The organism is Candidatus Pantoea floridensis, from assembly GCF_900215435.1.
Lineage (GTDB): Bacteria > Pseudomonadota > Gammaproteobacteria > Enterobacterales > Enterobacteriaceae > Pantoea > Pantoea floridensis.
This window is the reverse complement of the sequence record NZ_OCMY01000001.1, coordinates 3,333,825-3,391,495: the sequence shown is the minus strand read 5'-3', so window position 1 is coordinate 3,391,495 and position 57,671 is coordinate 3,333,825. Positions and strand designations below refer to the sequence as shown.

General features: G+C 53.6%; 52 protein-coding genes and 1 tRNA gene (2 of these 53 cut by a window edge). 30 read left to right on the top strand and 23 right to left on the bottom strand.

All coding sequences use genetic code 11. The features are described from left to right. Window positions 1-332: the 3' portion of a GNAT family N-acetyltransferase gene (locus CRO19_RS15810; RefSeq protein ID WP_097096668.1), read on the top strand. The gene continues 121 nt to the left of window position 1, outside the view; only the last 332 of its 453 coding nucleotides appear in the window; its start codon lies off the left edge, out of view; it ends in the stop codon at window positions 330-332. Here CRO19_RS15810 and apbC read toward each other — a convergent pair. Then, complete coding sequence (gene apbC / locus CRO19_RS15805) at window positions 329-1,441, bottom strand: iron-sulfur cluster carrier protein ApbC (protein ID WP_097096667.1); 1,113 nt, start codon at window positions 1,439-1,441, stop codon at window positions 329-331. The two genes, CRO19_RS15810 and apbC, sit on opposite strands and share 4 nt — an antisense overlap. A gap of 161 nt (window positions 1,442-1,602) precedes the next feature. Between apbC and metG the strand changes: the two genes are divergently transcribed. The 6 genes from metG to sanA all read left to right on the top strand — a co-directional run bounded on the left by metG (window position 1,603) and on the right by sanA (window position 8,602). Beyond that, the gene (gene metG, locus CRO19_RS15800) at window positions 1,603-3,636 is read left to right on the top strand and encodes a methionine--tRNA ligase (RefSeq protein WP_097096666.1); all 2,034 of its coding nucleotides are present in this window, start codon (window positions 1,603-1,605) and stop codon (window positions 3,634-3,636) included. Window positions 3,637-3,799: 163 nt separating this feature from the next. Next, window positions 3,800-4,183 (top strand): CidA/LrgA family protein, encoded by a 384-nt coding sequence (locus tag CRO19_RS15795; RefSeq protein ID WP_097096665.1) that lies wholly within the window; start codon window positions 3,800-3,802, stop codon window positions 4,181-4,183. After that, a complete protein-coding gene (locus tag CRO19_RS15790; protein ID WP_097096664.1) occupies window positions 4,176-4,868 on the top strand; it encodes a CidB/LrgB family autolysis modulator in 693 nt (230 codons plus the stop codon). Before CRO19_RS15795 ends, CRO19_RS15790 begins: the two co-directional genes overlap by 8 nt. A 124-nt stretch (window positions 4,869-4,992) precedes the next feature. Beyond that, window positions 4,993-5,889, top strand: a complete 897-nt coding sequence (cdd, locus tag CRO19_RS15785; RefSeq protein WP_097096663.1) for a cytidine deaminase — start codon at window positions 4,993-4,995, stop codon at window positions 5,887-5,889. A 160-nt stretch (window positions 5,890-6,049) separates the two neighbouring features. Then, window positions 6,050-7,747 carry an NAD-dependent malic enzyme gene (locus CRO19_RS15780; RefSeq protein WP_097096662.1) on the top strand — a complete coding sequence of 566 codons (1,698 nt, stop codon included), beginning with the start codon at window positions 6,050-6,052 and terminating at the stop codon, window positions 7,745-7,747. A gap of 135 nt (window positions 7,748-7,882) precedes the next feature. Continuing rightward, window positions 7,883-8,602 carry an outer membrane permeability protein SanA gene (gene sanA, locus CRO19_RS15775; protein ID WP_097097677.1) on the top strand — a complete coding sequence of 240 codons (720 nt, stop codon included), beginning with the start codon at window positions 7,883-7,885 and terminating at the stop codon, window positions 8,600-8,602. Between the two features lie 41 nt (window positions 8,603-8,643). On the opposite strand, the gene mglC is transcribed toward sanA, so the two are convergent. The 7 genes from mglC to CRO19_RS15740 form a co-directional block, all read right to left on the bottom strand. After that, window positions 8,644-9,654, bottom strand: coding sequence for a galactose/methyl galactoside ABC transporter permease MglC (gene mglC / locus CRO19_RS15770; protein WP_097096661.1), 1,011 nt, complete (start codon window positions 9,652-9,654; stop codon window positions 8,644-8,646). A gap of 18 nt (window positions 9,655-9,672) precedes the next feature. Next, window positions 9,673-11,193 (bottom strand): galactose/methyl galactoside ABC transporter ATP-binding protein MglA, encoded by a 1,521-nt coding sequence (gene mglA / locus CRO19_RS15765; protein ID WP_097096660.1) that lies wholly within the window; start codon window positions 11,191-11,193, stop codon window positions 9,673-9,675. Between the two features lie 70 nt (window positions 11,194-11,263). Continuing rightward, complete coding sequence (mglB, locus tag CRO19_RS15760; RefSeq protein ID WP_097096659.1) at window positions 11,264-12,259, bottom strand: galactose/glucose ABC transporter substrate-binding protein MglB; 996 nt, start codon at window positions 12,257-12,259, stop codon at window positions 11,264-11,266. Window positions 12,260-12,564: 305 nt separating this feature from the next. Further along, the gene (gene galS, locus CRO19_RS15755) at window positions 12,565-13,605 is read right to left on the bottom strand and encodes an HTH-type transcriptional regulator GalS (protein ID WP_097096658.1); all 1,041 of its coding nucleotides are present in this window, start codon (window positions 13,603-13,605) and stop codon (window positions 12,565-12,567) included. A 142-nt stretch (window positions 13,606-13,747) separates the two neighbouring features. Continuing rightward, window positions 13,748-14,908, bottom strand: coding sequence for a DUF418 domain-containing protein YeiB (gene yeiB, locus CRO19_RS15750; protein ID WP_097096657.1), 1,161 nt, complete (start codon window positions 14,906-14,908; stop codon window positions 13,748-13,750). Between the two features lie 52 nt (window positions 14,909-14,960). After that, window positions 14,961-15,626 (bottom strand): GTP cyclohydrolase I FolE, encoded by a 666-nt coding sequence (folE, locus tag CRO19_RS15745; RefSeq protein WP_097096656.1) that lies wholly within the window; start codon window positions 15,624-15,626, stop codon window positions 14,961-14,963. 124 nt (window positions 15,627-15,750) lie between these two features. Then, on the bottom strand, window positions 15,751-16,881 hold the full coding sequence (locus CRO19_RS15740; protein WP_097096655.1) for a YbfB/YjiJ family MFS transporter: 1,131 nt from the start codon (window positions 16,879-16,881) through the stop codon (window positions 15,751-15,753). Window positions 16,882-16,981: 100 nt separating this feature from the next. On the opposite strand from CRO19_RS15740, the gene ptrR reads away from it, so the two are divergent. The 3 genes from ptrR (at window position 16,982) to fghA (ending at window position 19,941) form a co-directional block, all read left to right on the top strand. Beyond that, on the top strand, window positions 16,982-17,893 hold the full coding sequence (gene ptrR / locus CRO19_RS15735; RefSeq protein WP_097096654.1) for a putrescine utilization regulator PtrR: 912 nt from the start codon (window positions 16,982-16,984) through the stop codon (window positions 17,891-17,893). Window positions 17,894-17,961: 68 nt separating this feature from the next. Continuing rightward, window positions 17,962-19,086, top strand: a complete 1,125-nt coding sequence (locus CRO19_RS15730) for an S-(hydroxymethyl)glutathione dehydrogenase/class III alcohol dehydrogenase (protein ID WP_097096653.1) — start codon at window positions 17,962-17,964, stop codon at window positions 19,084-19,086. Window positions 19,087-19,098: 12 nt separating this feature from the next. After that, window positions 19,099-19,941: an S-formylglutathione hydrolase gene (gene fghA / locus CRO19_RS15725; RefSeq protein WP_097096652.1), complete on the top strand. Its 843-nt coding sequence runs from the start codon at window positions 19,099-19,101 to the stop codon at window positions 19,939-19,941. Between the two features lie 55 nt (window positions 19,942-19,996). Here the strand turns inward: fghA and CRO19_RS15720 are convergent, their stop codons facing one another. From CRO19_RS15720 to yieE, 4 genes are all read right to left on the bottom strand, one after another. After that, window positions 19,997-20,782, bottom strand: a complete 786-nt coding sequence (locus CRO19_RS15720; RefSeq protein ID WP_097096651.1) for an ABC transporter ATP-binding protein — start codon at window positions 20,780-20,782, stop codon at window positions 19,997-19,999. After that, a complete protein-coding gene (locus CRO19_RS15715; protein WP_097096650.1) occupies window positions 20,782-21,861 on the bottom strand; it encodes a FecCD family ABC transporter permease in 1,080 nt (359 codons plus the stop codon). Before CRO19_RS15715 ends, CRO19_RS15720 begins: the two co-directional genes overlap by 1 nt. 144 nt (window positions 21,862-22,005) lie before the next feature. Further along, complete coding sequence (locus tag CRO19_RS15710) at window positions 22,006-23,472, bottom strand: amino acid permease (protein WP_097096649.1); 1,467 nt, start codon at window positions 23,470-23,472, stop codon at window positions 22,006-22,008. A gap of 136 nt (window positions 23,473-23,608) precedes the next feature. Beyond that, window positions 23,609-24,475 carry a DNA-binding transcriptional regulator YeiE gene (yieE, locus tag CRO19_RS15705; protein WP_097096648.1) on the bottom strand — a complete coding sequence of 289 codons (867 nt, stop codon included), beginning with the start codon at window positions 24,473-24,475 and terminating at the stop codon, window positions 23,609-23,611. Between the two features lie 239 nt (window positions 24,476-24,714). On the opposite strand from yieE, the gene CRO19_RS15700 reads away from it, so the two are divergent. Both CRO19_RS15700 and nfo read left to right on the top strand, forming a co-directional pair. Next, entirely contained in the window at window positions 24,715-25,761 is a 1,047-nt protein-coding gene (locus CRO19_RS15700) for a YeiH family putative sulfate export transporter (protein WP_097096647.1), read from the top strand. A 56-nt stretch (window positions 25,762-25,817) separates the two neighbouring features. Continuing rightward, on the top strand, window positions 25,818-26,663 hold the full coding sequence (nfo, locus tag CRO19_RS15695; protein ID WP_097097676.1) for a deoxyribonuclease IV: 846 nt from the start codon (window positions 25,818-25,820) through the stop codon (window positions 26,661-26,663). An 83-nt stretch (window positions 26,664-26,746) separates the two neighbouring features. Here the strand turns inward: nfo and fruA are convergent, their stop codons facing one another. The 3 genes from fruA to fruB are packed head-to-tail and all read right to left on the bottom strand — an operon-like array spanning window position 26,747 to window position 30,526. Beyond that, complete coding sequence (fruA, locus tag CRO19_RS15690; protein WP_097096646.1) at window positions 26,747-28,444, bottom strand: PTS fructose transporter subunit IIBC; 1,698 nt, start codon at window positions 28,442-28,444, stop codon at window positions 26,747-26,749. A 16-nt stretch (window positions 28,445-28,460) separates the two neighbouring features. Next, on the bottom strand, window positions 28,461-29,399 hold the full coding sequence (fruK, locus tag CRO19_RS15685; RefSeq protein WP_097096645.1) for a 1-phosphofructokinase: 939 nt from the start codon (window positions 29,397-29,399) through the stop codon (window positions 28,461-28,463). Next, a complete protein-coding gene (fruB, locus tag CRO19_RS15680) occupies window positions 29,396-30,526 on the bottom strand; it encodes a fused PTS fructose transporter subunit IIA/HPr protein (protein ID WP_097096644.1) in 1,131 nt (376 codons plus the stop codon). The genes fruK and fruB overlap by 4 nt, the downstream gene beginning before the upstream one ends. A 136-nt stretch (window positions 30,527-30,662) precedes the next feature. On the opposite strand from fruB, the gene CRO19_RS26115 reads away from it, so the two are divergent. Beyond that, window positions 30,663-30,830, top strand: coding sequence for a hypothetical protein (locus CRO19_RS26115; protein WP_176519160.1), 168 nt, complete (start codon window positions 30,663-30,665; stop codon window positions 30,828-30,830). 124 nt (window positions 30,831-30,954) lie between these two features. Here CRO19_RS26115 and CRO19_RS15675 read toward each other — a convergent pair whose 3' ends face one another. Then, window positions 30,955-31,209: a YkgJ family cysteine cluster protein gene (locus tag CRO19_RS15675; protein ID WP_097096643.1), complete on the bottom strand. Its 255-nt coding sequence runs from the start codon at window positions 31,207-31,209 to the stop codon at window positions 30,955-30,957. 152 nt (window positions 31,210-31,361) lie between these two features. Between CRO19_RS15675 and yeiP the strand changes: the two genes are divergently transcribed. The 9 genes from yeiP to yejF all read left to right on the top strand — a co-directional run bounded on the left by yeiP (window position 31,362) and on the right by yejF (window position 42,294). Beyond that, window positions 31,362-31,934 carry an elongation factor P-like protein YeiP gene (gene yeiP, locus CRO19_RS15670; protein WP_097096642.1) on the top strand — a complete coding sequence of 191 codons (573 nt, stop codon included), beginning with the start codon at window positions 31,362-31,364 and terminating at the stop codon, window positions 31,932-31,934. 108 nt (window positions 31,935-32,042) lie between these two features. Next, the gene (locus CRO19_RS15665; protein WP_097096641.1) at window positions 32,043-33,017 is read left to right on the top strand and encodes a CobW family GTP-binding protein; all 975 of its coding nucleotides are present in this window, start codon (window positions 32,043-32,045) and stop codon (window positions 33,015-33,017) included. A gap of 44 nt (window positions 33,018-33,061) precedes the next feature. Beyond that, window positions 33,062-33,769: a phosphatase PAP2 family protein gene (locus CRO19_RS15660; RefSeq protein ID WP_097096640.1), complete on the top strand. Its 708-nt coding sequence runs from the start codon at window positions 33,062-33,064 to the stop codon at window positions 33,767-33,769. 514 nt (window positions 33,770-34,283) lie between these two features. Then, window positions 34,284-34,859 carry a bifunctional murein DD-endopeptidase/murein LD-carboxypeptidase gene (gene mepS, locus CRO19_RS15655; protein ID WP_097096639.1) on the top strand — a complete coding sequence of 192 codons (576 nt, stop codon included), beginning with the start codon at window positions 34,284-34,286 and terminating at the stop codon, window positions 34,857-34,859. 284 nt (window positions 34,860-35,143) lie between these two features. Beyond that, the gene (pdeN, locus tag CRO19_RS15650; protein ID WP_097096638.1) at window positions 35,144-36,709 is read left to right on the top strand and encodes a cyclic di-3',5'-guanosine monophosphate phosphodiesterase PdeN; all 1,566 of its coding nucleotides are present in this window, start codon (window positions 35,144-35,146) and stop codon (window positions 36,707-36,709) included. 65 nt (window positions 36,710-36,774) lie between these two features. Continuing rightward, on the top strand, window positions 36,775-38,583 hold the full coding sequence (locus CRO19_RS15645) for an extracellular solute-binding protein (RefSeq protein WP_097096637.1): 1,809 nt from the start codon (window positions 36,775-36,777) through the stop codon (window positions 38,581-38,583). 10 nt (window positions 38,584-38,593) lie between these two features. Further along, window positions 38,594-39,685, top strand: coding sequence for a microcin C ABC transporter permease YejB (locus CRO19_RS15640; protein WP_097096636.1), 1,092 nt, complete (start codon window positions 38,594-38,596; stop codon window positions 39,683-39,685). Next, complete coding sequence (locus tag CRO19_RS15635; RefSeq protein ID WP_097096635.1) at window positions 39,685-40,707, top strand: ABC transporter permease; 1,023 nt, start codon at window positions 39,685-39,687, stop codon at window positions 40,705-40,707. Before CRO19_RS15640 ends, CRO19_RS15635 begins: the two co-directional genes overlap by 1 nt. After that, entirely contained in the window at window positions 40,708-42,294 is a 1,587-nt protein-coding gene (gene yejF, locus CRO19_RS15630) for a microcin C ABC transporter ATP-binding protein YejF (RefSeq protein ID WP_097096634.1), read from the top strand. On the opposite strand, the gene CRO19_RS15625 is transcribed toward yejF, so the two are convergent. The 3 genes from CRO19_RS15625 to rsuA all read right to left on the bottom strand — a co-directional run bounded on the left by CRO19_RS15625 (window position 42,291) and on the right by rsuA (window position 44,936). Continuing rightward, window positions 42,291-42,617 carry a YejG family protein gene (locus tag CRO19_RS15625; RefSeq protein ID WP_097096633.1) on the bottom strand — a complete coding sequence of 109 codons (327 nt, stop codon included), beginning with the start codon at window positions 42,615-42,617 and terminating at the stop codon, window positions 42,291-42,293. The genes yejF and CRO19_RS15625 overlap by 4 nt on opposite strands. Before the next feature lie 390 nt (window positions 42,618-43,007). Beyond that, window positions 43,008-44,201: a Bcr/CflA family multidrug efflux MFS transporter gene (locus CRO19_RS15620; RefSeq protein WP_097096632.1), complete on the bottom strand. Its 1,194-nt coding sequence runs from the start codon at window positions 44,199-44,201 to the stop codon at window positions 43,008-43,010. Window positions 44,202-44,213: 12 nt separating this feature from the next. Further along, window positions 44,214-44,936 (bottom strand): 16S rRNA pseudouridine(516) synthase RsuA, encoded by a 723-nt coding sequence (rsuA, locus tag CRO19_RS15615; RefSeq protein ID WP_097096631.1) that lies wholly within the window; start codon window positions 44,934-44,936, stop codon window positions 44,214-44,216. 164 nt (window positions 44,937-45,100) lie between these two features. Here rsuA and radD point away from each other — a divergent pair, with 164 nt between their 5' ends. The 3 genes from radD (at window position 45,101) to CRO19_RS15600 (ending at window position 51,257) form a co-directional block, all read left to right on the top strand. Next, entirely contained in the window at window positions 45,101-46,855 is a 1,755-nt protein-coding gene (gene radD / locus CRO19_RS15610; protein ID WP_097096630.1) for a DNA repair helicase RadD, read from the top strand. 131 nt (window positions 46,856-46,986) lie between these two features. Then, window positions 46,987-47,271 (top strand): 50S ribosomal protein L25, encoded by a 285-nt coding sequence (rplY, locus tag CRO19_RS15605; protein WP_097096629.1) that lies wholly within the window; start codon window positions 46,987-46,989, stop codon window positions 47,269-47,271. A 200-nt stretch (window positions 47,272-47,471) separates the two neighbouring features. After that, window positions 47,472-51,257, top strand: a complete 3,786-nt coding sequence (locus tag CRO19_RS15600) for a S6 family peptidase (protein WP_320204488.1) — start codon at window positions 47,472-47,474, stop codon at window positions 51,255-51,257. 53 nt (window positions 51,258-51,310) lie between these two features. Here CRO19_RS15600 and yejK read toward each other — a convergent pair whose 3' ends face one another. Further along, window positions 51,311-52,315 carry a nucleoid-associated protein YejK gene (yejK, locus tag CRO19_RS15595; protein ID WP_097096627.1) on the bottom strand — a complete coding sequence of 335 codons (1,005 nt, stop codon included), beginning with the start codon at window positions 52,313-52,315 and terminating at the stop codon, window positions 51,311-51,313. Window positions 52,316-52,473: 158 nt separating this feature from the next. Here yejK and CRO19_RS15590 point away from each other — a divergent pair, with 158 nt between their 5' ends. The 5 genes from CRO19_RS15590 to CRO19_RS15570 all read left to right on the top strand — a co-directional run bounded on the left by CRO19_RS15590 (window position 52,474) and on the right by CRO19_RS15570 (window position 55,554). After that, window positions 52,474-52,701, top strand: a complete 228-nt coding sequence (locus tag CRO19_RS15590; RefSeq protein ID WP_007889427.1) for a YejL family protein — start codon at window positions 52,474-52,476, stop codon at window positions 52,699-52,701. Window positions 52,702-52,723: 22 nt separating this feature from the next. Continuing rightward, entirely contained in the window at window positions 52,724-54,478 is a 1,755-nt protein-coding gene (gene yejM / locus CRO19_RS15585) for an LPS biosynthesis-modulating metalloenzyme YejM (RefSeq protein WP_097096626.1), read from the top strand. Window positions 54,479-54,548: 70 nt separating this feature from the next. Then, a tRNA-Pro gene (locus tag CRO19_RS15580) sits at window positions 54,549-54,625 on the top strand. Window positions 54,626-54,840: 215 nt separating this feature from the next. After that, entirely contained in the window at window positions 54,841-55,107 is a 267-nt protein-coding gene (locus CRO19_RS15575) for an integrase arm-type DNA-binding domain-containing protein (protein WP_097096625.1), read from the top strand. 36 nt (window positions 55,108-55,143) lie between these two features. Beyond that, window positions 55,144-55,554, top strand: coding sequence for a tyrosine-type recombinase/integrase (locus tag CRO19_RS15570; RefSeq protein WP_320204487.1), 411 nt, complete (start codon window positions 55,144-55,146; stop codon window positions 55,552-55,554). Between the two features lie 26 nt (window positions 55,555-55,580). Here the strand turns inward: CRO19_RS15570 and CRO19_RS15565 are convergent. From CRO19_RS15565 to CRO19_RS15555, 3 genes are all read right to left on the bottom strand, one after another. Beyond that, window positions 55,581-56,701 (bottom strand): IS3 family transposase gene (locus tag CRO19_RS15565; RefSeq protein WP_097096624.1). Its coding sequence is split into 2 segments (ribosomal slippage): window positions 55,581-56,443 and window positions 56,443-56,701, totalling 1,122 coding nucleotides; the frame shifts between segments, so codons are not numbered across the junction. A gap of 68 nt (window positions 56,702-56,769) precedes the next feature. After that, a complete protein-coding gene (locus tag CRO19_RS15560; protein WP_141400244.1) occupies window positions 56,770-57,252 on the bottom strand; it encodes a DUF6387 family protein in 483 nt (160 codons plus the stop codon). 87 nt (window positions 57,253-57,339) lie between these two features. Further along, window positions 57,340-57,671, bottom strand: the 3' portion of a protein-coding gene (locus CRO19_RS15555) for a hypothetical protein (RefSeq protein ID WP_097096622.1). Its footprint extends 436 nt past the window's final position; only the last 332 of its 768 coding nucleotides appear in the window; its start codon lies beyond the right edge, outside the window; its stop codon occupies window positions 57,340-57,342.

Below are 57,671 nucleotides of genomic sequence, written 5' to 3'. Positions count from 1 at the left end.
CGGTGATTTTGGGTGAAACCGTGCTGGTAGCCGAACTGGACGGGCATCGCGTGGGGTTTGCGGCGGTGCTGGATAACGACAACTTCCTGCATAGCCTGTATGTCGATCCGGATGCGCAAGGGCAAGGCGTTGGCAGCGCGCTGCTGGAAAAGGTTCAAGAACGTTTCACCTCCACCGGCGCATTGAAATGCTTGCAAAAGAATCAGGCGGCGATGGATTTTTATCTGAAACACGGCTGGCGGCGTGAAGCGGTTGGCGAAAGTGAGCAGGGAAAATATGTGCTGATGCATTTTCCGCTGGCGGCTCGCGCCAGCGAAAGTGGACGCCGTTAAACCGCGCGGAAAGCAATATCGCCCGGGATGATTTCACCCTGCCAATAGAGCTGCGCCGCGACGCGTCCTGCCAGCTGGCGGTACAGCGCGGTAAAATCACTGTCAGGACGGCGCACCACGGTTGGTTCACCATCATCCAGATCTTCACGCAGCGTAATGTGCAGCGGCAGCTGTGCCAGCAGGCGGGTGTGGTAATCCTCCACCAGCTTCTGCGCGCCGCCGGTGCCGAAAATCGGTTCGTGGTGGCCACATTGGCTACAGATGTGCATGCTCATGTTCTCGACCACGCCCAGTACCGGTACGCTCACTTTCTCAAACATCACCATGCCTTTACGTGCATCGATTAACGCGATGTCCTGCGGCGTCGTCACCACTAACGCGCCGGTCACCGGCACGTTCTGCGCCAGCGTAAGCTGAATATCGCCGGTGCCTGGCGGCATATCGAGAATCAAATAGTCGAGATCCGGCCACATGGTTTCGTTCAGCAGCTGCATCAGGGCTTTGCTGGCCATCGGGCCGCGCCACACCATGGCGTTATCGTCGGTTACCAGATAGCCGATGGAGTTGGTTGCCAGGCCGTGCGCCATAATCGGCGCCATGTGCGTGCCATCCGGTGAAGTGGGACGCTGATTTTCGGTGCCGAGCATGTTAGGAATCGACGGGCCGTAAATATCCGCATCAAGAATCCCCACGCGCGCGCCTTCCGCAATCAACGCCAGCGCCATATTCACGGCGGTGCTGGATTTGCCTACGCCACCTTTGCCAGAGCTCACCGCGATGATATTTTTCACACCGGTCGCACCTGGATGGTTTTTCACGCGCTTCAGCGTGGCAATATCGTGGCGCAGCCGCCAGTCGATGGCGCTGGCATCGGTTAAGCGCAGCAATTCTGCACTGGTTTGCGCTTTCAAAACTTCAAAGGCGCTGGCCCACGCAAACGGCATCACCAGCTCGATATGCAGCTTGTCATCCAGCAGCGCCACGTGGCGCAAAGCTTTCAGCGTGGTGAGGTTGTGTTGCAGCGTCGGATGTTCAAAGTCACTCAGCACGCCGCTGACCAGGGCCCGCAGCGCTTCAGGTGAATGATGTTGCTGGGATTGTGAAGTCATCCCTACTCCTTGTTTTTTCATCTCGCCAGATTGCGGCGGTGTCTGTTCAATAATATCAGATAGGCGCTAAAAGTGACGCGGATGTCCTGTCGTGTTTACGCCAGAGAGTGCTTCGGTTAACATCTAAATCCGATTTTTCTTCAACGGAACGCTACGCAAACATGACTCAAGTCGCTAAAAAAATTCTGGTAACGTGCGCACTGCCGTACGCAAACGGTTCAATCCATCTCGGTCACATGCTTGAACACATTCAGGCTGACATTTGGGTCCGTTACCAGCGAATGCGTGGCAACCAGGTTCACTTCATCTGTGCTGACGACGCCCATGGCACGCCAATCATGCTGAAAGCGCAGCAGTTGGGTGTGGCACCAGAGCAGATGATTGCCGAAATGAAGCAAGAGCACGAGACCGATTTCGCCGGCTTCAACATCGGCTACGACAACTATCACTCGACGCACAGCGATGAGAACCGTCAGCTGTCCGAGCTGATTTATGGTCGTCTGAAAGAGAATGGTTTTATTAAGAACCGTACCATTTCGCAGCTGTACGATCCGGAGAAAGGCATGTTCCTGCCGGACCGTTTCGTCAAGGGCACCTGCCCGAAATGTAAATCACCGGATCAATATGGCGACAACTGCGAAGTGTGCAGCGCGACCTACAGCCCAACCGAGCTGATCGACCCGAAATCGGTGGTTTCTGGCGCTACGCCGGTGCTGCGTGATTCCGAACACTTCTTCTTCGATCTGCCGTCCTTCAGCGCCATGCTGCAGGCGTGGACGCGCTCAGGCGCGCTGCAAGAGCAGGTTGCTAACAAGATGCAGGAGTGGTTTGAATCGGGTCTGCAACAGTGGGATATCTCCCGCGATGCGCCCTATTTCGGCTTTGAAATTCCTGGCGCGCCGGGCAAATACTTCTATGTCTGGCTGGATGCGCCAATCGGCTACATGGGTTCATTTAAAAACCTGTGCGATAAGCGCGGCAATATCGATTTCGACGAGTTCTGGAAGAAAGATTCGACCACCGAGCTGTATCACTTTATCGGTAAAGATATCGTCTATTTCCACAGCCTGTTCTGGCCGGCAATGCTGGAAGGCAGCAACTTCCGCAAGCCAACCAACCTGTTCGTGCATGGTTATGTAACGGTAAACGGCGCGAAGATGTCGAAATCGCGCGGCACCTTTATTAAAGCCAGCACCTGGCTGCAGCATCTGGATGCCGACAGCCTGCGTTATTACTACGCGGCCAAGCTCTCCTCACGCATCGACGATATCGACCTGAATCTGGAAGATTTCGTGCAGCGCGTGAATGCGGATGTGGTGAACAAAGTGGTTAACCTGGCATCGCGTAACGCGGGCTTCCTGACCAAACGCTTTGGCGGCAAACTGGCGAGCGAGCTGGCCGATCCGGCGCTGTATCAGACCTTTGTTGATGCCTCTGAAAGGATTGGCGAAGCCTGGGCCAGCCGCGAATTTAACCGTGCGATTCGTGAAATCATGGCGCTGGCCGATCTGGCTAACCGCTATGTCGATGAGCAGGCGCCATGGGTGGTGGCGAAACAAGAAGGTCGTGATGCCGATCTGCAAGCCATCTGCTCAATGGGCATCAACCTGTTCCGCGTGCTGATGACCTGGCTGAAGCCGGTGCTGCCATCATTGAGTGAGCGTACTGAAGCCTTCCTGCAGAGCGAACTGAGCTGGGATGCGATTGCGCAACCGCTGCTCGATCACGACGTAGCACCGTTCAAAGCGCTGTATGGCCGTATCGAGATGAGCAAAGTTGAGGCGCTGGTTGAAGCCTCAAAAGAGGATGCGGCGGCGACAAATAAGCCTGCAGCAACCGGGCCGCTGGCCGATGCGCCAATTGGTGACACCATCACCATTGATGATTTCGCCAAGGTCGATATGCGTGTGGCGCTGATTGAGAAAGCCGAGCTGGTAGACGGTTCTGACAAGCTGCTGCGTCTGGAGCTGGATGTGGGCGGCGAGAAGCGTCAGATCTTCTCTGGTATTCGCGCGGCGTATCCGGATCCTTCCGTGCTGGTTGGCAAAATGACCATCATCGTCGCCAACCTCGCGCCGCGTAAAATGCGCTTCGGTATTTCAGAAGGCATGGTGCTGTCAGCCGGTCCGGGCGGAAAAGACCTGTTCGTGCTGTCGGTCGATAGCGGCGCAGTACCGGGAATGCCGGTTAAGTAAGCTAATAAGCCGCCTTAGGGCGGCTTTTTTGTCGCTGTCTATCCCCTTAGCCTGCGCGTAGTAGGGTCGCCATTCATGGCGACCGGGACAGACATTCTTGTGATCGCTAGCACGCTAAGCGCTTAATGCGTATGATGAAGCGCCATGAAAACAGGAGCCTGACATGCCCTCCGTGCTATCTGCCTGCTGGCGCTATCTGCGCGCCTTCATCATTATTTATGCGGCGCTTTACGCCGGAATGGGGATATCTGCCCTGCTCCCAATCACTATTCCCGGTAGCATTATCGGCATGCTGCTGCTGTTCCTACTGCTGGCGCTGCAAATTCTGCCGGTTGACTGGGTCAAACCCGGCTGTCATTTGCTGATTCGCTACATGGCACTGCTGTTTGTTCCCATTAGCGTAGGCGTAATGGGTTATACCGACATTCTCACCGCCCAGTTTGGGCCGATTGTGGTGTCGTGCATGGTCAGCACTTTCCTGGTTTTGCTAATTGTCGGCCTGAGCGCAGAACGAATGCAGCGTCCGCAGGAGAAAAACCATGACTGATGCCTGGTGGTCGCTACCGCTGACCGTGATCGCCTATCTGCTGGCGCGCAAGCTGGCGGCGAAAATCAATATTTCCATCGTCAATCCCTTGCTGGTCGCGATGGCGATTGTCATTCCGCTCCTATTGATCACCCACATGCCCTATGCCCGCTATTTTGCTGGCAGCAGCCTGCTGAATCAGCTACTGCAACCCGCCGTGGTCGCGCTGGCCCTGCCGCTGTACGAGCAGATGCATCAAATTCGCGCGCGCTGGAAAACCATTATCAGCGTGTGTTTCATTGGCAGCATTACAGCGATGGTGTCAGGCACTGCCATTGCCTTATGGATGGGCGCGACGCCAGAAATCGCCGCCACTATCATGCCAAAATCGGTTACCACGCCGATTGCGATGGCTGTGTCTGCTTCATTACACGGTATTCCCGCTATTAGTGCGATCTGCGTGCTGATCGCCGGGGTGCTGGGCGCGGTATTTGGTCATATGTTGCTGAATCTGTTTAAGGTGAAGAGCAAATCCTCGCGAGGTTTGGCGATTGGTAACGCTTCGCATGCGTTAGGTACGGCGCGTGCTGCAGAGATCGATTATCAGGAAGGCGCATTCAGCTCTTTAGCGCTGGTGATCTGCGGCATCATTACGTCATTACTGGCACCCTTTCTTTTTCCCCTGTTAATGCATTGGTTTGGCTAAAACTTGCGAGAGATCTCGCAAAGTTGAAACAACCCAATCAGCTTGCATTGTCAGAGCGACTTGGATCACATATAAAACGTCAGGCGGCGCATTGCCGCTAACGCGAAACTGAGGTCATCACATCATGCATCCACGATTCTCTACTGCTTTTTCTGCCCTGCCCGCAGCGCTACAAACGGCGATCCAGCCGCTGCTGGATGCGGCTGATTTCCATGGCGTATTGCGTCCTCAGGATATCGCGCAATTGAAACAGCTTACCGGTCTGGATGATGATGCGCTGGCGCTGGCACTGTTGCCGCTGGCAGCAAGTTGCGCTGTGGCTACCGTTTCGAATTTCAACGTCGGCGCCATTTCTCGCGGCGTTAGCGGCCATTGGTATTTCGGGGCCAATATGGAGTTCCTGCACGCGCCGCTGCAGCAGACGGTACATGCCGAGCAAAGTGCGATTACCCATGCCTGGCTACGCGGTGAAGAGAAATTAGCGGCAATTACCGTCAACTACACGCCGTGCGGCCATTGCCGCCAGTTCATGAATGAGCTTAATAGCGGCACCGCAATTCGCATTAGCTTGCCGGGACGCGCCGTGAGCACGCTCGGTGATTATCTGCCGGATGCGTTTGGCCCCGCTGATTTGAACATCACCGAACGTTTGTTAACGCCGGTCAATCATGGTTTTGCCGTAAAGGGTGATGCATTGCAACAAGCGGCCATTGAGGCCGCAAATCACAGTCACGCACCTTACAGCCAGAGCTACAGCGGCGTAGCACTTCGCAGCCAGAGTGGTACAACCTTTACGGGCCGCTATGCGGAAAATGCCGCTTTTAACCCAAGCTTGCCACCATTACAGGCCGCGCTGATTTTAATGAACATGAGCAATGAAGCGCTCGATACTATTCAGCAGGCCGTGCTGGCCGAATCTCAGGGCAGCACGCTAAGTCAGTCGGATGCCACGCGCGCGACGCTGGCAGCCCTGGGATGTGAAGATTTCTCACTTACTTTAGTTTCGAAAACATCAGTTTAGTGATCCTTTTACCGCTTTTGTGACCTTTTGTTAACAAAAGCTGTACATCTGCAGGAATTTTCATAGGATCGGGCGCCAGACCCTCTTCACATCCAGATGGACTGGCGTTACCTTTTCTCGGCGATACGTCAGAAAACACTGCAACCGGAGCAAGCACTGCATGGAACTCGACTACGAAAGTAAACGTCCGCTGTATATTCCTTACGCGGGTCCGATCCTGCTGGAATTTCCGCTGTTGAACAAAGGCAGCGCCTTCAGCCTTGAAGAACGTAACGAATTTAACCTAAACGGTCTGCTGCCTGAGGCAGTGGAATCCATCGAAGAGCAGGCAGAACGAGCCTGGCGCCAGTTTCTGGATTTCAAAAACAATAACGACAAGCATGTTTACCTGCGCAACATCCAAGACACCAACGAAACCCTCTTCTACCGACTGCTCGATAATCATCTGGAAGAGATGATGCCGATTATCTACACCCCAACCGTCGGCGCCGCCTGTGAGCACTTCTCAGAAATCTACCGCCGCGCACGTGGTGTATTCATCTCTTATAACAACCGCGATCGCATTGAAGACATGCTGCAAAACGCCACCAAGCAGAATGTGAAGGTGATTGTGGTGACCGATGGCGAGCGTATTCTTGGCCTCGGCGATCTGGGTATTGGCGGCATGGGCATCCCAATCGGTAAGCTGTCGCTGTATACCGCGTGCGGTGGCATCAGCCCGGCTTATACCTTGCCGGTTGTGCTGGACGTGGGTACCAATAACCAGCAGCTGCTGAACGACCCGCTCTACATGGGCTGGCGCCATCCGCGTATCACTGGTGAAGAATACGAAGAATTCGTTAACGAATTCATTCAGGCGGTTAATCGCCGCTGGCCAAATGTGCTGTTGCAGTTTGAAGACTTTGCACAGAAAAACGCCATGCCGCTGCTGGAACGCTATCGTGATGAGATCTGCTGCTTTAACGACGACATTCAGGGCACCGCCGCCGTTACCGTTGGCACCCTAATCGCTGCCAGCCGCGCTGCCGGCAGCCGCCTGTGTGAGCAGAAAGTGGTATTCCTGGGTGCCGGTTCTGCCGGTTGTGGTATCGCCGAGCAGATTATCGCGCAGATGAAGTCTGAAGGCTTAAGTGATGATGAAGCCCGCAGCCGGGTGATGATGGTGGACCGTTTTGGTCTGCTGACCGACAAGCTGCCTAATCTGCTTAATTTCCAGAGCAAGCTGGTGCAGAAGAGCGACAGCTTGAAAGAGTGGGACACCAGCAGCGACTCAATTTCTCTGCTGGACGTGGTGCGCAATGCCAAACCAGATATTCTGATCGGCGTGTCTGGCCAGCCTGGCCTGTTCACCGAAGAGATTATCCGCGAGATGCACAAACACACGAAGCGGCCGATCGTTATGCCGTTGTCGAACCCGACGTCACGCGTGGAAGCAACGCCAGCCGACATCATCGCCTGGACCGACGGTGCAGCGCTGGTTGCCACCGGCAGCCCATTCTCGCCGGTGACGTGGAAAGGGAAAACCTTTCCAATCGCCCAGTGCAATAACTCCTATATCTTCCCTGGAATTGGTTTGGGCGTAATCGCTTCTGGCGCCAGCCGCGTGACGGATTCGATGCTGATGACCGCCAGCCGCGCTTTGGCTGACTGTTCACCGCTGGCGAATGATGGTGAAGGACCGGTTCTGCCGGAAATCAAAGATATTCAGGGCGTTTCGAAGCTGATTGCCATCGAAGTAGGTAAAGCGGCGCAGCTGGCTGGTGTGGCGGTTGTCACTTCAGAAGATGTCTTGTCGAAAGCCGTGAGCAACAACTTCTGGCTGCCGCAGTATCGTCACTATCGCCGTACCTCGATTTAAGTCGCAGCACGATCGGACTTTGCAGGTCCGATCGTGTTTAAAAAAACGCCGGCCAACTGGCGTTTACTTGCTTCCCCCGTCCGCCTCAAGTAGCCTTTAGCCATTCTGAATTCTGCCAACCGAGTGCCCGCGCGCATGATTAAACGCGTATTGTTTGGTCTGTTTTTCATCATCTTATTGGTGGTGGCGACCGCGCTCGGCCTGGATCGCTGGATCAGCTGGAAAACCGCCCCCTTTATTTATGAAGATGTCACCTCGCTGCCGCATCGTCAGGTCGGCGTGGTCTTGGGCACGGCTAAGTATTACCGCACCGGCGTTATCAATCAGTATTACCTCTACCGTATTCAGGGGGCATTGAACGCCTACAATAGCGGCAAGGTAAATTATCTGCTGCTGAGCGGTGATAATGCGCAGCAAAGCTATAACGAGCCAATGACCATGCGTCGTGATTTGATCAAAGCCGGCGTAGCGCCGGCAGATATCGTGCTGGATTATGCCGGTTTTCGCACGCTGGATTCGATTGTGCGCACGCGAAAAGTGTTCGATACCAACGATTTCATCATTATTACCCAGCGTTTTCACTGTGAGCGTGCGTTGTATATTGCGCTGCATTTAGGCATTCAGGCGCAGTGTTATGCGGTGCCATCGCCGAAGAATATGTTGTCGGTGCGTTTCCGTGAAGTGGGGGCGCGTTTAGGTGCGCTGGCGGATTTGTATTTGATGAAGCGTGAACCGCGCTTCCTTGGGCCGCTGGTGCCAATTCCGGCGGTGCATGAAGTCCCTGAGGACGCGCAGAGTTATCCGGCGGTCACGCCAGAGCAGCTGTTAGAGCTGGAAGAGAAGTTACAGAAATAAAAAAGGGTCGCCTGCAGGCGACCCTTTTTTGATGACGTTTGTTACTTCTTACGCGCGTATTTCAACGAATCCAGCGCCACGGCGAAGATGATGATGCCGCCCTTAATAATGTACTGCCAGTAAGGGTTCACGCCGATGTAGGTCAAACCGTAGTTGATGACGGTAAAGATGATTACACCGGTTACCACACCCGCCACTGAACCCACACCCCCGGCAAACGACACGCCGCCGACGACACACGCCGCAATCGCATCCAGCTCATACATAAAGCCGAGGTTGTTGGTGGCGCTGCCGATACGGCCCGCTTCCAGCATCCCACCGAACGCGTAGAACACACCCGACAAGGCATAAATCAGAATCAGGTTGAATGGAACGTTTACGCCTGACACTTTTGCGGCTTCCGGGTTACCGCCGATGGCGAAGATGTTGCGACCGAAGCGGGTTTTATTCCACAGCACCCAAACAAAGACGATGGCAATGACGGCGTAGAAGGTGATAAACGACAGTTTAAAATCACCGAAACGCAGGAAGCCCTGGGCAAATTTGGAGAAGCCCGGATCGAAACCGGCAATCGGCGAGGCACCCACAAAGTCGTAATAGAGTGAGTTGATACCGTAAACAATGATCATGGTACCCAGGGTGGTGATAAATGGCGTTACCTTGAGGTAAGCAATAATCACACCGTTCACCAAACCAATTACACCGCCGATGATGCAAACAGTCAGAATAACTAACGGGATTGGCACGGTATCCAGATGCGGGAACACTTTGTTGGCGTTATCCATGGCCTGCAGCAATGTGGCAGCAACCACCGCCGCTAAGCCCACCTGACGTCCTGCCGAAAGATCGGTACCTTGCGTAACAATCAAGCCGGCAACACCCAGCGCGATAATGATACGCACAGAGGATTGGGTCAGGATATTACTCAGGTTCATTAAACTTAAAAAAGTGGGATCCTGGAAAATAATAATTGCCAGCAGTACAAACAGGACAACATAAATGCCACCCTCTTTTAACCAGGTTAGCGCATTCTTTTTAGTAGTCGCTTTCATGTTAAAGCCCTTGCTTCATTAAAGGTGTAATGACGCTAAACGCAGGATTTCATTCTGCGAGGTCGTTTTGGTATCAACAATGCCCGCTACCTGGCCATTACTCATCACTAAAATACGATCGGTAATACCCAACAGTTCTGGCATTTCAGAAGAGATAATAATGATGCCCTTCTCTTTCTTCGCCAACTCAGCAATCAGTTGGTAAATTTCGAATTTTGCACCCACGTCAATGCCACGCGTTGGCTCATCAAGCATCAATATTTCCGGCTGCGTTAATAACCAGCGACCAATAATCACTTTTTGTTGGTTACCACCGGAAAGCGAGCCAATTTGCGTATGATGACCCGGCGTTTTCACGCGCATTGAATCAATTACCCATTGGGTATCACTCTTCATGCGTTTATTATCGAGCAATCCCATGCTGGATTTATACTTTTTAATATTGGAGATAAGCGAGTTAAAGCCAATATCCAGATAAGCATAAATACCGGTGGAACGACGCTCTTCCGTCACCAGCGCAAAACCGTGATTAATCGCTTCATTGGCGCTGTGGTTATTAATACTTTTCCCGTGCAGCTTAATGGTGCCACCCGACTTTTCGCGAATACCAAACAGGGTTTCGACGATGTCAGTTCGCTTCGCCCCCACCAAACCTGCAATGCCGAGAATCTCCCCTTTATGCAGATCAAATGAGATGTCGCGAATGGAAGGCTGACGCAACGAGGTTAAGTGGCGCACCTCTAGAATGACTTCACCCGGTACGTTCGATTTGTCTGGGAAACGCTGGTTCAATGAACGGCCAACCATCATTGAGATGATTTTGTCCATATCCAACCCTTCCAGCGGCTGGGTAGCAATCCACTGACCATCACGCAAAATGGTGATCTCATCGCACAGCTGGAAGATCTCTTCCATCTTGTGTGAGATATACACGATGCCGCAGCCACGGTCTTTTAGCTTACGGATGATGGTGAACAGATGGTTTACTTCTTTTTCGGTCAGCGACGAGGTCGGCTCATCCATAATAACGATTTTGGCGTTATACGAGAAAGCTTTGGCGATCTCAATCATCTGCATTTGCGAAACAGATAAGGTGGCGACTTTATCGCGCGGATCGATATCAATATCTAATTCATCAAAGATCGCTTTGGTATCGCGATACATTTTATCCTGATCGACAAACACACCTTTACGCGGATAACGACCAAGCCACATGTTATCCATTACGTTGCGTTGCAAAACCAGGTTTAATTCCTGATGCACCATCGACACGCCATTTTCCAGCGCCTCTTTGGAGCTTTTGTAATCAATTTCCTCACCCTGAAACAGGATGCTCCCCGTATCCTTTTTATAAATCCCAAACAGACATTTTAATAATGTAGATTTCCCGGCACCGTTTTCTCCCATTAATGCATGAACGGAGTGCGGCCGCACTTTTAAATTCACATTATCTAAGGCTTTAACCCCTGGAAATGATTTCGAGACATTCGTCATCTCCAGCAGATATTCACGCTGTGTGGTCGGATTCTCACTGGCCATAATTTACCTGGCTAAATAAAGCGTTGGTCAGATGCAATAAGGCGCGGCGAAGTGCCGCGCCCAGGATGAATTACTTCACAAACTGCGACAGATTTTCTTTATCTACTGGTACGTAAGGAACACGTACGATTTTATTTTCCATCTTGAAGTTAGTGCCTGCGGTGGCTTCTTTGCCATTGGCCAGGTTATTGGCAATATCCAATGTGGCTTTTGCCTGGTTTTCCGCATCATTCAGCACGGTACCCGCCAGCGCACCAGATTTCACCAGCGCCAGCGCTTCTGGCAGTGCATCCACGCCAAACACCGGAATATTGGTTTTGTTGTGGGCTTTCAGCGCTTCAACCGCACCCATCGCCATCGCATCGTTGTTGGCGATGATCACTTCAATTTTGTCAGCGTTCGGGCCAGACAGCCAGGCATCCACTTTGTCTTTTGCCTGTGCGGTATCCCACATCGCTGTATCCATCATCAGCTGCTGCGTTTTCAGGCCGTCTTTGTTCAGGGTATCAATCACGTATTTAGTACGCGCTTCAGCGTCCGGATGGCCCGGCTCGCCTTTCAGCAGCGCGAACTGAATTTGACCATCTTTGTTCAGATCCCAGGCTGGCGTCGCCTTCCAGTGCTTCTCAATCAGCTGACCCTGGATAATGCCTGACTCTTTAGAATCGGTACCAACGTAATAAGCCTTCGGATAGCTTGCCAGCACTTTGGCGTTTGGTTCTTTGTTGAAGAACACCACTGGCACATCGTTGGCTTTCGCTTTATCGATCACCACTGCCGCAGCAGCCGGATCCACCAGGTTGATCGCCAGCGCTTTCACGCCTTTCGCCATCAACACGTCGATCTGGTCATTTTGCTTGGATTGGTCGTTCTGCGAGTCATTCATCAGCAGCTGGATGCCACCGACGGTTTTGGCTTCTTTCTCAATGTCCTTACGCACCATCGACATGAAGTTATCGTCGTATTTGTAAATGGTCACGCCAATGCGAGTATCGGCGGCGTGCGCAGTTGCACCAAACATCATGCTGGCAACCAGTGCTGTGAGCGTGAAAACCTTCTTATTCATGGTATCTCCGGTTTTTATGTAGGGCATTTCATTGCGCCGTAATGCCTGCGGGCAGACAGCGCCGTCGGTTTTAATTTGAATCCATGGGGCGGACGCGTAACGCAAAGCCGGGCCACCATCGCAATCCTGACTTCCCTGTACGTAAACGCTTCCTGAAGAGTGTTGTGAACTATTTCAATCGGCTACTGAAACCTGCTGAGAGAAGGATTACCCAGCGTTACATGATGTTTCAGTCCGGTAAGACGCTGCCATCATAGTGAGCGGCATGTTAATTAACTGTGAATACAATCACAGATTGGAAACGGTTACACAGGGCTATCGCCTGAATTAGTGACCGACTCCACAATTTGCCGCTGCGCCACCGAATGACGACGCACTAGCGTCGGCATAAAGCAGTGTGTGGCATGTTGATCCAGTTCGCCTGCAGCCCCCTTCAGCGCCAGCTCTGTAGCAAGTTTAGCCATGGAAACAATAGGATAGCGGACGGTAGTTAATTGCGGATCGGTGTATCTTGAGATGGGAATATCATCAAAACCAATGACTGAAAAATGCTGTGGAACCTGGATGCCGTTGTCCTTAAGCGCCGTCAATGCCCCCGCCGCCATGCCGTCATTGTAGGAAAACACGGCGGTTAAATGTAAATTGCGCCCAAGCAGTTCCACCATCGCCGCTTCCCCCCCTTGCATATCGGGCTCGGCATGCGCAATCCACGCCTCCTGCGGGCGAATACCCTGCTCTGCCAGGGCTTGCAGCCAGCCATCACGCCGCTGCGTCACATCTTCAATTGGGTGACTCGAGCTGAGAAAACCAATGCGTTGATGGCCCTGCTGTAACAGCATGCGCGTGGCAACCTGTGCGCCTGTAACGTTATCAAGGCACACACAGCGATGTTCATAACCAGGAATTGTGCGATTAATCAGTACCATGCCAGGAACGTGATCCATAAATTGCATCAGCTCTGCGTCTGAAAGCGTTTTCGCGTGCACCACTAATGCATTGCAGCGTTGACGTATCAGCACCTCAATCGCGTGGCGTTCTTTTTCTTCCAAGTGCCATGAGTTGCTGATGAGCACGTGTTTATGTACGCGCTGCGCCACGGTATCCACCGCTTTAACTAATGCGCCGAAGAAGGGGTCGGAGACGTCCATCACCACCACACCAATGGTATCGCTGACTTGCGTTGCTAAGGCTTGCGCATTGGCGTTAGGGCGATAGTCGAGTGCATCAACCGCGGCCAACACGGCTTCTCGGGTATCGGCGGTGACTGCACTGCTGTTATTGAGCACACGTGACACGGTGGCAACTGACACACCGGCCTGACGAGCGACATCACGAATCGTTATCATGCAGCTGTTCCACAGGGGCTGAAAATGCGCGACAAGCGCGTAACGGCGCTATTCTGGCAGGGCACAGGGAACGACTACGTGAATTACGTCACACCAATGAAAGCGGTTACATACAATTCTGCAACCTTTGTGATGAATATCATTATCTGGTGGAGGAAGAAGGTGTGGTTTTTCCGGCGGCAAGACGCGTCAATTTACGCCACAGCCACTCCAGCGGCCCCTGTGGGAAAAATCGCAGCCATAGCACAGAAAACAAGATGTTAATCAGCCAGATTGCCGGGACAAAGGCCAGCAGATGCAGGCGATCAAACTTGAGGAAGAGATTGAAACGATAGAAGAGCGTGGTGCAAATGAGCGTCTGTAACAGATAATTGCTCAATGCCATGCGGCCAACGCATTGAATGGCATAGCTTAATCGCGTTGAAGCAATTTGTGGCCAGAAGCCGAGGCAAAGTGCGGCATAGCCAAGGCTGATGAACGGGCTGGCGAGGTCGCGCGGTATTTGCAGAAAAAAGCCGGTCCAGCGGAACTCCCAGCCTATCATCCACTGCGCTGCAATGCCTGGAATCGCAATCAGCCAGCCAATCGTCAGCAGTAATGCTGCAGAGCGTCGATAGTGCTGCACGCTAAATTGCCCGCTAAGCCAGCCGCTACGCATCAGGGCAGCGCCAATCAGCATCAGCCCCGCCAGCTGCCAGCCATATTGGGAGGCCAGCGCCATCAACCCCGATGACAAGTGGTCAAGCCGGTTCTGCACCGCTTCCCAACCACCAAGCATTTTCCAATAGCTTTCATATTCCAGATCGGCCGCGCCAGGCAGCCAGGAGCGCGTGGGATTCGGGCTCGAAATGGCACCAAATACCAGCAAAACGCCGCAGCCAACGAGATAAAGCAGCGCGCCAGTTTGTAGCAGAGCGCGGTCAGACGGCACGTCGCGCAGCATGCGCCAGATAATCAGCCCGATCAGGCCGTAATCCAGCAGAATGTCGCCTTCCCAGAAAAATAGTGCGTGAATAAAGCCGATGAACACCAGCAACGTCAGGCGCGCTGACATCCAGCGGCTGCCGCGCGGCGCTTGCAAATAAAGCCCGGCGCCAAACAGCAAAGCAAACAGCGTAAGAAACTTGAGCTGCGCCAGACCATCCATGACTGCCCAGGTCCAGGCGTCAGATGTGGAAGCCTGCCCTTGCCACGCCGGATTTAGATAGGCTGCCGCGGGCAGCGCAAAACCGACGATATTCAACAGCAAGATGCCGAGAATGGCGCAGCCACGAATGAAATCCAGCGCGAGATAGCGTTGCATCGAGTGCCTTGACGGAGACAGGAAATCGGGCGACAAACCGCCGCCCCAAAGATTAGCTGTGGCGAACCGCGCGCAGGAATTCCTGACGCGTGTTCTGGCTGGATTTAAACAAGCCACCCAGCGAGGTAGTGGTTGTCGCGCTGGTCGCATCCTTCACGCCACGCGCTTTCACGCAGTAGTGCACGGCATCAATCGACACGGCAACGTTATTGGTGCCGAGCAGCGTTTGCAGGGCGACCAACACTTGTTGCGTCAGGCGCTCTTGCACCTGCGGACGCTGGGCGAAGAACTGCACAATGCGGTTAATTTTCGACAGGCCAATCACTTTATCTTTCGGGATGTAGGCCACGGTGGCTTTGCCGTCGATGATCACAAAATGATGCTCGCAGGTGCTGGTCAGCGTGATATCACGCACGGTCACCATCTCATCAACCTTCATCTTGTTTTCGATGACGGTGATCTTCGGGAAGTTGGCGTAATCGAGACCCGAAAAAATTTCATCCACATACATTTTGGCGATGCGGTTGGGCGTCTCCATCAGGCTGTCATCTTCCAGATCCAGATTCAGCAGCTGCATAATTTGGGTCATGTGACCGGCGATTTCACGCTTGCGCGCGGCATCATCCATATCACGTATCGGCGCGCGTAATGGCGTTTCCAGACCACGCGCCAACAGCGCTTCGTGAACCAGGGCGGCTTCCTGACTTAAGGTGCTCATCTTACTCTTCTCCGGCAGGTGATGCGCCCGCGGGTCTTCGCCCACGGGGGAAATTCTGAGCGCGTATTGTGAAACACTCCGCGCCTGTAATCCAGTAATCAATCTGATAGAAGATGAAAGCTTTTCATGCTGTACGGCGGCGTAAAACCAGTATACCTGCAAGGATTAAGCTAAGGCCGGCGACCCACAGCGCGGGTTCCAGTCGATGCGACAGCACGCTGGAAATCCACGACAGCAGCGGACCGCCCAACTGCCCTACCGCATAACCGGTGGTCAACAATCCGGCTAAATAACGCGTATGCTGCGGCACCAGCTCGCGGCCATATTGCAATGCCAGCTGCACTACGCACAGGAAGCCGCCACCAATCAGCAGCGCACCGAGCATCAGGCCGTTCAGACCGGGCATCACAATCGCCGCAATCACGCCCAGTGCCTGCGCCCACAGCACGATAGCGAGACGGAGATGGCTGCTGCCCCAATGCCGCGTGATGATCCCTAGCACAATGCCGATCACCGCAGCGCCGCCGAATACCGGCCAGACAAACTGGGCGAATGCGCTATCAGGGAAACGCGCTGCCGCCATTTGCGACATAAACGTGGCGGGCAGAATGTAGCCGAACCCGGCAAGACTGTAGCTCAACACTAATCGCTTGAGATCGCCATTCAGCACCAGCGGATCGGCGGCTTGATCGGGCCGATGCAGTTGCCCCGTGCGCGGGAGGAAACGCGCAATGGCAGCAATGAGCAACAGCGCCAGCACACCATACGCCGCCCAGGCAAACGCCGCACTGACGCCGCTGGCATGCAGCAGCACAGCCAGCATGCCGCTGAGAAAAATCCCGGTGCCAGGACCGGCAAACACCGCGGCCAATAAACCCGAACGTCCATGCAAGTGCAGCTGCTCGCTGGCCCAGGCGGCCAGCAACACCATTGCCCAACCGCTGGCCCAGCCAATCAGGAAACGAATCACGCCGTGTAACCATGGCCCGCTGACGCACGCTGAAAGCAGCGTCAATATGACTGCGCCCCAAACGCCCACCTGCAGACGCCACTCAACGCGTTTACGCGCGCGCATGGCATCAAAAGATCCAAACAGATAGCCCAGATAGTTGAGTGCCGCCACCAAACTGGCGCTGGTAAGCGTCAACTGACCATCATGAATCATCAATGGAACCTGGGGAGTAAAAGCAAACCGCCCAATCCCCATCGCAACCACTAAACTTAAGAACGCGCTGAGCGCGACGCGAAACGCCATACCGACCTCAGGATGTTTTTATCACTTGTCACTAGCATGCATGACGTTTAAACTCACGAAAAGTGAATAATACTAACGAAGTTGTTTACGAGAAGAGAATATGGATTTAGTACAACTCCGCATGTTCTGCTCCGTCGCCGAGTCTGGCTCATTGGCCCGCGCGGCCGAGCAGCTCCATCGCGTGCCTTCCAATCTCACCACGCGCCTGCGTCAGCTTGAAGAAGAAATTGGCGTGGACTTGTTTATTCGTGAGAAGCAGCGCATTCGCCTGTCGCCGATGGGCCACAATTTTCTCAATTATGCGCAGCGTATTCTGGCACTCAGCGATGAAGCGCTGAATATGGCGCGCGCCGGTGAGCCAGGCGGTAATTTCGCGCTGGGCTCGATGGAAAGCACGGCGGCGACGCGTCTGCCTGCGCTGTTGGCGGCCTATCACCAGCGCTTTCCGGCGGTTGAGCTTTCGCTCATCACTAATACTTCTGGCGAAATCATCGACAAAGTGCGCGAAGGGACGCTGGCGGCCGCGCTGGTCGATGGTCCGGTGGCGCACGATGACCTCAACGGCTGTATCGCGTTTAACGAGCAGATGGTGCTGATTACCAGCCCGGAGCATGCGCCGATAAACAGCGCGCGCGATGTACAGGGCGATACGCTGTTTGCCTTTCGTAACAGTTGTTCTTACCGCACTAAGCTGGAAGCCTGGTATCGCGAGAGCCAAACCGCGCCGAGCAGCGTGATGGAAATTCAGTCCTATCACGCGATGGTCGCCTGCGTGGCCGGTGGCGCGGGCGTGGCGATGATTCCCGCCTCGGTGCTGGCGCAGATGCCTGCCCGTGCGCGCGTCCAGGAACATGCGTTGCCGCCCGCCTACCGCGATACCGCCACCTGGCTAATGTGGCGGCGCGATGCGTTTACCCCCAACGTGGAAGCGCTGAAGTATTTGATTATTGAATTATTTGACGACCGCCCGGTTAACGACGAACTGCGGCATCCGCTGCACGTTGCTGAGTGAGTTTCTTTGTTATCGACATCACGACCATCGGGGCTACTTACCCCCGCATCTACAGGAAGAGGGATTGCATGAACATGATTAAAACCCGCGCCGCCGTTGCCTGGGCAGCTGGCGAACCGCTGAAAATTGAAGAAGTGGATCTGATGCCACCGCAAAAAGGTGAAGTGCTGGTGCGCATCGTGGCCACCGGCGTGTGCCATACCGATGCTTACACCTTGTCTGGGCAAGATCCAGAAGGCGTATTCCCGGCGATCCTTGGTCACGAAGGCGGCGGCGTAGTAGAAGCAATCGGTGAAGGCGTAACCAGCGTGGCGGTAGGCGACCACGTGATTCCGCTTTATACGCCAGAGTGCGGCAAATGTAAGTTCTGTCTCTCCGGCAAAACCAACCTGTGTCAGGCGATTCGCGCCACCCAGGGCAAAGGTTTAATGCCTGACGGCACGACCCGCTTCTTTAAAGACGGCAAGCCGATTTTCCACTACATGGGCACTTCAACTTTCTCTGAATACACCGTGGTGCCGGAAATCTCGCTGGCGGTGATCAGCAAAGAAGCGCCGCTGGAAGAAGTGTGCCTGCTGGGCTGCGGCGTCACCACCGGCATGGGTGCGGTGATGAACACCGCGAAAGTGAAAGAAGGCGATACCGTGGCGATCTTCGGCCTGGGCGGTATTGGTTTATCCGCGATTATCGGCGCGAAAATGGCGAAGGCCGGTCGCATCATCGGTATCGATCTCAACACCAGCAAATTCGATCTGGCGCGCAAGCTGGGTGCAACCGATCTGATTAACCCGAAAGATCACGACAAGCCGATTCAGGATGTGATTGTTGAACTGACCGATGGCGGTGTCGATTTCTCCTTCGAATGTATCGGTAACGTCAACGTGATGCGCTCGGCGCTGGAGTGCTGTCATAAAGGCTGGGGCGAATCCGTCATCATCGGCGTAGCGGGTGCCGGACAGGAAATCTCCACGCGTCCGTTCCAGTTGGTAACCGGACGCGTCTGGCGCGGTTCTGCTTTTGGTGGTGTCAAAGGCCGTTCGCAGCTGCCGGGCATCGTGCAGGATTACCTCGACGGTAAGTTCGCATTAAATGATTTCATCACCCACAATCTTCCGCTGGAAGAGATTAATGACGCGTTTGATTTGATGCATGAAGGGAAATCGATCCGAACAGTGGTGCACTTTACCAAATAATCAGGAGACGTTATGGCATCCACTTTGGAGCTATTAGAAGAGCATCGCATTTTTGGTGGCTGGCAGCAGCGCTGGCGCCATCAGTCGGAGGTGCTGAACTGCCCAATGACCTTCAGCATTTTTCTGCCGCCGCCGCAGAGCGATGCGCCACCGCCAGTGGTGTGGTTCCTCGCGGGATTAACCTGCAGCGATGAGAACTTCACCACCAAAGCCGGTGCGCAGCGCGTGGCGGCGGAGCTGGGGTTGGTGCTGATCATGCCTGACACCAGCCCGCGCGGTGACGATGTGGCCAACGACAGCGGCTACGATCTCGGTCAGGGCGCAGGTTTCTACCTCAATGCGACGCAGCACCCGTGGGCAGCGAACTTCCGCATGTTCGACTACCTCAGCGAAGAGTTACCGGAGCTGGTAGCGGATAACTTTAAGCTGAGCGATCGTCAATCGGTAATGGGTCATTCGATGGGCGGACACGGCGCGCTGGTGCTGGCGCTGCGTCTTGGCGGACGTTTTGCTTCAGCTTCCGCATTTGCGCCCATCGTCAATCCCACTGAAGTGCCGTGGGGGCAGAAAGCCTTTGCCGCCTATTTGGGAGAGGATCGTCAGACGTGGCGCGAATGGGATAGCTGTCTATTGATGAAGCAAGTCGAGCAGCGTTTGCCGATTCTGATCGATCAAGGTGATAGCGATCAGTTCCTCGCCGATCAGCTGCGTCCGGAACGGCTGGAAGCGGTGGCGCGTGAGCAAGGTTTCCCGCTGGAGTTACGCATTCAGCCGGGATATGACCACAGCTACTTCTTTATCGCCAGCTTCGTTGAGGATCATCTGCGTTTTCACGCGAAGCATTTGTTGGTGTAACGAAGTCGCCAGAAATGGCGACCCTAAGAAGGGTGCGCATTCATGCGCACCTTATTTAAACCAGCGTCTCCGCCAATCCATCGATCATCACCTGCGGCATGCCGCGCGAGCAGTGTTCGATACGCCCCCGCACGCCATACACCTGCGCCAACGTCTCTGGCGTTATTACCTTTGATGGTTCGCCGTCAGCCAACAGATTACCCTCTTTGAGCATCAGGGCATGGTCAGCATGACGTAGCGCAATGTTGATATCATGCACCACCACCACCGTGACAATGTTGCGCAGACGGGTTTCACGGCGCACCAAATCCATCACGTGGAACTGGTAGTTAAGATCGAGCGCGCTCAGCGGTTCATCCAGCAGCAGCAGCTCCGGACGGCGGATCAGCGATTGCGCCAGGCCAACTAACTGTTTTTGCCCGCCAGAAAGCTGATCGAGATAACGCATGGCTAAATGCGCGATGCCGAGCTGATCCAGCAGATGCATGATCTCCGCTTCGCTCGAGGCGCTGTGCAAGCCACCTGACGCGCGCTGCGCCACAATAATTGATTCCAGCACGTGCAAATGCACGCCCGCTGGCAAGCTTTGCGGCAGATACACCACGCGCTGCGCCCGCCGGGCAAACGGCTGGCCCATTAGCTCTTCACCATTGAGCCACAGCTCACCCTGCCCTTTGCTCAAACCGGCCAGCGCGCGCAGCAGCGTTGATTTGCCACAGCCGTTCGGTCCCAGCAGCACGGTGATTTTTCCGCGCGGCAGCGCGGGTACGTTGAGGTCTTCAATCACCTTGCGCTTTGGATAACCGGCGTAGAAATGGCTAAGACGTAATCCCTGTTCCATTACACCGTCCCCCGATGACGCAGAATAATACTGAGGAAGAACGGCACGCCGACCAGCGACGTCACAATCCCCACCGGAATGATTACGCCAGGAATCAGGTTTTTCGAGGCTACCGACGCCAGCGACAGTACCAGCGCACCAACCAGCGCACTGGCGGGCAGATAATAACGGTGATCTTCACCAAACATCATGCGGGCAATGTGCGGCGCGACCAGACCGATAAAACCAATCGGCCCAACAAAGGCCACCGCCAGCGCGGAGAGAATGCTGATGCGCAGCAGCGTCGCCAGACGCAGACGGCGCACATCAATGCCAAAGCTCACGGCACGATCTTCGCCGAGGCGCAGCGCGGTCAGTTTCCAGCTGCTGAGCATGGAGAACGGGATCAGGATGGCAAACGCGGCGGTTAATACACCGAGCTTCTCCCACGAGGCACGCGCCAGGCTGCCCATGGTCCAGAACACTAAGCCTTGCAGCGTATCTTCGCTGGCGATGAACTGCATCATCGAGACCAGCGCGTTGAAGGTGAACACCAGCGCGATACCAAACAGCACCACGCCAGAGGTCGAAACTTTAGTCCAGCGCGTTACGCCATCCAGCATCAGCGCGGCAAACAGCGCAAACACGAAGGCATTAGCGGAAATAAACCACTGATCGGGAATGCCGGGAATACCGATACCGAGGATGATGGCCAGCGCGGCGCCAAAGGCCGCCGCCGACGAAACGCCAAGCGTAAACGGGCTGGCGAGCGGGTTATTCAGGATGGTTTGCATCTCTGCACCGGCGAGACCAAGCGAAAACCCCACCACCACTGCCATCAGCGCGTAGGGCAAGCGAATGTCCCATACAATCACGCGCGTGCCCGCATCAACCGCATCGGGATGCGTCAGCGTTTGCCACAAAGTGTCGAGGGAGAGCCCAGCCGGGCCGAGAGTGAAATCCAGCATCACCGATGCCAGTATCGCCAGCACCAACACGCCAATCAACAACAGTCGCTGACGCAGTACCTGGCGATAACGTGTCATGGTGTCGGCTTGATGGCCGTTTTCCGCCACCAGCGTGGCGTCCGTGGTACGCATTGTTCTACCTGTTTCTTGTCGAAATCATAACGGCAGCCACAATAGTGCAGGTGATAATAATTATCAATTATATCCAGGTAACAAATGTTAAAAAAAGCGCGCATCATGCGCGCTCTGTGTCGTAGGGTCGCCATTCATGGCGATTCACTCTTTAAATGTTGGGAACTCCATCTCGCTGTACTTCACGAAGCGAGAGCCGCGTGCCAGCTTATAACCCAACCAAATAATCAGGAACAGCGGGATGCCGATATAGGTTGCGGCTACGCCGTACCAATCAATACGATCGGCAAGGAAGGCCTGATAGTTCTGCCCCAGCGTAATGATCAGACACAGAATAAAGGCAAAAATCGGTCCCAGCGGGAAGAAGCCGGAGCGGTACGGCAGATCGGCCAGGCTATGCCCCTGCGCCACATAGCCACGACGGAAGCGGTAATGGCTGATGGCGATGCCCAACCAGGCAATAAAGCCCGTCATGCCTGAAGTGTTCAGCAACCACAGATACACTTCCTGGTTACCAAACTTCGAACTCAGGAAGCACAATCCCGCCACCACGGTAGTGGCGATCAGCGCGTTGCGCGGCACGCCGCCCTTCGACAGCTTGCCGAAAATACGTGGCGCTTTGCCTTCGCGAGCCAGGTTAAACAGCATACGCGTTGAGGCGTACATGCCCGAGTTACCTGCAGATAATACCGCCGTCAGAATAACGGCATTCATCACCGCCGCCGCAGACAGCAGACCGGCGTTCTGGAACACCAGCGTGAACGGGCTTACGGCGATGTCAGTGACATCGTTATGCAGCAATTTAGGATCGGTGTACGGCAGAATCAGGCTGATAATCAGAATCGCGAAGATATAGAACAGCAGAATACGCCAGAATACCTGACGGACCGCACGCGGGATGTTCTTCGCCGGATCCTGTGATTCACCGGCGGCGATGCCGATCAATTCGGTGCCCTGGAAGGAGAAGCCGACGATCATCGCCACGCCTATCATCGCAGCAAAACCACCGGCAAACGGTGCTTCGCCGACCGTCCAGTTATGCCAGCCGGCATTTTCAGCGCCGCGCATGATGCCAGTAATCATCAACACGCCAACCGCAATAAAGATGATGACGGTGGTCACTTTGATCAGCGAGAACCAGTATTCCGCTTCGCCAAAGCCTTTAACTGAGATGTAGTTGAGCAGGAACATCAGGCCGAGGAACAGCGCGCTCCAGATCCAGCCGGGCGTATCCGGAAACCAGTAATTCATGACGAGCTGCGAGGCGACGAGGTCAACGGCGATGGTCACCGCCCAGTTGTACCAGTAGTTCCAGCCCAGTGCGAAGCCGAAACCTTCTTCGACATATTTGGCGCCGTAGGTGGCGAAGGAGCCCGAAACCGGCATAAAAGCCGCGAGTTCGCCAAGGCTGGTCATCAGGAAGTAAACCATCAGGCCAATCAGCGCATAAGAAAGTAGCGCACCGCCCGGTCCTGCCTGAGAGATGGTGGCACCCGAGGCGACAAACAGGCCGGTACCGATGGAACCGCCAATGGCGATCATAGTGAGATGACGCGCTTTTAATTCACGGCGCAATCCAGGTTGTTGTGTTGTTTTTGAGTCATTATGCATGTGTAAACGCTATGCTGGATAAAAATAAGGCGCGATTGTAGCACCAAGACCCAAGCTGTATAGCATTCACGTCGGGTTATTAGTTACCTTCATGATCGGCCGGGAATTATTAGCCGCAGCGTAATAAAAGCCGCAATTATTCACGGCAATACGATAAAAAGCGACTTAACGCTTTCGACACATGCTTCTGACGATGGTGGATGCGATAGAGCGTACGCGTCAGGCGCGGCAGCGGAACAACAACTTCCACCAGCGTGCCCGCCTCAAGCAGATCGGCAATCACGCGCCGCGATAAACAGCTAATGCCCATGCCATGACGCACCGCGTGTTTAATCGCTTCCGAATTGCCTAATTCCATGCCGAGCTGAAACTGTGGCAAGTGCGACAGCAGCAGATAATCAACGATTTCACGCGTACCCGACCCGCGCTCGCGCAGAATCCACGGTGCGGCGGCGAGCGCTGCCAGCGTAATCGGCTGCTGCAGGATTGCGGCATCGGGCGCGGCAAATACCACCAGCTCATCCTCCAGCCACGGTTCGCTGATAATATCCAGCTCGTGACACGGACCTTCAATCAGGCCAATATCCACGCGGAAATCCGCCACGGCATTAATCGCATCCTGGCTATTGCCGACGCTGAGCTCCAGCGGCAGCGTGGGGAAGTCACGGCGATAGGCGGCGATCATGCCCGGTAACAAATAGTTGCCGATGGTGCTGCTGGCAAACAGGCGAATCGCCCCGTTATCTTCTTTAAATAGTTGCTCAATCTCACCCGCCTGCTCCATCAAGCCAACGGCGCGCGGATAGAGCAAACGTCCATGCTCATTGACCACCAAACGCTTGCCGACCCGATCAAACAGCTGCACGCCAAGTTGATTCTCCAAATCCGCCAGCGCCGCACTGACCGCCGACTGCGACAGCGCCAGCACCTGTGATGCCTGCGTGGTTGAACCGCTTTTCAGCACCTCGGTAAACACTTCAATTTGACGCAGCGTGATGTGCATGCGCCCTCCTCATCTATTACTTATTCCGATTAATTATAAATATATTATCAATTTTACTTTTAAACCAGCGCAGCGCAGGATTTAGGCATAGGAAAAACGTTAGACAAACTCACGGCATAAATCATCGCAGATCCTGTAGCGGCGCGATTTATCGCGCAATGAATTGCGCCGCTACGGAATGTGCGTTTTCTAATTTTGGTTTTCATCCGCATGAATGCCGCCCCTACGAGGAGAAAAATATGGCTGAGCTAAGCGTCAATAAACCCCCGTTTCATCTACATCACTGGCTGCCGGGTTTACTGCTGACCGCGGCCATTGCCGGTGGTGCGGCGTGGTTAGCCAATCAGCCGTGGCTGGCGGGTGCCGGATTCGGCGCGCTAACCTTAGCGATAATCCTGGGCATCGTGCTAGGCAATACTCTTTATCCACACATCACCGAACACTGCGACAGTGGTGTGCTGCTGGCGAAGCAGCGCTTGCTGCGCCTCGGTATCATCCTTTATGGCTTTCGTATTACCGTGCAGCAGATTGCCGATGTGGGTATCAGCGGCGTGCTGATTGATGCGCTAGTGCTCAGCTCAACGTTCCTGCTGACCTGTTTAATCGGCATTCGTCTGCTGAAGATGGATCGCGAAACCGTATGGCTAATTGGCGCGGGCAGCAGCATTTGCGGCGCAGCGGCGGTGCTAGCGAGCGAGCCTATCGTTAAAGCGCCACCGTCAAAAGTGGCGGTGGCCGTGGCGACGGTGGTGCTGTTTGGCACGATAGGCATCGTGATTTATCCGCTGCTATGGACGCTGCTGCCTAACGTCAGCGCAGCCCATTTCGGCATCTTCACCGGTTCTACGCTGCATGAAGTGGCGCAGGTCGTCGCAGCCGGACACGCGATGGGCGCCGAGGCGGAAAACACCGCGGTAATCGCTAAAATGCTGCGCGTGATGATGCTGGCGCCGTTCTTGCTGATTCTAGGTAGCTGGTTGAAGCGCCAGCGTAGCCAGCAGGCTGCACAGCCGACATCCGCCAGCTTCCCGTGGTTTGCGCTGCTGTTTATTGTCGTTGCGCTGTTTAACTCGCTGCATCTACTGCCTGCCCAGGTGGTTGGCACGCTCAATCAGCTGGCAAATTTGCTGCTGGCAATGGCGATGGCCGCGCTGGGTTTGACCACCCGCTTTAGCGCATTAAAGCAGGCTGGCTTTAAACCACTGCTGCTCGGACTGGTGATGTTTGGCTGGTTGATTCTGGGCGGCGGCGCACTCAATATGCTGGTGCAACATTTCATGGCTTAACGGCATCCGCTATGATGGGCGCTTTGCAGCAGCAATCGCCCAATCAGGAGAGCGGCATGAAATATATCGGCGCACACGTCAGTGCATCCGGCGGCGTGGACCAGGCAGTGATCCGTGCCCACGAACTTGAAGCCACAGCCTTTGCGCTGTTCACTAAAAACCAGCGCCAGTGGCGTGCGGCGCCGCTCTCGGGTGAAGTCATTGATGCCTTCAAGACCGCCTGCGATCGCTACAATTTTACCTCTGCGCAGATCCTGCCGCACGATAGCTATCTGATTAACCTCGGCCATCCGGTGATGGAAGCGCTGGAAAAATCACGTGATGCGTTTCTCGACGAGATGCAACGTGCCGAACAGCTGGGCTTAACGTTGCTGAATTTCCATCCAGGCAGCCATCTTAAGCAGATTGAAGAAGAAGCCTGTCTGAAGCGTATCGCCGAATCGATTAACATCGCGCTGGATAAAACCAGCAGTGTGGTCGCTGTCATCGAAAACACCGCCGGCCAGGGCAGCAACCTTGGTTTCCGCTTCGAACATCTCGCCACCATTATTGAGCATGTGGAAGATAAGTCGCGCGTTGGCGTGTGTATTGATACCTGCCACGCCTTTGCCGGTGGATACGATCTGCGCAGCGAAGAAGCCTGTGTGGAGACCTTTAGCGAATTTGAACGCATCGTTGGTTTCCAGTATCTGCGCGGCATGCACCTGAATGATGCCAAAAGCACGCTGGGCAGCCGCGTTGACCGCCATCACAGCTTAGGTGAAGGCAATATCGGCAAAACGGCGTTTAGCTGGCTGATGAAGAATAAACGTTTTGACGGCATTCCGATGATTCTGGAAACCATCAATCCGGATATCTGGAAGGATGAGATTGCGTGGTTGAAGGCTGAGCAACAGGGATAATGTGATAACCAGGTCGCCATGAATGGCGCCCCTACAGGAAACAAAAAGGGAGCCGAGGCCCCCTTTTTCACGTCTGGCGAATGTTACGCTGCTTTCGCCAGCTCTTCTTCCGGACGTTTCAGAATCGCGTAGCCGAGACCCGCTACTGCGGTACCGATCACAATCGCCATCAGGTAACCCAGCACTGGCGTAATCGCGCCTGGGATCAGCAGCACGAACAGACCACCGTGCGGTGCCATCAGTTTGGCGCCAATCGCCATCGAAATTGCGCCTGTTACCGCGCCACCCACGATACAGCATGGCAGCACACGCATTGGGTCACGTGCAGCAAATGGAATCGCACCTTCAGAGATGAAGCATAAGCCGAGCACCAGCGCCGCTTTGCCGCCCTCTTGCTGACCTTTATTAAACTTACGACGCGCAACCATCGTCGCCAGGCCCATCGCCAGCGGTGGCACCATACCGGCCGCCATAATCGCCGCCATTGGCGCGTAGGTTTGCGAACTCAGCAGGCCAACGCCAAATGCATAGGCGACTTTGTTCACCGGGCCGCCCATATCGGTACACATCATGCCACCAAGGATCGCCCCCAGCAGAACCGCGTTAGCCGTCCCCATGTTGGCCAACCAGTGAGTCAGGCCGCTCATGATGCCAGCCACTGGCTTACCAACCACGTAAATCATCAGCAGACCGGTAATTAAGCTCGCCACCAGCGGAATGATCAGAATCGGCTTCAACGCTTCCATACTCTGCGGCAGTTTCACTTTGCTGCTGAGCATTTTAGCGGCATAACCGGCAATGAAACCGGCGATGATACCGCCAAGGAAACCGGCGTTAATGCTGGTGGCGATCATGCCGCCAATCAAACCAGGTGTCAGACCCGGACGGTCCGCAATCGAGAAGGCAATGAAGCCGGCCAGAACCGGAACCATCAGGGCGAAGGCGCTGCCGCCGCCAATTTGCATCAGTGCAGCGGCCAGGGTGCCCTGCTCTTTAAAGGCGGTAATACCGAAGGCAAAAGAGAGCGCGATGCTCAAACCACCCGCCACCACCATCGGCAGCATATAGGAAACGCCGGTCAGCAGATGACGGTACGCACCGGCTTTCTCTTTGCTGTCGCTCTGCGCGCTAGCCGTCTGATTGCCGCTCGGCTGATAAGTTTTCGCTTCAGCCTGCGCTTTATCCAGCTCTTGAGCCGTCTTTTTCAATGCCAGGCTGGTTGAGGTGCGGTACATCGGCTTACCGGCAAATTTCGCCAGATCCACGTCGATATCCGCCGCGACGATCACCAGATCGGCTGCGGCCACTTCTTCTGGCGTGATGGCGTTGCCCGCGCCGACTGAACCACGGGTTTCTACTTTCACCCACCAGCCACGCCTGGTTGCTTCGGCCTGAATGGCTTCGGCAGCCATAAAGGTATGCGCCACGCCGGTTGGGCACGCGGTCACCGCGACAATACGTTTCTGGCCACTGCTCTGCGCTGCAACCGGTACAGCAGCTGCCGACGTCGCAGGTTGCCAGGTTTTGGCGCTTGCTTTGGCTTGATTGATCGCCGCCAGCGGATCGCGCAGCGCCTGCTGCACATCCACCCGCGCCACAGATTTGCCTGCCAACTGCGCATCATCAGGCACGTTATGGCCCGCAACCAGCACCAGCTCTGCTTCAGCGGCATTATCGGTGAGTGTTAATCCGGCCTGCGCCGCAGTGGCGCGTAAGCGTTCCAGCGCCAGATGTCCTGATGCCAGTCCCAGTGAAGAATCTTTTATCAGCAGCGTTTTCATTATCGCTCTCCTGCTGTTAGTTAACGGGTTGTAAGTCGACGCGCGCCATCATCGCGGCCAACTGGGTACGATCGGTAACGCCAACGTTACTTTGGCTGACGGCCATCGCCGCCACTGCCGTTGCCAGACGCAGCGTGTGCTCGCTGGATTCACGCATCAGCAGGCCGTAAATCAGGCCGCCGACCATAGAGTCGCCTGCACCCACGGTGCTGACCACTTCACAGGCGGGCGGTTTGGCAATCCATTCGCCGGAAGCGTTAACCCATAGCGCGCCCTCTGCGCCGAGAGAAATCACCACGTGCGCGATGCCCTGCTCGCGCAGTTCATGCGCGGCATCAATCACGTCCTGCAGCGCAGGCAGCTTGCGTCCGGCCCAAATTTCCAGCTCGCGACGATTCGGTTTAACCAACCAGGGCGCGGCTTTCAGACCGGCGACCAGCGCTTCACGGCTGCTGTCGAAGATGATGCAAGGACAGAGCGTGCGCAGATCGCTCATCCATTTGGTAAATGCTTCTGGCGCAACGCCCGCTGGCAAGCTGCCGCTGACGCATACCATGTCGAACTGGCCGAGCCAGGTTAACGAGTCCGCCGTGAAACGATCCCAATCCTGCGCCGTAACCTCAAATCCGGAGAAATTGAGATCGGTCACATCGCCATCTTTTTCCGTCAGCTTGACGTTAATGCGCGTGCGGCCCTGCACCACCTGAAAGCGGTTGGCAATGCCCAGTTCGCTGAACAGCTGCTGAAAACCATCCTGATTCTCTTTGCCGAGAAAACCGCCGACGGTGACATCGATGCCTAAATCCTTCAGTACCTTGGCAACGTTAATACCTTTACCCGCTGCATGCAGACCGGTGGTTTTTACCAGGTTAACTTCACCGCGCTCAATCTCAGGCGTGTATCCGACCAGATCGTAAGCGGGATTTAATGTAATTGTTGCGACACGACGGCTCATGCAACCCCCTCGCCTAAACCAGAATTAATGGCTTCTTCAATTGCGTTCAGCGCCTGCTGTGCGTCTTCGCCGCTGGCGGTAAAGCGCAGGCGATGGCCTTTTTTCACGCCCAGCGCAACCACTTTCATCAGACTACGGCCGTTGGCGGGTTTGCCGCTACCGTCAAGGTTTGTCACGGTGATGTCACTATTGAACTGTTTGATTACGCTCACCAACGCGGTACCCGGACGCGCATGCAGGCCGTGCTCATTGCGGATAGTGAATTCCGCGGTCAGCGACTCGGCGGCTTCATCCACTTCGCTGGTCAGCAACGCCAAAATGCCGGCGGCATCCGCCTTCAGCAGCCGTTCAGCTTTGTTGGCCAGCAGCAGATTGCTGAGATAGCCCAACACTTCCAGCGGCCGCTGATCGTTAGCCGCAACGGTGAGTAGCAGCGCGACATTTTCGCCCTGATGCTGGAAAGGTGCAGCAGCACGGCTTACCGCCACGGCGCTGCCGAGATTGCCCTGAGCGCTATCACTGAGCCAAATGCCCTGCCCGAGACTCAACGGCGTATGCGAAACCACATCGGCAATAAATGACGTATCCACCGCGCCTGCCGCTTGCAGACGACCAGCGTTCAGCGCCTGCAAGGTAATTAAATCGCTGGCCGCAACATCTATGGCTATCAGCGAGGTATCGAATTTGAACTCAGCCGCCTGATTTTCGCCCATTAGCAACGCGCGCAGCTCTTCTGCCGAGGCGCTTTTCAGCTGTTCAGCAATACTGTCATCGCTTAATACATGGGTAAGCTGGCGCAGCAGCGCGAGGTGTTCATCAGATTTCGCGGCAATACCGATGGCCACATACGCCGTTTGCCCTTCGCCCCAATCAACGCCCTGTGGAAACTGATAAACCTGTACGCCGGTTTTCAGTACCAGATCGCGGGTGTCGGTGGTGCCGTGTGGAATGGCGATGCCATTACCCAGGAAGGTCGTAGTTTGCTGTTCGCGCGCCAGCATGCCGTTAACGTAGCCTTCGGCCACATTTCCCGCAGCCGTTAACGCAGCGGCAACCTGGCGAATGGCCTCTTCTTTATTCTGTGCATTAGCACCGGTATGAATAGCCTGAACTTCGAGCTGGAACATATCTCTCCTCGCTTGCTGTATTGAATCGTTTCAGCTATCGGGTAAAAAAAGGCGCCACGCATCACAGACTTGGCCGTTATCGCAACGCTGAAACGTTTCAGGGAATATGGTACAGCAATGTCCTTCAGGCAAGAAAATGCGCGATCTGAGTAGCAGATTTTTGATGCTACGCACACTTCATGCTGAATTTAAGATTTTTACCGTCAGGCAAGCTGATGCATTTGCTGTAACAGCTGGGCACATTAAGGCAAATCGTTCAGCACTGCGTCAGCTGGCCATTTATGGCGTAATGCTCGTCAGTTAAGTGTGAATCGGTCACCATGAATGGTGACCCTACGCGGATAAAGCCGGGTTTTTGTAGGGTGCGCATTCATGCGCACCTGTATAAAAAGGCATTTTTTTTGCTTAAGTGAGCGATATTCCGCCATTTATGGCGCCGTTTCGGCTTCCAGTTTGAGCAGGAAAGTCATGGCGCTATCGCGGCTGTTGCCGCACATTTCTGCGCTTGGCTGTAAACCGGCACATACCGCAGGGCGCAGTGGCGAGCCAAAGATTTTGCAGCGCTGCTGTTCGTCGAGCTGTACGCAGCGCGTGTTTGCTGGCTTGCCGTGCGGCATCCCTGGAATGGGAGAAGAGATTGAGGGGGCTGTGCAACAGGCACCGCACTGGTCACGACAAAACATCATGCGCTCCTGTAGAGAATTCGCCGCGACAATAACAGGCTGATGCAGTGAATGCCATGCCCGCGCAACAATTTTACACCGCCTCACTTGCCAGTTTTTCGTCGCGCGAGTAACGTGACGCGCATTAACCTTCAGTCAGCGAGAAAAGCACAATGCCAAAGGCAAATGAGATAAAAAAAGGGATGGCAGTCACCTGGAACGGCAAACTGTTGCTGGTGAAAGACATTGATGTGCAAAGCCCCAGTGCGCGCGGTGCCGCTACGCTCTATAAGATGCGTTTTACCGATGTCCGCACCGGCTTGAAAGTGGAAGAGCGTTTTAAGGGCGACGATATTATTGATGCCATTTCGCTCAGCCGCCGCGCCGTCACCTTCTCTTATATAGACGGTGATGAATACGTATTTATGGATGATGAAGACTACACGCCTTACAACTTCAAGAAAGACCAAATCGAAGAAGAGCTGCTGTTTATTCCTGAAGGCGGTATTCCGGGCATTCAGGTGCTGACGATGGACGGCCAGGTTCTGGCACTGGAATTACCTCAAACGGTTGATATGGAAATTGTCGATACGTCGCCGGGCATCAAAGGCGCCTCCGCCAGTGCCCGCTCCAAACCTGCTGTTATGAGTACGGGTTTGTCTATTCAGGTGCCTGAATACCTCAGCAACGGCGAACGCATCCGCATTCATATTGCAGAACGACGTTATATGGGCCGCGCTGACTGATATCGTACTTCCTTCCGGCCGTCGGTGATTGTTATAGTATAACAACGCCGTGCGCGCCGGATCCCCCACTTCCGCGCGCCTATTATCTCTTTCTTTGGGAGCCCCTTTGTGACGCGCGTAAACCTCATCACTGGATTTCTCGGCAGCGGAAAAACCACCACCCTGCTGCACCTGTTAGCCACTAAACCTGCCAATGAAAACTGGGCGATTCTGGTCAATGAATTTGGCGAGATTGGTATCGATGGCGCGCTGCTGGCCGATCGCGGTGCAACGTTGAAAGAGATTCCCGGTGGCTGCATGTGCTGCGTCAATGGCTTGCCGTTGCAGGTGGGGCTAAACATGCTGCTGAAACAGGCTAAACCCGATCGCCTGATTATCGAACCTACCGGCCTTGGTCATCCAAAGCAGCTGCTGAATATGCTGCGCGCTGCCGTGTATCAGCCCTGGATTCAGGTTGATGCAACTTTAACGCTGCTCGATCCACGCCAGCTGGCTGATCCACGTGTGGTGGCGAACGAGAATTTTCGCGACCAGCTGGTGGCAGCAGATATTATTGTCGCCAATAAAAGCGATCGCTGGAGCGATGAAGATCGCCAGCGTTTACAGGATTGGCAGCAGCAGTTTTTAGGCGATCGTCAAATAGTGGAAGCGGCGTGGGGAGAGATTGCGCCCGAGCTCCTTACCCAACCCGCTTTGGCGGATCGTGCGGTACCTGATGCGGCGCATCATCATGCTTCTGCCCGTCCACAAGGGCTGGCGGCATTAAAACTGGATGGTCAGGCGCGCTGGCGACGTGCGTTAAATGAAGGCCAAGGCTATGCTTCTTGTGGCTGGATTTTTGATGGTGATACGGTGTTCGATACGATCCAGGCGCTAGAGTGGGCAAGGCTTGCACCGGTTGATCGGGTGAAAGGCGTGTTACGTACACCGGACGGTTTGGTTAACATCAACCGCCAGGGTGAGGACCTCTTTATTGAAACCCGGCCCACCACACCACCGGATAGCCGTATCGAATTGATCCATCATCAGCCAGCAGACTGGAATCTTTTGCAGACGGGCTTGTTGAAGATTCGTTTAAATTAGATGCGTTAGGTTGCCACGTTGTTTTCACTTTGAGTCTATTTTTTATGCGCGCTTCTCGATTAATCACCATTCTGCTGCTTAATGCATTGGGGGTGATGCTGTTCCTTTCATGGTACTTACCACCCGATCACGGGTTCTGGTTTGGTATCGATAAGGCCATTTTTTATGGCTTTAATAATCAGATGGTTGACCATCACGGCTTCGCTGTCTTAGTGGCTATCACTAACTTCCGCGGTTTTGATGTGGTTTCACTACTGGCGATGGGTTTGCTTTATCTGTGGTTCTGGCGTCGTGAGACACCGCAAGGCCGCCGTCGCATGCTGGCTATCGGCATCACCATGCTGCTAAGCGCGGTGATTCTTAACCAGCTCGGCCATTTGCTGCCGGTACAACACTCCAGCCCAACGCTCTTCTTTGAAAACGTGCATCGCGTAAGTGAATTAACCGGAATTCCGGCGAAAGATGCTTCGAAAGATAGCTTCCCTGGCGATCACGGCATGATGCTAATTATTTTTACCTGCTTTATGTGGCGCTATTTCGGCTTCCGCGCCTTCCTGGCGGGTTTGATTATTACCGTTGTGTTCGCTCTGCCGCGCGTTATGGCCGGGGCGCATTGGTTCACCGATATCGCTGTGGGTTCATTATCCGTGGTTCTGGTGGGCATGAGCTGGTGTTTATTAACACCGTTCAGCGACAAGGTAGTGAATTGGTTGAATCGTTCACTTCCGGGCAAATATAAGCCACACGCGTAATTGTTAAGCGCGAGCGATCATAAAAGATAAAGTCACTCGCTCGCGCTTAATGAAAACTTAATTAGATTATTAGCAAACTAACCTTATTCTGATAAAAGAAAACATTATGATAAAAAACGCGTAACAATAGCCTTTTTCCGAGTTTGTCCAGCCCCACTCCTCTCAAAATCGGCCTTAGCGCCAGAATTACCCCCTGATTGCACCGCTATTTGGCTATTAAATCGCTGCGAATTGCTGATAAAATAGCCTTTGTGTTACAGATTGATTTCACATCGAAAAAAGCTATAAAAATTTATATAAAAGCACTCGCCACGCGGTCTGTAATCGGTTAACCTCAAATCCGATTAGTAAGCAACAGCATAAAATGCGGTGCCAAAAACAACAAAAATGTGTTCATTAACACATTTTAGTAATTAAGGAATTGTCTTAGACGGTTGTACTTATTAATCTCTATCCGTTTTGTCATCTGGCTGACGACATTCTGTCGTAAGGAAATCGAAGGAAAACACCTATAATGGTCAAGTCTCAACCAATACTGAGATACCTCAGGCGGATCATTCCCGCAGTAGCACTCGCAACACTTTTATCAGCATGTAGCAGTACCCATAACGGTCAGAACGCGAATAACGAGAATCATGAAGTTAACAACCAGAATGGTTTTTTACTTCAAGCGTCTCAGGACGAATTTGAACAAATGGTGCAGAACGTGGACGTTAAGTCCCGCATCATGGAACAGTACAGTGACTGGAAAGGTGTACGTTATCGCTTAGGCGGCGACACCAAACGCGGCATTGATTGTTCTGCTTTTGTTCAGCGCACCTTTCGCGAGCAGTTCGGTTTAGATTTGCCACGTTCAACGTCAGAACAGCAAGACACCGGTAAAGAAATTTCACGCAATAAGTTGCGTGCAGGTGACTTAGTGTTGTTCCGCGCGGGTTCAACCGGTCGTCACGTTGGCATCTATCTCGGTAACGATAATTTCGTTCACGCGTCTACCAGCAGTGGCGTCATGATTTCCAGTTTAAACGACAGTTATTGGAAAGCACGTTACCGCGAAGCGCGTCGGGTTTTAGCTAAAAATCCGAGCTAACGAACACCTTTGAAGATCCTCTCAGCCAGAGAATCAGAAAACGCTGCCCCGGCAGCGTTTTTTTTTGCCTAACGCTTTTTAACTCAAATCCAACGCATAAAAAGTAATTGAGAATCAAAAATATAACGAGACTTTATTTGCTGACTCGTTATATTCTCGTTGACTTCCTGATACCCAAACATCGCGCTGCAAACGCCGTTTTTACCACGGCCGCAAGAAGAAAAATGGGTAGCGACTAAAGCGAAAAACATAATAAAAATGGCAAGACAAGGGGAATGCACTCCATGCCACTGTCGGGGACGCTGAAACGTCATGCAAGCTATTCACGCCGCATCGCCTGGAGTAGCGCGATCGTAGGCGCGGTATTTTTTCTTCTATTCGTTACTGTGCTGTTAACTTTGACCTGGCAGAAGCGCACCCAGCAACATGAACAACTGTTAGCGCAAAGCCGGGACGATTTACAACAGGTCATCTCAACGCTATCGGATACGCTTTATCCCCTGCAGCAATACACACAATTTAGTTGCAACAGCGTTGGTCGCGAGCTGACATCACGGGCTGCGTTCGCTGGGAATATTCGCGCTATATTGCTGGTTCGCGACAGCTACGCGTACTGCTCCTCGGCAACCGGTGCCTTCCTGCTGGCCGCCAACGATATTTCTCCTGAATCTGAACTGGAACGCGATCGCGATATGCGTTTGCTGGAAGGTACACCGTTGCAGCCGACCAAACCGGCGCTGGCGTTATGGGTGAAGAATCCCGGAGCGGAAGAGACCGGCATTCTCGCTACCATGAATATCACGCTCACGCCTTATCAGCTGCTGGCTTCCTACCATCCGGAAATCACCGGAATGGCGTTGGTAATGGGCAACAAGGCGCTGCTGAGCAACAGCAATCAAGTGGTAAACCGCAGTGATTTACCTGTTCCGCTGCGTGAGATCGCCTTTAACAATAGCCCCCTGCATTTTTTACTGTTTGGCACCACCTTAGCGCCACGCGATTATCTCCTTGCTCTGCTAACCGGTCTGCTGTTCTCGTTATTCGTCACGGCATTGAGTTGGCTCTTGCTAACAAGACATCAGCGGCCGGGCAAAGAGATCATGCTGGCCATTAAACAGGGCCAGTTCCACGTCGAGTACCAGCCGTTAGTCACCGCGCATGACGGCCAGCCATACGGCGTTGAAGCCCTCCTCCGCTGGACACATCCGACGGAAGGCATGATCCCACCCGATGTTTTTATCGGTTATGCGGAGACGCAGAATCTGATTATTCCGCTCACTCAGCACCTTTTTACGCTGGTCGCGCGCGATGCTCAGTTTCTCCATCAACAGCTACCGCAGGGCACACGTCTTAGCCTTAATCTTTCACCGCTACACCTGGCCTCAGAAAGTTTTCGCCGCGATGTAGAGGAGTGGATGAACACCATGCCCGCCGGGCATTTCAACTATGTTTTTGAAATCACTGAACGCACCATGGTGAGAGAAAAAAACGCGGGAGAAATCTTCGCCTGGCTGCACGCAAACAACGTTAAGATCGCCATTGATGATTTTGGCACCGGTCACAGTGCGCTGATTTATCTGGAAAAATACCCGTTCGATTATCTAAAAATCGACAGAGGTTTTGTGCAAAGCATTGGCACTGAAACCGTCACCTCTCCGGTTTTGGATACCGTGTTGCTGCTGGCAAAAAAGCTTAATCTGAAAACCGTGGCGGAAGGCGTAGAGACGGGCGATCAAGCGGCGTGGCTGGTGAATCGCGGCGTAACCCATTTGCAAGGTTACCTGTTTAGCCGCCCGTTAAGGCCGGAAAATCTCATCAGCTATTATCAACGCCAGCGGGCGCTGAGTTAACATCACGCGAACCCCATGAAACTGCTACCATAACGTGCGGATTACCACAGGAGATCGCCTCACTTATGCTGCTGCGTCTTATCACAGCGTTGTTGGTTTGTAGTGCTATTGCGCCGCTGCAGGCCGCGACCATCAACGAAAGCTATGCCTTCGCTAAGCTGGGCGACCCCAAATATGCGGTGAATTTCACTCATTACGATTACGCCAATCCCGCAGCGCCTAAGGGCGGCAAAATCACGCTGGCCGTGGTCGGTACTTACGACAACTTCAACCGTTTCGCCTCGCGTGGTAATCCAGGCATTGGCACCGATACGCTCTACGACGGTCTGTTTACCACTTCTGACGATGAACCGGGCAGCTACTATCCGCTGATTGCCGAATCAGCGCGCTACCCAAGCGATTATCGCTGGATGGAAGTGTCGATTAACCCCCATGCGCAATTTCAGGATGGCACCCCCATCACCGCGCAGGATGTGGCGTTTACGTTTCAGAAGTTTATGACCGAAGGCGTGCCGCAGTTTCGCGTGGCGTTTCGTGGCGTAGAAGTTAAAGCCCTGAACCGTCTTACCGTGCGCATCGACATGCCCAAAGCGGATAAAGATCGGGTGTTGAGCTGGCTGACGCTACCGGTCTTGCCGGAGAAGTTCTGGCAAAACAAAAAGTTCAATGAACCCATTGGCTATCCGCCGCTTGCCAGCGGCCCCTATCGCGTGACGTCTTACAAATCGGGTCAATTTATCCAATACAGCCGGGTAAAGGATTACTGGGCCGCCAACCTGCCGGTTAACCGCGGGCGTTTCAATTTCGACACGCTGCGCTACGACTATTATCTGGATGACAACGTCGCCTTTGAGGCTTTCAAAGCTGGCGCTTATGATTTGCGCGAGGAGAGCTCGGCAAAAAAATGGGCCACGCAATATCGCGGCCGCAATTTTGCCAGTCACGCTATCGTTAAATCGACGATCCCAAACACCGTCTCTACCGATACCCGCTGGCTGGCATTTAATAATGAAAAACCGCTGTTCGCCGACCGCCGCGTACGTGAAGCCATCACGCTAGCGTTCGATTTTGAGTGGATGAACAAAGCGTTATTTTATGGCGCCTATAAACGGACTGACAGCTATTTCCAGAACACCGTCTACGCGGCAAAAGGTTATCCAAAAGCTGAAGCGTTAATATTGCTGGCACCGTACAAAACGCAATTGCCGCCGCAAATCTTCACCAATGAATATGCCCCGCCGCGCTCTGATGGCAGCGGGTTCGATCGTGGAAACTTACTCAAAGCCATGAACCTGCTGAAAGAGGCTGGCTGGCAGATTAAAAATCAGCAGTTGGTGAACGTCAAAACGGGCCAGCCGTTCCACTTCGAATTGCTGATGCGCAGCGGCACGCAAAATGACTGGGCGCTGCCTTTCCAGCACAGCCTCGAACGGCTGGGCATTCAGGTTTCGCTGCGCCAGATTGACAGCTCGCAATATTTACGGCGTTTACGTGAAGGTGATTACGACATGATCCCGTCACTCTATTACGCGATGCCGTGGCCCTCGACCAGCTTGCGGACTATCTGGCAATCGGAGTTCATTGATTCTTCATGGAATACACCGCGGGTGAAAGATCCCATCGTTGACCACTTTGTACAGCAGATCGTTGATCATCAGGGCGATGAGAAAGCGCTGCTGCCGCTTGGTCAGGCACTGGATCGCATCCTGCTGTGGAATGCCTATATGATTCCGATGTGGTACAGCGCCGAAGATCGTATGGCTTACTGGGACAAATTCTCCCATCCCGAGATTAAACCTGCGTTTGCTACCGGTCTGGAAAACTGGTGGTACGATGTGAACAAAGCCGGACGATTGCCGGCCGATCGACGCTGAGGAGCGCAGTTTGGCAGCCTATTTTTTACGCAGGTTACTGCTGATCATCCCCACCTTATGGGCGATTATCACCCTGAACTTCTTTATTGTGCAGATCGCACCGGGCGGCCCGGTAGATCAGGCATTGGCCAACGTGCAGTTTGGTCACAGCACCGGCATTCCCGGCTCTGGCGGCAGTGATAGCGGCACGCGCGGGGCCTTGCTACGCGATAATCCCGGCGATAGCCAGTACCGCGGCGCGCGCGGCCTCGATCCGGAAGTGATTGCAGAGATTAAACATCGCTACGGCTTCGATAAACCGCTCTTGCAGCGTTACGGTGAAATGCTGTGGAACTACATTCGCTTTGATTTTGGCGACAGTCTGTTCCGTAGCGCCTCGGTGCTGCAGCTGATCAAAGAGAGTTTGCCGGTCTCGATAAGTCTTGGTTTGTGGAGCACGATAATTATTTATCTGGTATCGATTCCGCTCGGCATTAAAAAGGCGGTACGCAACGGCAGCCCCTTCGATATCTGGAGCAGCATCTTTATTATCATCGGTAATTCTATTCCAGCATTTCTGTTCGGCATCATGCTGATTGTCCTGTTCGCGGGCGGCAGCTATTTCGACTGGTTCCCACTGCGCGGCCTGACCTCTCCGCAATTTGATACGCTGCCCTGGTATAGCAAAATCACCGATTATCTTTGGCACATCACGCTGCCGGTGCTGGCCACGGTGATTGGCGGTTTCGCCACGCTGACCATGCTGACCAAAAACTCGTTTCTCGATGAGATTCGTAAACAATATGTGGTTACCGCGCGTGCAAAAGGGTTGGATGAAAAGCGGGTGCTGTACGGTCACGTGTTCCGTAATGCCATGCTGCTGGTGATTGCCGGCTTCCCCGCCACCTTTATCAGCATGTTTTTCACCAGTTCGGTGTTGATTGAGGTGATGTTCTCACTCAACGGTATGGGCCTGCTCGGCTATGACGCCACCATTCAGCGCGATTATCCGGTGATGTTCGGCACGCTGTATATTTTCACGCTAATTGGTCTGCTCATGAACATTCTCAGCGATCTCACCTACACGCTGGTCGATCCGCGCATTGATTTTGAGGGACGCTGATGCGTTTATCTCCTGTAAACCAGCAGCGCTGGCAGCGTTTTCGTCATAACCGCCGTGGTTACTGGTCGCTGTGGATTTTCCTGATCATTTTTGTTCTGTCATTGGGTGCCGAGTTGCTGGCCAACGACAAACCGCTGCTGGTGCACTATCAGCAACGCTGGTATATGCCGCTGTTGTTCAACTACAGCGAAAGTGATTACGGCGGCGATTTCGCCACCCCCGCTGACTATCAGGATCCGTGGCTGAAACAGCGTATTGCTCAGCAAGGTTGGGCGATTTGGGCACCGATTCGCTTTGGCGATAGCACCATCAATTTCGCCACCGATGTGCCCTTCCCTTCCCCGCCTTCCATGCAAAACTGGCTGGGTACCGATGCCAACGGCGGTGATGTGCTGGCGCGTTTGCTGTATGGCACGCGCATCTCACTGCTGTTTGGCATTCTGTTAACGCTGTTTTCCAGTGTGATTGGCATCGTGGTGGGGGCAGTACAGGGCTATTTTGGTGGACTCATTGATCTGATCGGCCAGCGCCTGATTGAAGTGTGGTCCGGCATGCCTTCGCTGTTCTTGCTGATTCTGCTATCCAGCGTGATTCAGCCCAATTTCTGGTGGCTACTGCTGGTCACGGTGGTGTTTGGCTGGATGAGTCTGGTAAGTGTGGTGCGCGCCGAATTTCTGCGCACGCGTAATTATGATTATATTCGTGCCGCACGTGCGCTTGGCGTTAGCGACAGCCGCATTATGCTGCGTCACATGTTGCCCAACGCCATGGTGGCAACGCTGACGTTTCTACCCTTTATTCTCTGCGCTTCAATCACCACCCTGACATCGCTGGATTTCCTCGGCTTTGGTTTGCCGATCGGGTCGCCGTCACTGGGTGAGCTGCTGCTGCAGGGAAAAAATAATTTACAGGCACCGTGGTTAGGCCTTGCCGGCTTTTTTGCCCTCGCCCTGCTACTGTCGCTGCTGATTTTTATTGGTGAAGCAGTACGCGATGCTTTTGACCCGAGTCGAGGACGCTAAATGAGCCTGTTAACGGTTAATCATCTGGCGGTGGCATTTGGCGATCGCCGCGTAGTGGACGATATCTCGCTGCGTATCGATGCGGGCGAAACGTTGGCGCTAGTGGGGGAATCCGGCTCAGGGAAAAGCGTCACTGCGCTGTCGATCATGCGCTTATTGCCGCAGCCGCCGGTCAACTATCCGCAGGGTGAAATTCTGTTCAACGGGCAGGATATTTTGCAGGCCAGCGAGCGCACGATGCGTGGACTGCGTGGCAACCAGATGGCGATGATCTTTCAAGAACCCATGGTATCGCTCAATCCGTTGCACAACGTGGAAAAGCAGCTGTACGAAGTGCTTTCTGTGCATCGTGGCATGCGTCGCGAAGCGGCACGCGGAGAGATGCTGAGCTGCCTCGATCGCGTTGGCATCCACAATGCGGCATCGCGCCTGCAGGATTTTCCGCACCAGCTATCAGGCGGCGAGCGCCAGCGTGTGATGATCGCCATGGCGTTACTTACCCAGCCGAAGCTGCTGATTGCGGATGAACCGACCACCGCGCTGGATGTCACGGTTCAGGCTCAGATTTTGCAGCTGCTACGCGAACTGCAGCGTGAACTGAATATGGGCATGCTATTCATTACGCACAACCTCAACATTGTGCGCCAGCTGGCGCATAGCGTTACGGTGATGCGCAATGGGCGCACCATCGAACACAACCGCTGCGATTTACTGTTAAGTCAGCCGCAGCAGGCCTACACCCGCGAGCTCCTGGACGCAGAACCGGATGGTAGACCGGTGCCGCTGAACAATGCGCAACCGCTGCTGCAGGTGAAAAACCTGCAGGTTGGCTTCCCTATCCGTCGTGGCCTACTGCGGCGTACCGTAGCGGAAAAAATGGCGCTGCAAGATCTTAGCTTTACGCTACGCCGGGGTGAAAGCCTTGGACTGGTAGGAGAATCGGGATCCGGCAAAAGTACCACCGGTCTGGCTCTGCTGCGTTTGATTACCGCACGCGGAGAGATTTGGTTTGAGGATCAGCCGCTGCATCAGCTCTCACCGAAACAATTGCTGCCGCTGCGCCAGCGCATCCAGGTGGTGTTCCAGGATCCTAATTCATCGCTCAATCCGCGTATGACGGTGCAGCAAGTGATTGCCGAAGGGTTAGCGGTGCATCGTCCTGAACTCAGCGCGGCCGCACAAGAAGAAAAGGTGATTGCGGTGATGCAGGAGGTCGGGCTGGATACCGATAGCCGTAACCGCTATCCCGCCGAGTTTTCGGGTGGCCAGCGTCAGCGTATTGCCATCGCCCGGGCGCTGATTCTTGAACCCCAGCTTATTGTGTTAGATGAACCGACTTCTTCACTCGATCGTTCCGTGCAGAAACAGATCCTGACCTTGCTGCGCCGCTTACAGCAGCAGCATCAGCTGGCTTACCTGTTTATTAGCCATGATTTGCAGGTAGTACGCGCACTCTGCCATCAGCTCATTGTGCTGCGGCAGGGCGAGGTGGTGGAACAAGGTGACTGCGATACGCTGTTTAATGCACCAACGGCTGAATACACACGCCAGCTATTGGCTTCCGCACAGGGTAAAGACATCAATTAATGACCATCGAAGGTTTCAGCAATGGCGACGCCCTGATTTTTCAGGCAGCAATTGGTCGCGCTTTCATCATCACGCCGAATCAGTAGACACGGCTGCCCTTCACACTCGGCGATTTTGCACTCGACCTGAATTTGCGCCAGCGTTTCTTGCAGCTGGTGCAGAATTTCCAACGCCGGATGACCATCGTGGCTGAGCAGACGCAGCACCACTAAATCCCCGGCATGCACGCCATCCGCCGTTTCCTGACGCTCTATTTCACCTACATGATCAACCGACCAGCGATAATGTTGTGGCAAGCGATGCACAACAGAAAGTTGCAGCATAGTTATACGGCCCCCAGAGACGTTTACTTTATTCACGACGACGGCATAACGCGGTGAATCCCAACCTGGTTAGCTCAGAATGCGGACTTGGTTTGCCTTCTTGTTTTAAGCACAAAGCGTGTAGCTAATAGATAATTTGCGAGGCTTCTCACATTTAGGCCTATGTTTACCCTGTTCAGCCGCCGTTAACAATCATTTTAGACGCAATGTCGTTACTTTTTTATCTATAAATTTTCACATTACGGAAACATTAAGCATAACGAATGAATGGGGATTCGCGAGCGGTGAGATGAGATTTGAATAAATACCAGGTCGTCATAAATGACGACCCTACGGAAAAGGTTGGGATTTCAGGCATGTAGGGTCGCCATTCATGGCGACCGCAATAACTTAAACCGAATGATGCGGGCGTGATGCATAGGTAAACAGCACAATTGAAACGGTGGCACACAGCGCGATGGTAGCCACCATTGGCCAGGCGCTGTTAATACTCACCAACGACAGCAGTGCCCCGACTAATGCGCCCACGCCAAAGCGCAGCGTACCGGCCAGTGATGAAGCGGTGCCGGCCATATGCGGGAACTCATCAAGAATCACCGCCATCGCATTCGACGATACCGTCGATACGCAGCCAATGAACATCGCTACACCAAACACCAGCGAGAGGAAACCTAAATCCAGCGCGCTAGAGATAAGCAGCCAAACGCCCATGGCGAACTGAATCACTAGCCCAAGGCGAAACATTTTCAGCGGACCAAAGCGGCGCACCGCGCGGCTGTTGATCAATGTCATCACGAATAAGAACACCACGTTCAGACCGAAGTAATAGCCGAAGTTTTGTGGCGAAACGTGATTCACTTCGATGTAAACGAAGGGGCCGGCGTTGAGGAAGGTAAACAGACCGGCAAAAGAAAATCCGCTTGCCAGCATATAGCTAAATGCGCGCTTATGGCGCACTAACGCCACGAAGTTGCTCATCGTCGTCCGCAGATGAAAACGCTGGCGCTGCTCGGGCTTCAGCGTTTCACGGATCTGTGTCACCACCAGCACCGTCGTAATCAGTGCCGCACCTGCCAGCGTCCAGAAGATCGCGTGCCAGTTCCACAGCAGTAGCAGCCAGCCACCGATGATCGGCGCCAGCAGCGGCGCGATGGTGGTGACCAACATGACAAACGACATCATGCGCGAGAAGTCCTCTTTCGAGTAGGTATCGCGCATCAGGGCGTTGATCACCACGCTGGCTGCGGCAGCAGATAAGCCGTGCAGGAAACGCATAAAGATCAGCTGATCGATGATTTGTGATAACGCGCAAGCCGCTGCGGCGCAGGCAAAGATCAGCGTTCCCAGCACGATCACCGGCTTACGTCCATAGCTGTCCGCCAAAGGCCCGTATACTAACTGGCCGATGGCAAACCCGAGGATGTAAAGGTTGAGCGTCATCTGTACGCTGCCAGCCGATACCGCGAATTCGCGGGCGATTTGCGGCATTGCTGGCAGATACATATCGATAGAGAGCGGCATCAACATCGCCAGCAATCCGAGAATGATCACTAAGCCAACCGGTGAATTCTTTTCCTTACGCACCGCGTTCTCCTGCTATTTACGTTGTTTAAGCTCTTCAGGCAGGCCGATGCTATCAACCTCTTCCTGGGTCAGCTCGCGATATTCACCTTCACCGAGATCGTCATCCAGTTCGATGTCACCGATGCGTTCACGATGCAGCGCTGAAACGTGATTACCCATCGCAGCAAACATGCGTTTGACCTGATGATAGCGCCCTTCACTGATCGTCAGACGCGCGGCCTTCTCATCAAGAATCTCCAGCACCGCCGGTTTGGTGAGATCTTTTTCATTGTGCAGCTGTACGCCCGCCGCAAATTTCTCCACCAGGGAAGGATCGATCGGCTCTTCCACTTCCACCAGATAGGTTTTTTCAAGGTGATGCTTTGGTGAAGTAATACGGTGCGACCATTGCCCATCATCGGTTAACAGTACTAAACCGGTGGTATCGATATCCAGGCGCCCTGCCGCATGCAGCTTGAACGCCGCCGGCTCTTCAATGAAGAACAGCACGGTAGGATGATCGGGATCGTCGGTTGAACAGACGTAACCCTGCGGCTTGTTCAGCATGAAATAGCGCGGGCCTTGCTGTACCACCAGCGGATTGCCGTCATATTCGACTTCATCGTCTGGCAATACTTTGTAAGCCGCATCGCGGACCACTTCGCCGTTGATCGTGACTTTTTTGGCGCGGATTTCGCGTCCAGCGATAGCACGGCTGACTTCCAGCTGCTGAGATATGAATTTTTCGAGTCGCATGAATTCGTTTTGCCTGTTACTGCGGGGAAACTGAAACGGTGTTTTGTCCCTGAATAAGGTGTGGGCAGTATAGCGGGAACCCGCTGCGGCTAACAGAGGCGATCCTGCGTTTCAGCTGCTTTCATGACATAATGCGCGCCCGTTCCAGAAAAAAGTTTGCCCCGATGTCATTCACTCTGCGCCCATACCAACAAGAGGCGGTTGACGCCACCCTCAACCATTTCCGCCGTCATACCACGCCTGCGGTGATTGTGTTGCCGACCGGTGCGGGAAAAAGCCTGGTAATTGCTGAGCTGGCAAGGCTGGCGCGCGGACGTGTACTGGTGTTGGCCCATGTCAAAGAATTGGTGGAGCAGAACCACAGCAAATATCAGGCATATGGCCTGCAAGCGGATATCTTCGCCGCCGGTTTACAACGCAAACAAAGTGAAAGCAAAGTGGTATTTGGCAGCGTGCAATCGGTAGCACGTAATCTTGATCGCTTCGACAGCGCCTTTTCACTGGTGATTGTTGATGAATGTCATCGCATTAGTGATAACGAAGAGAGCCAGTATCAGCAGCTGTTCGCTCATCTGCGTCAGCACAATCCCAGCCTACGTTTGCTGGGATTAACCGCCACGCCCTTCCGCCTCGGTAAAGGCTGGATTTATCAGTTCCACTATCACGGCATGGTGCGCGGTGATGAGAAAGCGCTGTTCCGCGACTGCATTTATGAGCTGCCGTTACGCTACATGATTAAACACGGTTTTCTGGTGCCGCCGGAGCGGTTGGATATGCCGGTGGTGCAGTATGATTTCAGCCGGTTGATTCCACAAAATAACGGCTTGTTTAGTGAAGCCGATCTTAACCGCGAGCTGAAACAGCAGCATCGCGTGACGCCACATATTATCCGCCAGATCGTGGAGTTTGCTGAGGACAGGCACGGCGTAATGGTGTTTGCTTCCACTGTGGAACATGCGCGAGAAATTCTGACGCTGTTGCCAGAGAACAGCGCGCTGGTGTCGGCGGAAACCGCGGTGAAAGATCGCGATCGGTTGATTGGCGAGTTCAAAGCGCAACAGCTGAAGTTTCTGGTCAACGTGGCGGTCCTGACTACCGGATTTGATGCACCGCATGTTGATCTGATCGCGATTTTGCGCCCCACCGAATCGGTAAGTTTGTATCAGCAAATTGTTGGTCGCGGCCTGCGGCTCTCGCCCGGCAAAACTGATTGTCTGGTGCTCGATTACGCCGGTAATCCGCACGATCTTTTCACGCCGGAAGTGGGCGCACCAAAAGGCGCCAGCGATAATCAGCCGGTGCAGGTTTTTTGTCCCGCTTGCGGTTTCGCCAATACTTTCTGGGGCAAAGCAACGGAAGATGGCCACATCATTGAGCATTTTGGTCGCCGCTGTCAGGGTGTGCTGGAAGATGATGAAGGCCAGCGCGAACAGTGTGACTATCGTTTTCGTTTTAAAAGCTGTCCGGATTGCGGTGCCGAGAATGACATCGCCGCCCGCCGCTGCCAGCAGTGCGACAAAATTTTGGTCGATCCTGACGATATGCTGAAAGCCGCGTTGAAGTTGAAAGATGCGCGCGTACTGCGCTGTGCCGGCATGACGCTGGAACAAGGACGCGACGACAAAGGCGAATGGCTTAAGGCCAGCTATTTTGATGAAGATGGCACCAGCGTAAGCGAGCGTTTTCGCCTGCAAACGCCGGCGCAGCGTAAAGCTTTTGAGCAAGTGTTTATGCGTCCGCATCAGCGCGCGCCAGGCGTGGAACTTGGATGGCAAACCGCTGCCGATGTCATGGCGCTGCAACCCTTGCTGCGCCATCCCGATTTTGTGGTAGCACGTGCGAAAGGCCATTTCTGGCAGATCCGTGAGAAAATGTTTGATTATCAAGGACGTTATCGTCGCGCCAACGAACTGCGCTGAGCGGCGGAATCATTTGCCCCTGCCCCCCCTTTGGGGCTATAATGCCGCCCGCTTTTGCATCCGTAAAAGCAGTTTGAATAACCGTCCTGTTGCTGGGTCGCCTGTAGCAGGAATTATTGAAGAGATATCAAATGTTCACTATTAACGCTGAAGTACGTAAAGACCAGGGTAAGGGTGCGAGCCGCCGCCTGCGTGTAGCAAACAAATTCCCAGCCATCATCTATGGCGGTAATGAAGCACCAGTTGCTATCGAACTGGACCACGACGCCGTAATGAACGTGCAGGTTAAACCTGAGTTCTACAGCGAAGTGCTGACCATCGTTGTTGATGGTAAAGAAGTGAAAGTTAAAGCTCAGGCGGTACAGCGTCATCCGTTCAAGCCAAAACTGCACCACATCGACTTCGTTCGCGCTTAATCGCTGAATGAGTTGTTGGTAGAAGGGTCGGTTGCGAAACCGGCCCTTTTATTTTGTCTAAAATCCACCGTTAAAACCCCGCGTTTACCCCTCCTCCCCGCTTAATTCTTTGAGACGTTTCTGCGTAAGCTTTGCGCGATTACATGAAACTATGACGCCTTTCTTCGTGACTTTAGGGAATTATGAGAAAGGGAATTCATGTGAAAAAAGCCAACATCATCTCTTACGGCACGCTGTTTATCTGCCTGTCTTCCTCAGCAGGCGTTATGCGGCATGACACCAATGTGCAGGACTATCGCGACTTTGCGGAAAATATGGGCAAATACCGCGTCGGGGTGAGTAATATTCCGGTTTATAAAAAAAATGGCGAGCTGGACGGCTATCTTGATTTCCCGATGCCGGACATGAGCAGTGTATCTCGTCGGGGTTATGCGGTGTTAACGGCACCGTCTTATATGATGAGCGCGCGCCATGTAAAAGACTTGACCAGCGTTTTTTTTGGTGGCCCGTCAGAATATGCTCAGCGCTACCATTTTATTAATCGCAACGCCGTATATGACGCGATTGATCAGGACTTCATGTTTCCACGCCTGAATAAGGTTGTAACGGAAGTCGCACCTGTTGGACGCGTAGAAAACAGTGAATTAAAGGCAGGCCATGGGACACGATATACCGCCTATGCTCGCGTTGGTTCAGGAGGTATGGTTCAGATTAATGACGACTTAACGGATGTTAACCAAATCTCAGGCGCATACAAATGGCTTGCAGGAGGTGTTATTAATCCGGCTGTCGTCGAGTTCACAAAGAATTACTTTTATTACAAGCAGTACGCCCCTGGTAGCCCACTATCGACGCCACTCTCTATTACTACCCAGCCCGGTGATAGTGGTAGTCCTGTCTACGTTTATGATTCATTCGATAAACAATGGAAATTAGCAGCTGCCCATTCTGGTAGTAGATATGGTAGCCCCCCCTATACCAGGGAGTCTTATGCTTCATTAATCCCTGATGATTTTTTCGATAAAATTGTGGCAGATAATATTTCACCCGATGTAACTGACATTGCAGGTGCGGGAAATATTGTCTGGGATCCCGCATCAATTAATCAGGGAGATCAAAACTGGAGCTGGCAGGGTTTGGACGGAAAATATCGTCATCTTGCTCCGGTTAATGCCAGTTTCGATGAGCTTGATGCCAGCAAAGATATCCGCTTCAACGGCGCGGGCGGTGACATCATCCTGAGCGATGCCGTTAATCTCGGTGCTGGCAAGCTACAGTTCTCAAATAACTACACCGTGAAATCAGCGGAGGGCGCTACTGCCACCTGGGTTGGCGGCGGTATTGAAGTCGACGCGGACAAAAAGGTGCTGTGGCAGGTCAATGGCCTTGCCGATGATGACCTGCATAAAATTGGCGCTGGTACGCTGCACGTCAACGCCAAAGGCAAAAACCAAGGCGGCCTCAACGTCGGCGACGGCACCGTCATTCTCGATCAGCAGGCCGACGATCAGGGCAATCAGCAGGCTTTCTCACGAGTGATGATCGTCAGCGGCCGCCCGATGGTCGTTCTCAATGGCGATAACCAGGTTGCAGGTGACGATATTTTCTTCGGCTATCGCGGCGGCAGGCTCGATCTGAACGGCCACGACCTGACGATGAAAAAAATTAACCACACCGACAGCGGTGCCACGCTGATAAACCAGAGCGCCGATCGCGCTGCCAGCCTGACGCTGACCGGCTTCAAACCTGCTGATATCACCATTCAGGAGTGGGATTCCGCCACCCATGCGGGCACTATTGGCGATATTTACGAAGACTGGAACGACCGCTCGCAGCGCATTGAATACTTCCAGCTTAAAACCAGCACCTACAGCTGGTTCCCGACCAATCAGCAGGACAATAGCTACTGGAAATATATCGGTTTTGACGCAGAAGAAGCGCGAGCCTACCGCGCCATGCAGTTCAATAATCTGGTCTACCGCGGCTATATCGGCTCTTACGATCCGGACGGCGTCAACGGCCAGTTTAACTTTGATTTCTCACCGGAAATGTCTGCTGCCAGGCTGGCGCTGACCGGCGGCAGTAATATCAATGGCAACATTAATGTGAATAACGGCACGCTGCTGCTCTCCGGCCAGCCGGTACCGCACGCCGGCGGCCTGATCATCGATGACGACTGGTACACCTCAACCTTTATTGCTGACAACATCGTCGCCGCCAGTAACACGCGGCTGCAGGTGGGCGAATACGCGCAGGTGAAAGCCAACATTCAGGCCGGTGACAACAGCCAGGTGCTGCTGGGTTACCAGCCCGGAGCGGACGATCAACACCAGATTTTACGCTGCGTTTCGCCGGTACAGAGCACTGCAACCTCCTGCGAAACCGCAGCGCGTGATGCAGCAGCGTTACGCGCCCTGCCCGCCAGTACGGTACACGGCGATATCACTCTGGGCGACCAGGCTGAACTTCATCTCGGTAAGGTCGACTTACGTGGCCGCATCACCGACCGGAATACCGCGCGGGTTACGATGTCGGGTGAAACCTTCTGGAACCTGACGGGCGACAGCCGCATGCAGCGCCTCAGCGCGCCGCAGGGCGGCATTATCTCGACGCTCGCCGATGACGATAAAACCTGGCAGCCTAAACAGCTGTGGGTAGAAGATCTGTATGCCAACAACCTGCAGCTGGGTTTTGGTATTGCCCCGCAAACCGGCATCAGCGACAGCCTGTACATTGATAAATCGGCGCAGGGCGCTGGCAACACGCTTGATCTCGGCTTTATGCTCGGCGAAACCTTCCCGGATAAGGTTCCGAACCAGATCGTATTGCTGGATGCGCCGGCCGGCACCGCGCATGACTACTTCACCCTGCCGCCGATCGGACGGGGATTCTCCCTCTACACCCCGGACTATCAGGTCATTGAGGACGCGGGCCGCGTGAAGTGGATCATCGCGAAAACGCCGGTGCCGGTGATTGATCCCGTTCCGGTGCCGACGCCGGATCCAGTGGTCGACCCGACTCCGGATCCAAAACCCGAACCGGTTATCGATCCCGTACCCGAGCCGGGTAAACCGGAAGACTGGTTTATCATCAGCGATAATAACGGTCTGCTGCACAATACCCGCGCGCTGCTGGCGTCACGACAGTATCTGTTCAGTGAAATTACCGCTTCACTTAACGATCGCGCGCAAACGCTGCATGGCGATGTGCAGATGCACGGCGTCTGGGGCGGTTATAGCTATAACCACGGCGGCGTAGCGGGCGTTAACATTCAGCAGCAGGCGTTTGAACTGGGCGCAGATAAACAGGACGGCGCGTGGCGGTATGGCCTGATGGCCAGCCATGGTTTGGGTAGCGCGAAAGGTGCGGGCTCGATTAAAAATCAGCTCAGTACTTTCGGCACCTATGCCACCTGGCTGGCAGATAGCGGCTGGTTTACCGACCTGGCGGCACGCTATATCCACCTGCGTCAGGATTTAAAGCTGGATCCGGCGCTGGAGGTACAAGGCACGCAGCGCACCAGCCAGATGCTGGCGGCAAGCGCAAAAGCGGGGCGTGAAATCGCGCTGTTTGATGATTCCTTCACCTTCTCACCTTACCTGGAAACCCGCGTCGGCTATCTGCCGGGCTATCAGCTGCAGGGTTACGATGCCGATATCGCATTAAGCAGCGCCACGCCGTGGTCGGTATCACCCGGCATTGCACTGAGAAAGCGTGGTCTGGGTTCTGTGCTGCCAGAGGTGTCACTGTTCGCTGATATCAGCAAGCAATATTCGCCGGGCAGCAGCAGCTCAACGCTGACGCTTGCAGACAGCCACGCCAGCCGCGTCTACAACGCGTGGAGCGACAACCGCTATCGCCTGCATGTAGGATTTGAGGGGCCGATCAGCGATAACTGGTCATTGCAGGTAGGGGTGAAGCACAGTGCAGGCGGAAAGTATCAGACCGACACCGCACTCAACGGTTCGCTGAACTATTCTTTCTGATCAGAAAGTCCTTATATAAAAAAGCCGGGCAACTCTCTGCCCGGCTTTTTCATTTATTTGCTGCTGGTTCGACGCTGCAACTGATCGCGCAGATTCGGCGGCGTACCTTTGATCGTCAGCGTATCGGTCGCTGGGTCCCAGAAAATACGTTCGCCAAGTAACATCGCGTCAAAGTTCAATGTTAATCCACCGCCGCTGCCCGCAAATTTGGTCAACTGGCGCAGCGTGCTGCGATCGGCCGGGAAGGTTTCTTCCAGCTCATACCCTTGTTCCTGGGTGAAGGCCTGGAAAGTTTTTTCGCCGAGCGGCGGTAATTCACTGGACAGGTCTTCCAGTGCAATCTCTTCGCCCGCCTGCAGTTGCTCATTGCAGTAGCTGTAAACCTGCTGACGGTAATTCTGACGCTCATTTTTATCGAGGTCCGATTCCGCGCAATAATCATCCACCGCTTGCAGCAAGCCGCGGTTTTGCGCTTTGGTATCCAGACCCACACTCGCGCCGAGGAAATCCATAAAGAAATCCGCCACTTTGCGCCCCACGCGGCCACGCAGGAAGGTTAAATAGCGGGTAGATTCCGGATTGGTTTCCCATTCGGTAAGGTCGATACGCGCCACGATATCCGCATGGTTGATATCGAGATAATGGGTGCTGCTGATATCAAGCTGCTCGTTCACGCGCATGCTCGACTGGCTGTTTAATACCGCGACCAGCAAATACTCCACGGCGAGATAGCGATAGTGCAGGAACAGCACCACGCCACCTTCCGCAAACGGATATTTGCTCAGTTCATCACGCAAGCGACCGGTGGCCGCACGGCTAAATGCCAGAAAGTCATCCTCCCCTTTGCGGCAGTTACGCAGCGCATCCGCCAGCTCGCTATCTTGGTTAAACAGGCCGTAAGCTTTGCTTTTGGCGCTGTAAACCCGATGCAGCTCTTCCGCCATCTCTTCAACCGCCCGGGTAGCTGGCAGCAAGGTGTCGCGCAGTACCAGTTCCAGCTGGTTTTCATCACGTTTAACTAACTGATGCAGGGCAATCTGGTCGATATCCAGACTCATGGTAGACTCTCCTTTTAGCTCAGGCGCGTATTCAAACACCGCCCGCTGCTGCTTTCAACTACCAGCACAAACTGATCGCTCTGCTTGCGATAAAATTGCGGAAAAAAGTGCGTTGTTACGGTAATATACCGCCTTTTCACCCTTGATTAGACGACGATATGCCACAATCATCCCGTTACAGTGACGAACGCGTGGAAAAGCTCCTCGCAGAGATGGCGCAGATTCTTGAGAAAGACAAAGCGCCAACCGACCTTTCCCTTATGGTATTGGGTAACATGGTAACTAATTTGATCAATACCAGCGTTTCACCGGCTCAACGCCGCACCCTGGCACGATCTTTCGCGGAAGCATTACAGTCTTCCGTACGCGACGACAACGCTCATTAATATGCAGATTTGACCTCATAATATGGTAACCAACCGGCAGCGCTACCGCGAAAAAGTCTCCCAGATGATCGGCTGGGGGCATTGGTTTGCCCTGTTTAATATTATCTTCGCGTTTATTTTAGGCAGCCGCTATCTGTTGGTTGCCGACTGGCCCGCGTCGCTTGCGGGCCGCATCTATGCCTATACCAGTTGGATCGGCCACTTTAGCTTCATCGTCTTCGCCGGTTATCTGCTGATCATTTTCCCGCTCACCTTTGTGGTGATGTCACAGCGCTTGCTTAGGGTGCTATCGGCGATTATCGCTACCGCCGGATTAACGCTGATTATGGTCGACAGCGCGGTCTTCAGCCGCTTCCACCTGCACCTTAATCCGGTGGTGTGGGAGCTGGTGATCAACCCGGACCAAAGCGAGATGGCGCGCGACTGGCAGCTGATGTTTATCAGCGTGCCTCTGATTTTTCTCGTGGAGATGCTGTTCGCCACCTGGAGCTGGCAAAAGCTGCGCAGCCTCAATCGGCGTTCGTTCGGTAAGCCGCTGGCCGCTCTGTTTATCAGCGCCTTCTTCGCCAGCCATTTGCTGTATATCTGGGCCGACGCCAATTTCTATCGTCCCATTACCATGCAGCGCGCCAATCTGCCGCTCTCCTATCCGATGACCGCGCGTCGCTTCCTTGAACGCCACGGCTTGCTGGATGCGCAAGAGTACCAGCGCCGTCTGGTGCAACAGGGCGATCCGGAAGCGCTGTCGGTGCAGTATCCGCTCAGCGACATTACTTTCCGTGATGCTGGCACGCGCCATAACCTGCTGGTGCTAACCGTTGACGGTCTGAATAACGGTACGCTGGACAAAGCGCTGCCATCACTCAATCAATTTGCCAGCGAAAATGTGCGCTTTACGCAGCATTACAGCGCCGGGTTGCAGCCGGAAAAAGGCCTGTTTGGCCTGTTCTACGGCATCTCTTCCAGCTACATGGATGGCGTACTGGCATCGCGTATGCCCTCCGCTCTGCTGAATGCTTTGAATGCACAAGGTTATCAGTTCGGCTTGTTCTCTTCGGATGGCTTTAGCCAGCCGCTTTATCGTCAGGCGTTGTTAGCGGATTATTCGCTACCGCAGGCCGACACGCAGCCGAACAGCACCACGGTAACGCAGTGGCAAAACTGGCTTAACGGTCAGAAAGCGAACGGTACACCGTGGTTCTCATGGATTGCCCTGAACGGTGTCACCATCAACGGCGATAACGTGAAGGCGCGTCAGCGCAGCTATCTACGTCAGGCTGGCGGTGTTGATGAGCAAATCAATGCCGTGCTGCAAACGCTACAACAGCGTGATTTGTTGAAAAATACTGTGGTCGTGATTACCGCGCAACGTGCCGTCAATCCGGATAGCAATGATGACAATCCAGGCAATCGCGCCACGCTACAGGTGCCGCTGGTGGTGCACTGGCCGAATACGCCCGCACAAACCATCGATCGTTTAACCGATCAGCAAGACGTCATGACCACGCTGATGCAGCGTCTGCTGCATGTGCGCACTAATCCGTCCAACTATTCGCAGGGTGAAGATCTGTTTGCCGCGCAACGCAGCCATGATTGGGTTGCCAGCAGCGAAGACGGCAAGCTGGTGGTGACCACGCCGACGGTAACGTTAGTGCTGAATAATAATGGCAGCTATAGCGCATACGATATCCACGGCAAACGGCTGAAAGATCATAAGCCACAGCTGGCGCTGCTGTTACAGGTATTGACTGAAGAGAAGCGATTCATCGCAAACTGATTAATAATGAGGCAGTTAAATGCTGCTCATATTGCAATCGTGCGAAGAAACAGTAATATTCCATCACGTTCGGCACGTAGCGCAGCCTGGTAGCGCACGGTCATGGGGTGTCCGGGGTCGGAGGTTCAAATCCTCTCGTGCCGACCAAATTATCCCAACGTTTTGTCTGGTGAAGTCCAGAGAGAACCATAAAAAACAGTTGAAACAGTAGGTTGTAGCAACCTGCTGTTTTTCTGTTGTCTAGTAAAATCCAGATTGATACAGTGGAATCCACCTGATTTAGGCATACCCTTGGGCATACGTTTCTAAAACTGCCTTTATGATATGCCTAAGCCCTCTTAGGGACAGAATGGAGATTACGTATGGCAAGACAGACTAAGCCCCTAAACAATACCGAAGTGAAGAATGCCAAAGCTCCTGAGCGAACATTAGTTCTTTATGACGGAGACGGTCTGGAACTGCAGGTAACTACCGGAGGCTCAAAACTCTGGCGGTTTTGTTATTACAAACCCTTCACTCGCAAACGAGCCATGATCAGCTTCGGTTCTTACCCCTCTGTTTCGCTCTCTGAGGCTCGTCAGAATCGTGAAGCAGCCCGCTCTCTTCTCAGTAAAGATATTGATCCCTAGGAGCATAAGCAGGCAGAGCAGCTTCGTCAGAAAAGTGTGAGTGAAAGTACTTTTGAAAAAGTTGCAGCGGAGTGGTTTAAGACCAAAGAAGCAGCCGGATTAGCAACTCACACACTCAATGATATCTGGCGTTCAATGAGTAAATACGTGTTTCCTCATATTGGCTCTATGCCTATTTCCGTCATTACTGCCCAACAGTTCATTGGAGCGTTAGAACCTACTCACGTAGCTGGCAGACTCGAAACCGTCAAACGGTTGAGTCAGCGTATTAATGAGGTTATGGATTATGCTCTGAACTCTGGTTTAGTCAGTTCAAACCCAGCTGCAAAAATCGGTAAGACTTTTCATAAGCCAAAGGTAAAACACCGCCCTGCCCTTGCGCCTGAACAACTTCCCCTCCTTATGAAAGCTCTCGCATTTGCAAGTATTGGCAGACAGACACGCTGACCTGCCCCCAGGATTAAATACAAAACTCAGTTAGTAATGTCGGATCCTTCACTCTCAGAATTACCCTTTCTCCAGCCCGCTGCAAATTCAGACAGCGTCTGATAATTCAGCGTGGAGTGCGGGCGACATTCGTTATAATCCTGACGCCATTCGCTGATGGTTTTCCTGGCATGACTGACGTCGCTGAACCAGTGTTCATTCAGGCATTCATCGCGAAAGCGTCCGTTAAAACTCTCAATAAATCCGTTCTGTGTCGGCTTGCCGGGCTGGATAAGTCGCAGCTCCACTCCATGCTCAAAGGCCCACTGATCGAGCGCGCGGCAGGTAAACTCAGGGCCCTGATCGGTTCTTATCGTAGCCGGATAGCCGCGAAACAGCGCAATGCTGTCCAGAATACGCGTGACCTGCACGCCTGAAATCCCGAAGGCAACAGTGACCGTCAGGCATTCCTTTGTGAAGTCATCGACGCAGGTAAGGCACTTGATCCTGCGACCAGTAGCCAGCGCATCCATGACGAAATCCATCGACCAGGTCATGTTGGGCGCCGCCGGGCGGAGCAGCGGCAGACGTTCTGTTGCAAGCCCTTTACGACGACGTCTGCGTTTAACGCCCAGCCCGTTCAGATGATAAAGACGGTACACGCGCTTGTGATTAACCAGAAGCCCTTCACGGCGCAGCAGCTGCCAGATGCGGCGGTAGCCAAAACGCCTGCGCTCCAGTGCCAGTTCAGTAATGCGCCCTGATAAATGGGCATCAGCCGCCGGACGCTGAGCGTCATAGCGGCAGGTCGACAGGGACAAACCAGTCAGCCTGCAGGCTCGACGTTGCGACAGACCCGTCGCTTTACACATCACTACAACAGCTTCCCGCTTGTGGTCTGTCGTCAGTACTTTCGGCCCAACGCTACCTGTAATGCTTCCTTATCCAGCATAGCTTCTGCAAGCAACTTCTTGAGACGGGCGTTCTCTTCTTCAAGCGACTTAAGGCGTTTTACTTCAGGGACTTCCATGCCCCCAAACTTCTTACGCCAGGTGTAAAAGGTTGCGTCAGAAATAGCATGCTTACGGCAAAGCTCACGGGCGGAAATGCCAGCCTCGGCCTCGCGGAGAATACTGATGATCTGTTCGTCAGAAAAACGCTTCTTCATGGGGATGTCCTCATGTGGTTTATGAAGACATTACTAACATCGCGGTGTGTTAATCAACGGGGAGCAGGTCAGAAGCGTACCGCACCTGACTCGTCTGCTTTTATGCCTTTCACGCTCCGCCATTGCGGAAGTGCTGTTTTGATTGACTCTGCAATTTCGTCGTCTGTACCACTGGCAAGATCGATTTCCAGAAGAACTGTTTTCTCACATATTGCTGACATGACAGTTGAAACATAAGCATCGTGTTGAGGCAAGTTAACACCATACTCGTCACTTCCCTGCTCCCAAGAGATGAGATTAACTCTCAATGCGGTTATGCTGAGTTCAGCAAGCCTTGTTATATCCGTAACAAAGATATGAGGGGGACTCTGAAGGGTGTGGTCATCTTCCATGTAGTCGAGTTGTTCAGATCTGAATAACATGGGCTTTCCGTTGAAGATTTGTCTCATGTATCCCCCAAGCCCGACCTTTTCTTCTTCAGTAGGCCATGGCTTAAAAAGGAGCGCTCTTGCCCAAAAGCGTGATTTCTTCAAATCTTTTGTAGTTTTCAATGTCCAGCCATGTTTTGACGGCTTTGGTGTCTTCTGTTGACCAGTTTTTCATGCCCATGCCCTATTATTTTATGCTTTTCAAATACATTAGACATATTTACAAAATATTTTATACTCGATTTCACTCAACCTAGACTTAACCTGTCCTCTGATTTTATTAAATACCTCTTGGACTTCTTGAAAGTTTTCACAAGAAATGAAAAACTCTGAAAGTTTACCAATCATCTCCCTAGGTATCCCAGCATCCCTCAAGATTATTTCGTGATTCTCATTAGTTCCATATTCGAGTAATGCAACTATATAATCTAAACTCAGTGGTTTTTTGTTCTTTTCAATTGCAACAAAATTAAATATAACCTCGAAAGCTTTAAAGTAACGGGGCCAGATAAACTCAAAGTATTTTGTTATTGTGTCAAATG

Bases quoted from the DNA above. Each gene is read 5' to 3' on its own strand.
- folE (WP_097096656.1), bottom strand. From the start codon at position 15,626: ATGAGCACCTTAAGTCAGGAAGCCGCCCTGGTTCACGAAGCGCTGTTG.
- rplY (WP_097096629.1), top strand. From the start codon at position 46,987: ATGTTCACTATTAACGCTGAAGTACGTAAAGACCAGGGTAAGGGTGCG.
- galS (WP_097096658.1), bottom strand. From the start codon at position 13,605: ATGATAACGATTCGTGATGTCGCTCGTCAGGCCGGTGTGTCAGTTGCC.
- mepS (WP_097096639.1), top strand. From the start codon at position 34,284: ATGGTCAAGTCTCAACCAATACTGAGATACCTCAGGCGGATCATTCCC.
- fruB (WP_097096644.1), bottom strand. From the start codon at position 30,526: ATGTTCCAGCTCGAAGTTCAGGCTATTCATACCGGTGCTAATGCACAG.
- yeiP (WP_097096642.1), top strand. From the start codon at position 31,362: ATGCCAAAGGCAAATGAGATAAAAAAAGGGATGGCAGTCACCTGGAAC.
- rsuA (WP_097096631.1), bottom strand. From the start codon at position 44,936: ATGCGACTCGAAAAATTCATATCTCAGCAGCTGGAAGTCAGCCGTGCT.
- fghA (WP_097096652.1), top strand. From the start codon at position 19,099: ATGGCATCCACTTTGGAGCTATTAGAAGAGCATCGCATTTTTGGTGGC.
- yejF (WP_097096634.1), top strand. From the start codon at position 40,708: ATGAGCCTGTTAACGGTTAATCATCTGGCGGTGGCATTTGGCGATCGC.
- CRO19_RS26115 (WP_176519160.1), top strand. From the start codon at position 30,663: ATGCGCGATCTGAGTAGCAGATTTTTGATGCTACGCACACTTCATGCT.
- mglC (WP_097096661.1), bottom strand. From the start codon at position 9,654: ATGAAAGCGACTACTAAAAAGAATGCGCTAACCTGGTTAAAAGAGGGT.
- CRO19_RS15635 (WP_097096635.1), top strand. From the start codon at position 39,685: ATGCGTTTATCTCCTGTAAACCAGCAGCGCTGGCAGCGTTTTCGTCAT.
- metG (WP_097096666.1), top strand. From the start codon at position 1,603: ATGACTCAAGTCGCTAAAAAAATTCTGGTAACGTGCGCACTGCCGTAC.
- CRO19_RS15675 (WP_097096643.1), bottom strand. From the start codon at position 31,209: ATGTTTTGTCGTGACCAGTGCGGTGCCTGTTGCACAGCCCCCTCAATC.
- mglB (WP_097096659.1), bottom strand. From the start codon at position 12,259: ATGAATAAGAAGGTTTTCACGCTCACAGCACTGGTTGCCAGCATGATG.
- CRO19_RS15715 (WP_097096650.1), bottom strand. From the start codon at position 21,861: ATGCGTACCACGGACGCCACGCTGGTGGCGGAAAACGGCCATCAAGCC.
- fruA (WP_097096646.1), bottom strand. From the start codon at position 28,444: ATGAAAACGCTGCTGATAAAAGATTCTTCACTGGGACTGGCATCAGGA.
- radD (WP_097096630.1), top strand. From the start codon at position 45,101: ATGTCATTCACTCTGCGCCCATACCAACAAGAGGCGGTTGACGCCACC.
- yeiB (WP_097096657.1), bottom strand. From the start codon at position 14,908: ATGCAACGCTATCTCGCGCTGGATTTCATTCGTGGCTGCGCCATTCTC.
- CRO19_RS15795 (WP_097096665.1), top strand. From the start codon at position 3,800: ATGCCCTCCGTGCTATCTGCCTGCTGGCGCTATCTGCGCGCCTTCATC.
- CRO19_RS15790 (WP_097096664.1), top strand. From the start codon at position 4,176: ATGACTGATGCCTGGTGGTCGCTACCGCTGACCGTGATCGCCTATCTG.
- ptrR (WP_097096654.1), top strand. From the start codon at position 16,982: ATGGATTTAGTACAACTCCGCATGTTCTGCTCCGTCGCCGAGTCTGGC.
- CRO19_RS15645 (WP_097096637.1), top strand. From the start codon at position 36,775: ATGCTGCTGCGTCTTATCACAGCGTTGTTGGTTTGTAGTGCTATTGCG.
- sanA (WP_097097677.1), top strand. From the start codon at position 7,883: ATGATTAAACGCGTATTGTTTGGTCTGTTTTTCATCATCTTATTGGTG.
- CRO19_RS15710 (WP_097096649.1), bottom strand. From the start codon at position 23,472: ATGCATAATGACTCAAAAACAACACAACAACCTGGATTGCGCCGTGAA.
- CRO19_RS15625 (WP_097096633.1), bottom strand. From the start codon at position 42,617: ATGCTGCAACTTTCTGTTGTGCATCGCTTGCCACAACATTATCGCTGG.
- CRO19_RS15590 (WP_007889427.1), top strand. From the start codon at position 52,474: ATGCCACAATCATCCCGTTACAGTGACGAACGCGTGGAAAAGCTCCTC.
- CRO19_RS15575 (WP_097096625.1), top strand. From the start codon at position 54,841: ATGGCAAGACAGACTAAGCCCCTAAACAATACCGAAGTGAAGAATGCC.
- CRO19_RS15700 (WP_097096647.1), top strand. From the start codon at position 24,715: ATGGCTGAGCTAAGCGTCAATAAACCCCCGTTTCATCTACATCACTGG.
- nfo (WP_097097676.1), top strand. From the start codon at position 25,818: ATGAAATATATCGGCGCACACGTCAGTGCATCCGGCGGCGTGGACCAG.
- pdeN (WP_097096638.1), top strand. From the start codon at position 35,144: ATGCCACTGTCGGGGACGCTGAAACGTCATGCAAGCTATTCACGCCGC.
- CRO19_RS15720 (WP_097096651.1), bottom strand. From the start codon at position 20,782: ATGGAACAGGGATTACGTCTTAGCCATTTCTACGCCGGTTATCCAAAG.
- cdd (WP_097096663.1), top strand. From the start codon at position 4,993: ATGCATCCACGATTCTCTACTGCTTTTTCTGCCCTGCCCGCAGCGCTA.
- CRO19_RS15740 (WP_097096655.1), bottom strand. From the start codon at position 16,881: ATGGCGTTTCGCGTCGCGCTCAGCGCGTTCTTAAGTTTAGTGGTTGCG.
- CRO19_RS15730 (WP_097096653.1), top strand. From the start codon at position 17,962: ATGAACATGATTAAAACCCGCGCCGCCGTTGCCTGGGCAGCTGGCGAA.
- apbC (WP_097096667.1), bottom strand. From the start codon at position 1,441: ATGACTTCACAATCCCAGCAACATCATTCACCTGAAGCGCTGCGGGCC.
- yieE (WP_097096648.1), bottom strand. From the start codon at position 24,475: ATGCACATCACGCTGCGTCAAATTGAAGTGTTTACCGAGGTGCTGAAA.
- CRO19_RS15780 (WP_097096662.1), top strand. From the start codon at position 6,050: ATGGAACTCGACTACGAAAGTAAACGTCCGCTGTATATTCCTTACGCG.
- yejK (WP_097096627.1), bottom strand. From the start codon at position 52,315: ATGAGTCTGGATATCGACCAGATTGCCCTGCATCAGTTAGTTAAACGT.
- fruK (WP_097096645.1), bottom strand. From the start codon at position 29,399: ATGAGCCGTCGTGTCGCAACAATTACATTAAATCCCGCTTACGATCTG.
- yejM (WP_097096626.1), top strand. From the start codon at position 52,724: ATGGTAACCAACCGGCAGCGCTACCGCGAAAAAGTCTCCCAGATGATC.
- CRO19_RS15660 (WP_097096640.1), top strand. From the start codon at position 33,062: ATGCGCGCTTCTCGATTAATCACCATTCTGCTGCTTAATGCATTGGGG.
- mglA (WP_097096660.1), bottom strand. From the start codon at position 11,193: ATGGCCAGTGAGAATCCGACCACACAGCGTGAATATCTGCTGGAGATG.